This is a genomic window from Devosia nitrariae (assembly GCF_030160115.1).
Classification (GTDB): Bacteria; Pseudomonadota; Alphaproteobacteria; order Rhizobiales; family Devosiaceae; genus Devosia; species Devosia nitrariae.
Map to the genome: position 1 here is coordinate 111686 of NZ_BSNS01000003.1, position 46700 is coordinate 158385.

The window sequence follows — 46700 nt, forward strand, 5'->3', positions numbered from 1 at the left end:
TGTCGGCGGGCGCGTAGCGGTCCGAGGCATTGTCGAACAGCAGGACGGCGCTCGCACCCTGGTTGACGACGTGAAACCGTGCCCAGTCGGCGATCCATTGCAGATCGTTGTTCTTTGAGACGGTCGCCAGCAGGTTCTGACCCTCGAACCAGCTGGAATAGTTGGCGCCGACGGGCACGGTGAAGGTCATGCCTGCAAACTCGACCTCGAGATGGGTCGTACCGGCCGGAGCGGCGAGCGAATAAATATGCACCTTCTGGGAATGGTGACCTCTCGCCCGCAGACGTGTGCCGCTCGGGCGCGCGGTATAGCGAGCGTTGCGGTAGTGCTGGGCGAGGTTCACCGGCGGCGGCCCGTGCAGGAGGATGCGCTTGCCAGCCTCATCCCAGAAGACGTCGTAGAAGATGCAACGATCCTCGAAATGGGCGAGGAATTGCGCCTCGCGCGGCACATTGGGCGAGATGAAGCCTCGGCGCAGGGAGCTGTCCTGCGGCAAGAAGAGGGAATTGAGATGCGGTCGCGGCATCACCCGGTCGGCAGTGTCGCCTGGCTGTGCTGCAGCGACCGTGCTCATCCCCGCAGGGCTCCGCCCGTGGTCTTGACGACGGCGGCCACCACCGCTCCTGAGACCTTTTCGATCTCCTCGTCGGTCAGCGTCCTGTCGCGCGGCTGCAGGGTGACCTCGATGGCGACGGACTTCTTGCCTTCGCCGACATGGGCACCTTCGAAAATGTCGAAGATCGTGACGTCCTCGATCAGCGTCTTGTCGGCGCCGCGCGCGGCTCTGAGGATCGAAGCGGCACTCGCCGAGCGGTCGACGAGGAAGGCGAAGTCGCGCTTGACCGGCATCAGCGGCGATATGTCGAGCGCCCCCTTGGACCTGGTCGGCTTCTTCCTTGGTTCGGGCAGGGCATCGAGATCGATCTCGAAGGCGGCGACGGGAAAATCGATGTCCATCGCCTCGCTCCAGGCCGGGTGAAGCTCGCCGAACCAGCCGACAATGATCTTCGGACCAAGCTGGACGCGTCCGCCTCGGCCCGGATGGCTCCAGGCCGCGGGCTCGGCTACGAGCTGGAGCTTGTCGATGCCGACGCCCAGCGCGTCAAGAGCCGCGGCAAGGTCGGCCTTGGCATCGAACACACCGACCTGTTTGGCGTCGCCCTGCCAATGACGGCCGGCGCCGGTCAGCCGCGCCGTGCCGGTGCGGAGACCGCTGGCATGGGTGTGCTGGCCTTCCGGCGCATCGGACAGGAACACCTGCCCCACCTCGAAAAGCCCGATATCGGCGCGGCCGCGATGGGCGTTGCGCCGTGCCGCGGCAAGGAGGCCGGGCAGCAGCGAGGGGCGCATATCGGTCATATCGGAGGCGATTGCGTTGGCAAGCTGCAGGCTCTCGGCACCGCCACCGAACCGCACGGCCTCCTCATGCGGAATGAAAGACCAGGTCACAGCTTCATCGAGGCCGCGGGCGGCGAGCGCACGGCGGGCGACACGGCGGCGGTTCTGGATGGTCGTCAGCATGCGCGGCGCGACGTGGTGAAGGCGCGGCAGGGGATCGACCGGCACCTTGTCGACGCCGACCATACGCATCACCTCCTCGACGAGGTCTGCCTTCTGCGTCACGTCCGGCCGCCACGACGGTACCGTGACCTTGCGGGTGAAGCCCGCCCCTTCGACGGCGAAGCCGAGGCGGGAGAGGATCGCCTCGATCTCATCGGCCGCGATCCTGAGGCCCGTCAGCCGCTCGACCTCGGAAAACGGGAAGTCGATGACGACGGCCGGCGGCGTGTCCTCGCCCGAGACCACCGGCTCCAGGGGCTCGCCGCCGCAGAGTTCGAGCACCAGGCGCGTCGCGAGCTCGAGGCCGGGCTCGGTCAAGGCCGGGTCGACCGAGCGCTCGAGCCGGTAGCGGGCATCCGAGACGATACCCGTCTTGCGGCCGGTACGCGCGACGAGTTGCGGGTCCCAACTCGCGCATTCCATGAAAACGTCGACGGTTTCCTCGACGACACCCGAGCGCTCGCCGCCCATGATGCCGCCAAGGCAAAGCGGCCCGACATCGTCGGCGATAACCGTCATCGTTTCGTCGAGCGGGTACGTCCTGTTATCGAGCGCATCGAGCTCCTCGCCCGGCCGGGCATTGCGCAGCACGGGCTGGCCGACGATCCTGGCCGCGTCATAGGCGTGCAGCGGCCGCCCCCAGCCGAGCGAAACGAGGTTGGTGATGTCGACGATGGCGTTGATCGGCCGCAAGCCAACCGCGCGCAGGCGCCGCTGCAGCCAGGCGGGCGACGGGCCGTTCCTTACGCCCCTGATGTAGCGGCCGGCGAACTTGCGTATGGTCTTGTCCTCACCGGGCGCGAACTGATGCGGCAGGGGTGCAAACGGGCTCGTGCCGGTCGAGGGCACCGGTGACATGTCGGTGGTCTTCAGGGAGCCGATGCCGAAGGCGGCAAGGTCGCGCGCGATGCCGTGGACGCCGGTGCAGTCGCCGCGATTGGGGGTGATCGAGATATCGAAGGTGACGCCCTTGAGACCCGCATAGTCGGAGTAGCGCTGACCCGTCGGCGCGTCGGCCGGCAAGTCTATGATGCCGTCGTGGTCGTTGCCGAGCCCGAGTTCCATGGCCGAGCACAACATGCCGTTCGACACCTGGCCGCGGATGACGCCCTTGCCGATGGTGATGTCCTTGCCGGGAATGTAAGTGCCGGGGAAGGCGAAGACCGACTTCATGCCGGTGCGCGCATTGGGCGCGCCGCAGACGACGTCGAGAATCTCGCCGCTGCCGGCATCAACCTTGCACACCTTCAATTTGTCGGCATTCGGGTGCTGCTCGGCCGAGACCACATGGGCGACGACAAACTCACTGAACGCCTTGCCCTGGTCCTCGATCTCCTCGAGCTCGAGGCCGATCATGGTGAGGGCTGCGCCGATCTCGTCGGCGCTCGCCGTGGTGTCGAGGTGCTCCTTGAGCCAGTCGAGGGTGAACTTCATCTTGCGCCTTGCGGGTCTTATCGAAAGTCGGAGGGGGTACCGGTGATGGGCGGCAGTGCCCGGGAAATCTTGAACAGCTCGACGAGCACATTGGCAAAGCCGCGGGCGTCGTCGATGGCCCGATGGGTGTGGGGCACGTGTCCGTAGTACTCGGCCGGCAGCTTGCTCATGCCCCAGTCGAGATAGGACGCGCCACGCAGCGTGCCGGCCATGGTATAGAGGCACACTCCGCCGCCCCTGAAGATCTGGCGGGTCTTGAACGGACCGCCGAGCGCGCGGGTGCCGGCATATTCGTCGAGATAGTGGTCCATCCACAGGCCGTCGAAGATCATCGGAGCGGCAACGAAGACGCATGGTCCGGCCAGGCTTTCCACCCAGTCGGCAAAGCGTGGCATGACCATTTCAGGCGGCTCGGCGCCGATTGTTGCCGCCTCGTAGGCCTCCGGCTGCGTCTGCCACCAAGCCATGGTCTCGGGGTTCGGCGCCCGGTCGGCGCGCGGCGTCAACACCGCCTCGAACTCGCCGTGGGCGTTGCCGTCGGCGTCGATGGCGACCGATGCGAAGCTGAGCATGGAGTTGTGCAGCGGCGTCGGACCGTCTGCTTCGATGTCGGTGACAACGAACACAGGACTGCCGTGCGCGGGCGTGCCGCGCATCAGCCCCGAGGGGCGCACATCATCCTGCTGAACTTCACCGGTCGTCACGATTGGGCGCTCGCATAGCTGGCACGGAGGGAGAGCACGCCGCTCAAGCGGCGTGCTTTTGAATCAGGAGCTCAAGCCTGCGAACAGTGTCGGCAGGTCGAACGGACGGAAGCCATAGTGGTCGAGCCAGCGCTGGTCGGCATCGAAGAAGGCGCGCAGGTCCGGCATGCCGTATTTGAGCATGGCGATGCGATCGATGCCCATGCCCCAGGCGAAGCCCTGGTAGACATCGGGGTCGAGCCCGGCATTGGCGATGACGTTGGGGTGCACCATGCCGCAGCCGAGGATCTCCAGCCAGTCGCTGCCCTGGCCGATCTTGACCTCGCCGCCCGAGCGGTCGCACTGGACGTCCACCTCCATCGAGGGCTCGGTGAAGGGGAAGAACGAGGGGCGGAACCGCAGGGTGACGTCCGGGATCTCGAAATAGGCTTTGAGGAACTCCTCGAGCACCCAGCGCAACTGTCCGATGTGGCTGGACTTGTCGATCACCAGACCCTCGACCTGATGGAACATCGGTGTGTGGGTCTGGTCGCTGTCGTTGCGGTAGGTGCGCCCGGGCATGACCACGCGGATCGGCGGGTCGATCGGCGGAGTGATGTAACCCGCTGTCGGCGGGTTGTTGGTCTTTTGCATCACACGCACCTGCACCGGCGAGGTATGCGTGCGCAAGAGTTTGCGCTCACCATCCGCGCCGGGTTTTAAAAAGAACGTGTCGTGCATCTCCCGGGCCGGATGGCCCTCAGGGAAATTGAGTGCGGTGAAGTTGAAGTAGTCGGTCTCGATATCCGGTCCCTCGGCGATCGAGAAACCCATGTCGGAAAAGATCGCGGCGATCTCGTCCATGACTTGGCTGATCGGGTGGATGCGCCCGCGCGCGGTCGGGGCGGGTTGGAGCGGCAGGGTGACGTCGACCGTCTCGGCGGCGAGCCGGGCCTCGAGCGCCTTGTCCCGTAGCTCGCTGCCGCGCGCCTCGATAAGGCCGGCGATCTCGTTCTTGAGGCCGTTGATCGCGGGGCCGGCGGTCTTGCGATCTTCGGGCGCCATGGTGCCGAGGGTGGCCAGTAGCGCCGAAACGCTACCCTTCTTGCCGAGGGCGGCCACGCGCACGGCATCGAGCGACTGTTCGGTCTCGGCAGCTTCTATGGCGGCGGTGATTTCGGCGCGAAGATCGCTGATCTGTGTTTCGAGAGACATCTGAATATCCGTTGCGAGCAAGCGGTGAGGTTCATCGCAAAACAAAACGCCCTGCGCCAGCCCTTATGGGCGGCGCAAGGCGCGAATTTACCTCGGCAGACCGAGAGAGATCAGGTTTAGGCGGTAACCCGGGCGTGGGTCGTATCTTCCACGTCCTTCAGGTACCCCAGCGCCGCCTTGGCCTTTTCGACCAGGACGCCGAACGCGGCAGGCTCATGGATCGCCAGATCCGAGAGCACCTTGCGATCGACGGCAATCTCAGCCTTGCCGAGGCCGTCGATAAATCGGCCGTAGGTGAGGCCATGGTCGCGCACGGCCGCGTTGATGCGCTGGATCCAGAGCGCGCGGAAGTTACGCTTCTTGACGCGGCGGTCGCGGTAGGCGTACTGGCCGGCCTTCTCGACAGCCTGCTTGGCGATGCGGATCGTGGACTTGCGGCGGCCGTAGTAACCCTCGGCGGCCTTCAAGACCTTTTTGTGACGGGCGTGGGCGGTAACGCCTCTCTTGACGCGTGACATTTAGGTTCCTTCCGGCGTTAGCGGTTGTACGGCATGTACCACTTGACCAAGTTCTCGTCGCCCTTGGCGAGGATCTTGGTGCCGCGGTTGGTGCGGATGTACTTGGCGTTGTGCGAGATCAGGCGGTGGCGCTTACCAGCCACGCCCGCCTTGACCTTGCCGGTCGCGGTGAACCTGAAGCGCTTCTTGGCGCCGGATTTGGTCTTCATCTTGGGCATTTTGCGTGTCCTTGTCTTGTGACGGGGCTCAAAGCCTTGTCGCATTCAAAGACCGCCACGGCATGCCTTTTGGCCGGGCGGTCCGGAGAAGGCGCCTCTATAGGGGGAAAGGTGCCGGATGGCAAGTGGTCAGCGGGCCGCTCAGAGCATGGCCTCCAAGTGGTCTTCGAAGAGGAGGCCCGGCCTTGCCGCCAGCGCCGCCTCGTAGTGTTTCTCCGCCTCCAGCGAGACGGAAAGGAACGCTTGAAGCCCCTCGCGCCCATTTTCGTCGGCAAGCGGATAGTAACCTGAAGCAAACCGGTCGAGCAGCCGCGTCTTGACCGCGATCATGCGCTCGGCGACCCCCGGCCCGTTGCTCATCGAGACCGGCATCTTGACGTAGTCGTGGAGGGGCGAGCCGATATGGTAGCAATGGTCGGCCGTCCGCCACAGCTTCAGGAGGAAATCGAGGTCAGTCATGTTGGGCAGGTCCGGGTCATAGCGCGCGTCGCACCTGGCGCGGTCCCAGACGATCATGGTGTCCATGGACAAGTTCACCCATTTGTGTTCACCGGGCGAAAGCACCCGGTCCTCGCCGGCGCCCACATAGCGGCCGTGCTCGAAGCGGTCATTCATCACGTCGAGCGCGGTGGTCACGATCGGATGATCGGCGAGAGCGGCCATGGCACGCTCCAGCTTCTGGGGCTTGTAGCGGTCGTCTGCATCGAGCACGGCGGCGTAGCGCGTATCGATCGTCTCCAGGGCAACGTTGCGGGCATGCGAAGCGCCGGCCTTGAGCGCGCCCGATTCCATGAAGGCGATGCGCGGGTTGAGGAGCCCCGCCTCCTCGAGAAGCGGGCGGTAGTTCGTGCCGTCGTCCGAAACGATGATCAGCCGCCAGTACGGCCATGTCTGGGCCATAATGCTCGCCACCGCCGCGGCGATGGTGGCCTCGGCCTTGTAGGCCGGCATGACGATCGACACGATCTTGTCCATTGTCCCCCCGGACTTGAAGCGATCCGAAGCGCGTCCCATATCTCGGTCAACGGTCGGGTGCCACTTCTTTCGGGCCCGGCAACCAGACGTTGCTTGTTGACAAGGACGGTTTCGAATGTCGCGTGTTTCCGTGTTTTCCGCCCCATTTCTGTTGGGGTTCGATGCGTTCGAGGAACGCATCGATCGGCTGACGAAGTCGTCCGACGGCTATCCGCCCTACAATATCGAGCGCAAGACCGAGACCGACGGAACCGAGAGGTTCCTGGTGTCGATCGCGGTGGCGGGGTTTTCCGCTCCCGAGCTCGAAGTGGTGGCTGAGGACAACCAGCTCGTCGTCCGCGGGCGGCAAAAGGAAGACCCTCAACGAGAGTTCCTGCATCGGGGAATCGCGACGCGCCAGTTTCAGCGCAGCTTCCTTCTCGCCGACGGCATGATCGTCAAGGATGCAACCTTGAGCCATGGTTTGCTCGTTGTTGCTGTTGAGCGTCCACAGACGCCCAAGGTCGCCCGCCGTATCGACATTCGTACAGTTTGAGAAAGGGGCACGCCATGATCGAGAAACGCAATCCAGAATACGAGGCCCTGAGCGGCCAGATGAACCCGTTGAAGAGCCTGACGGCGGCCCAGTTCGCCGCCCTCGGCGGCAGCGCCGTCGCCTTCGTGCGGCCCATCAATGGCGGCGACCTTTCGGAGATGATCCGGGGATCCGACTTCGATGAGGAGACGACCTATCAGCTGGTCATGTCCGCCGACGGCACGCCGCTTATGGTCGCCGACACGCAGGCCGCCGTCAGCGAGTGGCTGAGCGACAAGGAGCTGGGTCTCGTTTCGGTGCACTAGGTTCGTCGCCCAGCTAGGCAAAGAGAAAGCCCCGCCGCGGTGCGCGGTGGGGCTTTTTTACGTCCAAGGCATTGAATTGTGGTGGACGATCAGGCCGCGTTGCTGGCTTCGACTGGGGCCGTCAAGATCGCGTGGACGCGAGCCGGATCGCGGCCGCGCCGCAAATCCTCGACGATCGTCTCGGTGCGCAATAGACGCGCAACCCGCGAAAGCGCCTTCAAGTGATCGGCGCCCGATCCGGTCGGGGCCAGCAGCATCATCACAATGTCCACAGGCCTGTCGTCCATCGCTTCGAAATCGACGGGATGGTCGAGCCGCACGAACACGGCCGTAACGCCGGGCAGGCCCGATACCTTGCCGTGCGGAATCGCGATGCCGTTGCCGAGCCCGGTGGAGCCGAGCGCCTCGCGCTCCTCGAGGGCGTTCAGAATGACCTCGGCATCGTATCCGCTGGCTTCTGCCGCTGTTTTCGCAAGCAATTCAAAAAGTTCGTGCTTGGAAATCGGGGCCGGGCAGACAAGCACAGACCGCTCAGCCAAAATTTCGGCCAGTTCCATCAAGAAGTCCCAGTCGATTGTGATCTTTGTATTGCGGGGCGCCGCATCAATTGGCGCCGAGGGCCGGATCGATCCAGCCGATATTGCCGTCGGTGCGGCGGTAGACCACATTTAGCCCGCCATGTCCAGCGTGCCGGAAGACGACCACGCCGGACTGGCTGAGATCGAGCTCCATGACCGCTTCCCCAACGCTCATGGAGCGCAGGTTCCTGGTGGTTTCGGCGACGACCGGGGGCGCGTAGTCCTCATCGAGCTCGTCGATCGAATCGGCGGGCCCGAGGACGGTATACTGGGCAAGCACGTCCTGGCTGTTCTGGCCGTTGCCCTTGCGGTGGGATTTGAGCTTGCGGTTGTACCGGCGCAGGCGCTTCTCGATATTGGTCGCCATCACCTCGTAGGCGGCGGTCGCATCGCCCCCGAGGGCACTCGCCTGCAGTGTGGCGCCGGTATCAAGGTGCACCACGCAATCGGCGCGGAAACCGCTGCCGTCGTGGGAAAGGGTAAGGTGACCATCGTAGCCGCCGTCGAAGTACTTGCCGACGACGTTCGAGAAATGGTCTTCCGCCTTGCCGCGCAAGGCGTCGCCAACATCCATGTTCTTGCCGGAAACGCGTAAGGTCATGGTTCCCTCTTTTGCTGTTGCGCTGCGCGCCGGCGCGAAGAGAAATGCCTTTGGCCTCCCTTCGGCCACCGCCGGCCCTCACCCTTTTGATATGGGCAGGGACCGGGACCGATGCTAGACCCGCCGCCAGCAGGCTTGCAATGCGCAACAAGACGCATGTGTGCGATAGTTGGGGTGACATCGGCGGCGAACCGCTTTAGCCTTCGCGGCGTGAGATAGAGTTGCCGCGTCAGCGCGCAGTGCGACCTGGCGGTTTCCAGCTGAAACCGCTCTGATCTAGCCGATCCGTTCCAAGCTCTTCTTCTGCCGCCGCCGGATCACCGAGGACGGAATGTTCATGCCTTCGCGGTACTTGGCGACGGTGCGGCGGGCGACATCGATGCCCTGCTCACGTTTCAAGACCTCGGCAATGGTGTCATCGGAAAGCACGTCGTGGGTCGGCTCGGCCTCGATGAGCTGGCGGATGCGGTGACGCACGGCCTCGGCTGAGTGGTCGCCGGCCCCGTCGGACGACGCGATGGCGGTGGTGAAGAAATATTTCATCTCGAAGAGGCCGCGCGGGGTGGCCATGTACTTGTTGGAGGTGACCCGAGAGACGGTCGATTCGTGCATGTCGATGGCCTCGGCCACCATCTTCAGCGTCATGGGCTTGAGATAAGCAATACCCTTGGTCAGGAACCCGTCCTGCTGGCGGACGATTTCGGCTGCGACCTTGAGGATCGTCTGGGCGCGCTGGTCAAGGCTCTTGGTCAGCCAGCTCGCCGTTTGCAGGCAATCGGTAAGGAATGCCTTTTCCGCCCCGTCCCGGGTCCTGGCCGAAACGGTGGCGTAATATTCGCGGTTGACCAGCACGCGCGGCAGCACGTCGGAATTGAGCTCGATCTGCCAGAGCCCTGAAGGCCCTGGGCGCACATAGATGTCGGGAACGACCGCCTCGACAGGCCCCGCATCGAAGGCCCTGGCGGGCTTGGGGTCGAGCCTCCTCAGTTCGGCGATCATATCGACGAGATCCTCGCGGTCGCACCCGATGGCGCGCAGGAGCCCAGCCATGTCGTGGTTGGCGAGGAGTTCGAGATGGGCGAGGAGCCGCGCCATCAGCGGATCCAGCCGGTCGCGTTCCCTGAGCTGGATGGCGAGGCATTCGGCAAGGTTGCGGGCAAAGACGCCGACGGGGTCGCACCCCTGCACAGCTTGAAGCACGGCTTCGACATCCTCGATCTCGGCGCCCAGTTGCGCGGCCACGGCCTCGAGAGGCACAGCCACGTATCCGGCCTCGTCAAGGTTGTCGATGAGGTGGCGCGCGATCAAGCGGTCGCCCGCCGTCTTGAGAATGAGATTGACCTGCTCGGCAAGATGATCGGCCAGAAGCGGTCGTGCGGCAACGAACTGATCGAGATCGGGGACTTCGCCCCCTTCGGTTCCACCGGCGAGGGCACCGCGCCCGCCGGTCGCGCCGGCATCCGGGCCTGTCTGGTCGGGAAAGACGTTCTCGACGGCGGTGTCGTAGCTTTCGGCGATCGATTCGGCGCTCTGGATGCGCTCGCCATGGATGACGGTATCTTCCATCGCCACGGGTTCGGGTGCCCGCTCGGCGGGTTCGACCGCGTCGTCGTCGCCGGTTTCCTCGCGCTCGAGCAGGGGGTTGCGCAGCAATTCGGCTTCGATGAAGCCGTTGAGCTCGATATGGCTCAACTGCAGCAGCCGGATCGACTGCATCAGCTGCGGGGTGAGCGTAAGGCTCTGGGCCTGGCGTACTTCAAGCCGCGGCGTCAAGGCCATGCACAGTCATCCCACTCGGCAAATTCTCCGGCCGGTTCGGGGCCGCTTTCCATCGCCGAACATGACTCAATTGCCCTGACGGAGCAAGCGGCTCGGCAAAATTCATGCCAGATGCCGATTTCGCGAAAGAATCCTGCGACAGCAAAGTCGGAGCCTGCGATTTGATTTCCATCAAATCGCAGGCGCTACGGTGTCAGATTTCGAAAGTTTCGCCCAGATAGACGCGGCGCGCATCAGGGTCGGAGGTGATGGTCTCGGGCCGGCCCTGGATCATCACCCGCCCACCGTGGATGAGATAGGCCCGGTCGACGAGGCTGAGGGTCTCGCGCACCGAGTGGTCCGTGATGAGCACGCCGATGCCGCGATGGGTCAACTGGCGCACCAGCGCCTTGACCTCGGCGACCGCTATCGGGTCGACGCCGGCGAACGGCTCGTCAAGCAGCATGAAGACCGGGTCAGCGGCGAGCGCCCGGGCGATCTCGACCCGACGGCGCTCCCCGCCCGAGAGCGCCAGCGCATTGGCCTTGGCCAGGTGCGTGATCGAGAACTCCTCGAGCAACGCCTCGAGCCGCGCCCTGCGCTCGGCGCGCGAGCGTACGGTGTTCTCGAGGATGGCGAGGATATTGCCCTCGACGCTCATGCCGCGAAAGATCGAGGGTTCCTGCGGCAGATAGCCGATGCCGAGCCGTCCGCGTTGGAAAAGCGGCAGGTGGGTGATCGGGCGCCCGTCGAGGCGGATTTCGCCGCTATCGGGCTTGACCAGACCCATGATCATGGTGAAGCAAGTGGTCTTGCCCGCCCCGTTCGGACCAAGCAGCCCCACCGCCTCGCCGCGTTTGACCGCGATCGAGACGTCCCTGACCACGGCGCGCTTGCCGAAGCTCTTGGCCAGGCGATGGGCAACGAGCCAGCCGCTCTGGTCGATCTTTTTGCCGGCCCCGGTCATTCGGTGGTGAATACCCCCGTCACCCGGCCGCTTTGGCTGCCGGTGAACGTCGATACGTTGGTTTCGAGGTCGACGAGCAGCTCGGGGCCCTTGACGGTGCCGCTGGCGTTGGTCACGACCACATTGCCGGTCAGGTGCAGGGTACGCGCCTTGGGATCGAATACCGCTCGCTCGCCGGTGGCGTCCTGCTCGGTGGTCTTGAGCCGCACGTCACCGGTCGCCTCGAAGCTCTCGATGTCGGAAGTGCCGCCTTCGCCGTAGATGACCACAACCGTTGGCGCCCAGACCGTTACGGACGGGTGCACCACGACGACATTGCCGGTGAACACGGCCTCCTGCGTCGTTTCGTCGATGGTGAAGTTGTCGGCGGTGATCTCGACCGGGTTCTGCGCAGCAGCCGGCAAGGTGGCGAGGGCAAAGAGCCCCGTCAGCGCGACAAGGATGCGGATCATGGCTCTTGTGCCCCCGGTGTGTCAGGAAGAACGACCTTGACGCGTGAAAATGTCCAGATCGCGGTTTTGGTATCGAAGGTCATGCCGCCCGCCTCGAGTTCGGTGCCGTCGGCATAGTCGATGGAAACGGGCCCGTCGCTGACGAGCACCTGCGCGGTCCAGTCGAAGACCGAGCGATGGAGAATACCACTGGTTCCGGTCGAATCGACGACGTTGGTGACCCCGTCGACGACGACCAGCTCACGGGCGGTGTCGAGCTGGCCTTCGGGGGCGGTGATGTCCATGGTCACCCCGGTCGGCCGCTCGATGACGAGCGTGGCGTCCTCAAGATCGATGATATCGGGCGTTGCTGTGCGCGTCACGGCCGATACGGCCCACACGCGGTAAAGCGAGCCGTCGTCGAGGATGCCGGCATATTCGGGTGCCTCGATGGTCACGCTATCCGGCGCGACGCGAATGCGCTCGAGGCTGAACTGGCCAAGCTGGCTCGACACCACGATCTGGGCTACGAGCACGGCAAGCGCCGCCACACCGGCAGCCGGCACCAGCCAGCGCAACAGGCTGACGATACGGTTCCGCCGCTCGAGGGAGCGGTAGATGACCAGCCGGTCGGCGCTATAGGCGTGGCTCGTCATGCAAGCCTCAGCTGTGGGCGAAGATGTCGACCTCCTGCCAGCCCTTCAGGTCGAGCTCGCAGCGGGTCTTCAAGAACTCAAAGCATTGCTCGGCCAGTTCCATGCGCCCTTCGCGCCTCAGCATGCGGTCGAGGTGGCGCTTGAGGTCGTGCAGGTAAAGCACGTCGGAAGCGGCGTAGTCGAGCTGGGCGTCGGTCAGCTTCTCGCCGCCCCAGTCCGAGCTCTGCTGCTGCTTGGAGAGGTCGATGTTCAAGAGCTCGCGCACGATGTCCTTGAGGCCATGCCGGTCGGTATAGGTGCGCACGAGCTTGGAGGCTATCTTGGTGCAGTAGACCGGGCCGGTCACCACGCCGAAGCGGTGCTGCAACACCGCCACGTCGAAGCGGGCGTAGTGGAAGATCTTGGTGACGGCAGGGTCGGCGAGGAGGCGTTCGAGATTGGGGGCCGAGCTGACCTCGGCGGGTATCTGTACGATATCGGCGCTGCCGTCGCCCGGCGACAGCTGCACGACGCACAGCCGGTCGCGATGCGGATCGAGGCCCATGGTCTCGGTATCGATGGCGACCTCGCGGCCGTAACGGGAAAGGTCGGGCAGGTCGCCGCGGTGCAGTCTGGTGGTCATCGTCGCCTCGCTGTTGCACAAGCGTGATGCCACAGAGCGAAGGCGTTGGAAAGGCAGGGCGACAAAACGCGCTGCAAGCGCACACGGCGTGAGCGCGGCATCCACCGGCGCACGGACGGGCCTAAATTAATCAAGGGAACTGGTGCCCAGGAGAAGACTCGAACTTCCACACCTTGCGGTACACGGACCTGAACCGTGCGCGTCTACCAATTCCGCCACCTGGGCAAAGCGGAGGCGTTACTAGGGCCAGCGCCCGGCGATGTCAATGCGCATTCGCAAGGAGCCGTGGCCAGGCAGCGTCAAGGCCGTTGCACACCCGGCGGCGCTTGGCTAGAAGGCGAGGGAACATCCTCCACGTCGCGCGCCACGCGCGCCATGCCCACCGGAGCCCTGCCATGGACCGCTTTGACCCCAAGCTCGTCACCGTTTTCGGCGGTTCGGGCTTCCTCGGTACGCAAATCGTCCAGCGTCTGGCCCGGCGCGGTTACCGTGTGCGGGTCGCTGTGCGCCGGCCGGATCTGGCCGGGCACACCAAGTCGGCGGGCAGCGTCGGCCAGGTGATGCCGGTGCAGGCGAATGTGCGCAATGAAGCTTCGGTCGCGCGCGCCGTCGCAGGCGCCGCCATGGTCATCAATCTCGTCGGCGTCGGTTACGAGCGGGGCAAGCAGACCTTTTCGGCCGTGCATGTGGAAGGCGCCGCGACCGTCGCGCGCGCCGCCAAAGCCGCCGGGGCGCAGAGTCTTGTCCATATCTCGGCCCTCGGGGTCGACATCGCAACCGAGAGCGCCTACGCGCAAACCAAGCTCGCAGCCGAAGCTGAGGTCCTCAAAGCCTTTCCCGCGGCGGTCATCATGCGCCCTTCGCTGATGTTCGGCCCGGACGATGGCTTCTTCAATCTGATGGGCACGCTTTCGCGCTACTTCCCGGTGATGCCGCTCATCGGTGGCGACACCCGCTTCCAGCCGGTCTATGTCGGCGACGTCGCCGAGGCCGTGGTGATGGCGGCCGAAGGGGCAGTCAAAACCGGCCGCGTCTACGAATTCGGTGGTCCCGAAGTCCTGACTCACCGGGAGCTCCTTGGTCGCATCCTCTCCGAGGCCGGCCGTTCGCGCCCGTTGCTGCCGCTGCCGCCGGGCATCGCCAAGATCCTTGCCCTGCCCCTGTCCATCCTGCCCTTCCCGCCGTTGATCACCGCCGACCAAGTGGATCTCCTCGCGTACGACAACATCGTCTCGCAGACGGCGAACCGGGAAAAGCGCACACTTAGCGCTTTCGGCATCACCCCGACGGCCATGGACACGATCCTGCCGAGCTATATGTGGCGCTTCCGCAAGCACGGCCAGTTTGACCGGCAGGGCCACAAGACCGACGGCGCCGCCGCGTAAGCTCAGCGGCAGTCGCTCACGCGTCACCTCATGCCGGCTAGACGTTATGTTCCGGGCCTGAGCGATTGGCGGCCCGCCCTTTCGTGCGAAAAAGAGACGAGGGTTGCTCGGATGGGCCGAGCCGATCCTCACGCACGGAGGGCGAGCCATGGAAGAGTATAGCGAAGTTTTTGTTGGGTTTGACGTCGCCAAGAAAAAACATGCGGTGGCGATCGCCGAGGGTGACCGCACGGGTGAAGTGCGGTTTTTCGGCGAGGTGGAGAACAGTCCGGCAGCGATCGAACGCATGCTGGCGCGATCCGGCCAGCGGCTATGTGCGGCGGCACGTCTCACCGCGCTCGGATCTGCCGATCGACCTGGTCCGGGTCGAGCTGCCCGCCAGCGCGGCGATCCCGATGCCGGCGGCGTCCTATGCCTTCATCCGCCAGTTGATCTGGGTGCTGGAGGGCGAGCTCGTCTTCGTCGAGGGGGAGGTGCGGCACGAAATGCGGACAGGCGATTGCCTTGAGCTTGGCCCCCCGAGCGACTGTGCCTTCCGCAATGAGAGCGACCAGACGTGCATCTACGCCGTCGTGGTGCTGAGTCAGACGTAGAACTCTTCCCGGTTTTGCTGAAGACGCTTGCTAGAGCACTTCACGTTCCGAGTGGATCGGAACGTGAGCTCTAAGTCCTTGTATTATCGCGTTTTCGAACGCAAAAGTGGTGTCCACTTTTGCTGAAAACACTCTAGCGCATCAGCCAGAGCGCGAGGAGACCACCGCCGCCGACGACAATCCGCCACCAGGCGAAGGGCGCAAAGCCGTGGCGGGAGACGAAGTTGAGGAGGTACCTGACCACCAGCGCGCCGACGACGAAAGAGGCGGCAAAGCCGATGGCGATGTTGAGCCCCAGGCTCATGTCGATCAGGTCGCGGCTCTTGTAGAGATCGTAGCCGAAAGCTCCGATCATGATCGGCAGCGCGACGAAGAAGGTGTATTCGGCCGCAGAGCGCTTGTCGGCGCCAAACAGCATGGCGCCTACCACCGTCGAGCCCGAGCGCGAGACGCCAGGGATCAGCGAAAGCATCTGGAAGAGGCCAATGATGAGGGCGAGGTGCCAGGGATAGCTGTATATGACCGTATAGCGAGGCTTGAGCTCCATCCGGTCGACTGCCAGCAGCACGAAACCCCCGACGAGAAGGCTGATGCAGATGACGAGCGGAGTTTCGTAGATCACGCCCTGGATGAAATCTCGAAAGAGCACGCCCGCCACAACTGCCGGCAGCGAAGTGAGGATGACGGCGACGGCGAAATGCCAGACCTGACCGTCGCCCTTCAATGCCGCGGCGATGAGCTGGCCGAGCTTAACGAAATAAACGGTGATGACGGCAAGGATCGCGCCGAGCTGGATGAGGACGACGAAGGTTGCCGGTTGGCTCAACCCGAAGAAGTGACCCGCGAGCAGCAGGTGGCCGGTCGAGCTCACCGGCAGGAACTCCGTGAGCCCCTCCAGGATACCGAGGATGAGCGGCACAAAAAGACCTTGATCGGCGTTCATGTCATTCTCTGTGATTTGCCGTGGTTCAGCAGGTGAAGCCGCTTCCCCTTTGTGCGGAACCGCTCTAAGTCAGTAGTGCAAGCGGCGTGGAGCGCAAGCTCTTAGCCCGATTTGCCGGGTGCCGCCAACGCTCGTTTCGGCATTGGTGGTCTTCGTTGAGTGAGCGAGACATGCCAACCCTCCTGCATCATCCCCTCGACCCTTCCGCCCGTATCGCCCGTCTGATGCTGGCCGAATATGGCGTGCCGGTCGACCTCGAGGAGATCAAGCCGTGGCTGCGCGAGCCCGACTTCCTCGATATCAATCCGGCCGCCTCCGTTCCGGTGCTCATCGAGGATGAGGCGATCTCGGCGGTTGGGCTGCTTGCCACGATCTTTACGGTCGAGGAGCGCCACGCGCCCTCGACGGTTGCCGGATTGTTGCCCCCGGTCGGCAGCGAGCGTGCCGAGATGTGGCGGCTTTTCGAGTGGGTGACAGGCAAGTTCAACGACGAGGTTACCCGCTACGTCCTTGAGGAAAAGATCGCCAAGCGTGACCAGCGCGGCTCGACCCCCGACACCGGCGTGCTGCGCGCGGCCAAAACCAATCTCCACGAGCATCTCCTCTATTTCGGCTGGCTGTTTGCCAGCCGCCGCTGGATCGCCGGCGACGAGATGAGCCTTGCCGACTTCGCATTGGCCGCGCATATCTCGACCCTCGACTATGTCGGCGACATCGATTGGGACGCGGCCGGCGAGATGCGCGACTGGTATTCGCGCATCAAATCGCGGCCGGCCTTCCGCACGCTGCTCAACGATCGTGTCATCGCACTGCCGCCGCAGGCACGCTACGCGGATCTCGACTTTTAGCAGGCCGGCAGTCCGGCAGGTGGAATCAGCGCTCCTTCGGCGCTAAATACACTCCATGACCGAAACCCTTCTCGCCGAGCTAAAGGCCCGTGCCCACGCGCTTGGCTTTGACGCCTTCGGCGTCGCCCGGGCCGATGCGCGGCCCGACTTGCCCGAAAAGCTTCAGGCAGCGATTGCTGCCGGCTGGCACGGCGACATGGATTGGATGGAGGAGACCGCCGCGCGCCGCGCGCAGCCGGAAGGACTGTGGCCCGGTGCGCGCTCGATCATCCTCCTCGGCCTCAATTACGGACCGGACAGCGATCCCCTGGCACTTCTCGAAGAGAAATCCAGGGGCTCGATCTCGGTCTATGCCCGCAACCGCGACTACCATGACGTCATCAAGGGCAAGCTCAAGGAACTCGCCGGCCTTCTCGCCCGCCGCTCGGGGGCCGAGGTCAAGGTCTTCGTCGATACCGCTCCGCTGATGGAAAAGCCGCTGGCGGAGGCGGCGGGCCTCGGCTGGCAGGGCAAGCATACGGTGCTGGTCAGCCGGGAATTCGGCTCCTGGCTCTTTCTCGGCGCCATCCTCACCAGCGCAGAGCTTCCTGCCGACGATCCGCATGCTGAAAGCTGCGGCTCGTGCCGGCGCTGCCTCGACATCTGCCCGACCGACGCGTTTCCAGCCCCGTTCCAGCTCGATGCCCGGCGATGCCTTGCCTACCTCAACATCGAGCACAAGGGGCCGATCCCGGTAGAGTTCCGCAAAGCGATGGGCAACCGCATCTATGGGTGCGACGATTGCCTCGCCGTCTGCCCCTGGAACAAGTTCGCCAGCGTCACCCGCGAGGCCAAGCTCGCGGCTCGCGGCGACCTCGAGCGCCCGGCGCTAGCGGACCTCGCAAAGCTCGACGACGCCGGCTTTCGCACGCTGTTTTCCGGCTCGCCGATCAAGCGCATCGGCCTTGCGCGGTTCCTGCGCAACGTCCTCATTGCCATCGGCAACAGCGGCGATGCCGATCTGCTGCCGCTCGCCGAGGCGCGCCTTGCCAATCCCGATCCGCTGGTCCGCGGCGCGGCAGTTTGGGCGGTGAGACGCCTTGCTCCGCAGCGGTCCCATCAACTCGCCCTTGCCTATCTGCCCGGGGAAGGCGATACGAGCGTCCGGCAGGAGTGGACGCAGGACCTCTAGATGAACCTCTTCGTCTTCGGCATGGGCTATTCGGGCCTGGCGAGCGCCAGGGCCTTGCGCGCTCGTCATCCCTCTTCCGCCATCGCCGGCACCAGCCGCACGAGCGAGGGTGCCCAGGCGCTGACGCGGCAAGGCTTTACCGGCCACGTCTTTTCCGGCGAATCGCCGGGAGAAACCCTTGGCGAGGACCTCAGGGCCGCAACCCACACCGTTCTTTCCATCGCTCCCGGCCCCGCTGGCGACCCGGCGCTCCTCCATCACCGGGCAGAGCTCGATGCGGCGCAAGACCTCGAGTGGCTCTGCTATTATTCGACTATCGGCGTCTATGGCGACCATGGCGGGGACTGGATCGACGAGACGGCGCCGCTCAGGGCCACGAGCGAGCGCAACCGGCGACGGATCGCGGCAGAGGCGGAGTGGCGCGGCTATGCGCTCGAGCGCGGCGTGCCCCTCTGCATATTGCGCCTTGCCGGCATCTATGGGCCCGGCCGCTCGGCATTCGAGAAGATCGCCTCGGGCACGGCGCACCGCATCGTCAAGCCCGAACAGGTGTTCAACCGTATCCATGTCGAGGACATCGCCCGGGTGAGCGCGCTCGCCGCGGAGGCGCGGCTCGCCGGCACCTACAATCTCGCCGATGATCTGCCCGCTCCGCCGCAGGACGTTGTCGCCTGTGCCGCCGAGCTCGCGGGCGTCGCACCTCCCCCGGAAATACCGTTCGAGACCGCCGATCTCACGCCCATGCAGCGCTCGTTCTATGCTGACAATAAGCGGGTCTCCAATGCCGGCATCAAGGATAGGCTCGCCATCGCCCTCCTTCACCCCGACTACCGGCAAGGTCTTGCGGCCATCCATTCCGGGGGCTGACCATGAGTGCGGTGCAGCCGGCGAGGTCCGAGCCCGACCGTCCGATCAGCGATCTCTTCCACGTCAGCGAAGAGGGCGACATCGACCGTTTCGTGCCGCGCCCTTCGGACTATACCGACCACCCGGTCGTCTGGGCGATCCACAAGAATCGTCTGTGCAATTACCTGCTGCCGCGTGAGTGCCCGCGCGTCACCTTCTATGCGCATGAGAGCACCGCGCCAACCGACATCGAGCGCTTCCTCGGCGACGACCGCATCGTTGTTGCCGTCGAGCAAGGATGGCTCGATCGCATCAAAGCTACGAGCCTCTTCGTTTATACGATGCCGGAAGCGCCTTTCGTCCTCAAAGACGCGAATGCCGGCTATTGGGTGAGCAGTGAGCCGGTGACGCCGCTCGCCCGCGACCAGCTCTCGGACCCGCACGAGGCCATGGCGGCGCGCGGCGCGACGCTCAGAATCCTGCCTTCGCTCTGGCCGCTGCACGATGCGATCGCCGCCTCGAGCCTCAAGTTCTCCATGATCCGCATGCGCAGTGCTAGCGCGCGATTGATTTGAGGGATCAAATCGATCGCTCTCATTTTTTGTTGTCGCGTTTTCGAACCGCAAAAGTGGTATCCACTTTTGCTGAAATCGCTCTATCCCTCGATCAGGTGCGCGATCGCGTCGGTCAGGCGCTTGAGGTCTTCCTCGCGGCTGAGGCGATGATCGCCATCGGGAATGAGGGTCAGCGTAACGGGGTCGTGCAGCAGGTGGGTCGTCAGCCGGATGGCGTGTTCCTGGGGCACGTCCGGATCCTGTCCGCCCTGCAGGATCGTTACCGGGCAGCCCGTCTCGATGACGCCGCCAAGCATCAGATGGTGCCGTCCGTCCTCGATCAGCGCCCGGGTGATGCGGTAGGGTTCGTCGGAGTACTGGCTCGGCCGGTCGACATAGCCGTTGTTGACCAGGTCCTCCATCTGCCGCGGCGAAAACTCCTTCTTCATCAGTTCCTCGGTCATGTCGGCCGCAGGCGCGATGAGTACGATGCCTTTCAGCCGGCGCTGGCCGTCCTTGAGCAACGCGCGCGCCAGCAGCAGCGCGATCCAGCCGCCCATGGACGAGCCGACGAGGATCTGCTCTCCGGCCGTCAGCTCGAAGACCGCCCGCGCCTCTTCGAGCCAGCGAGTGATCGTTCCCTTGTCGAAATCGCCGCCCGAGACACCGTGGCCGGAATAGTCGAAGCGGGTCACGGCGCGGCCGTTCTCGGCCCCGTAGCGGTCGAGGGTCATGGCTTTGCTGCCCGCCATGTCGGATCTGTACCCAGCGAGCCAGAAGAGGCCGGGGGCCCGGCCCGGGCGGTGTTCGACGGCGATGCGCCGAGCGGCATCCCCCTCGCCGACCGCCAGGTCGATCCGCTCGATTGCACCCTCGATTGCGTTCATGGCCTCGCCTTTCCTGGAGCGCGATGCAAACTGATTGACATCATTTCGCGCGCTCCAGCTTTCTGTTGTCGCGGGATTTTCGCGAATACCGGTTCCCACTTTTCGCATCCCGCTTTAGCCGTCATCTGCCTCATGGCCGGTTCCTCGCCAAAGCGCAACCGCCCCACAAGAGCGCAACTAGCAGCGATCTTTCCCGTTTGCCTGTTGACTTATGCCGGGCGGAACACGATTTTATGGCCGATTTCACCCGCATGCTTATCAGCAGAAGGATCGCTTGCCATTCGCCGTCCCATGAGACCCGTCACGCCCCAGAAGGAGGGGCCGCCCGCAAACGAGGATATCACCTCCCCCGACGTTCAGCTTATCGATGCCGAAGGCGAGAACCGCGGTATCGTTGGCACGCGCGAGGCTATGGCCGAGGCTCAGGAGGCCGGCCTCGACCTCGTCCTCATCGCGCCCAATTCCAATCCGCCGGTCGCCAAGATGCTCGATCTCGGGCGCTTCAAGTATGCCGCCCAGAAGAAGGCCGCTGAGGCGCGCAAGCGCCAGAAGGTGATCGAGGTCAAGGAAATCCAGCTGCGTCCGAACATCGATACGCACGACTACGAAACCAAGATGAAGGCGGTGCAGCGGTTTATCGGCGAGGGCGACCGGGTCAAGGTCACCATGCGCTTCCGCGGCCGCGAAATGGCGCACCAGGAACTCGGCATGCAGCTCCTCGTCAAGGTCAAGGACCAGATGGAAGCGATCGCCAAGGTCGAGAGCCAGCCGCGCTCGGAAGGCCGGCAGATGGTGATGGTGCTGGCGCCCAAGTGAGGCGACAGTATCTGTGTAAATAAAGAAGCGGGCCGGAAGGCCCGCTTTTTTGTTCGCCTTACGACGCTGGAGCGGGAGCCAGGTGTTCCGGAGCGAACGGCTCGCGCGGTCGGGGCCGGCGAATTGCTGCAATGCTTCAGGCCGCCGACGCCTTCTCTACCTCGGCAGCGAAGGGGATCGCTGGCTGAGCGCCGGGCTTGAGGCAGGCAAGGCTTGCCGCGACTGCCGCGCGGCGCATGGCTGCCTCGAGGCCGAGTCCGGTGTCGAGCCCAGCGGCGAGATAGCCGCAGAAGGTATCGCCGGCCCCGACCGTGTCGACCGGTGTCACCTTCATCGCCGGCGCGTGGAAGAGCCTCTCGGGCGTTGCCGCCCTGGCCCCGTCAGGCCCCAGCGTCACGATCACCGTCTGTCCATGCCTTTGCGCCCAGTCGCGCATGGCCGCATCGAGTTCGTCGATGCCGCGCCCCGAAAGCAGGGCGAACTCTGTCTCGTTGGCAACGAGGATGGCGGCTTTGCCCGCAATCTGCGGCGTCGTTTCGAGGAAGGGTGCCGTATTGAGGATGGCGGTGATGCCCTTCGCCCTGGCGAGATCGAGCGCGCGCTCGGTCGCCGCCTGCGGTATCTCCTGCTGCAGCATCAGGATATCGCCAGGCTCCATCGCCGCCACCGCCGCGTCGGCGTCCTCGGCCGTCAGCGTGCCGTTGGCGCCCGGCAGGACGGCGATGACGTTCTCGCCATGGTCATCGACGAAGATCATGGCGATGCCCGTCGCCGCATCGGCGGTCTTGAGCGCCGAGAGATCAACGCCGTCGGTCTTGAGGAAGGCCAGTGCCGGCTCGGCGAAGGCGTCGGCGCCCACCGCCGAAACGTGCCGGACCTCGGCACCGGCCCGGCGCGCGGCCAGTGCCTGGTTGGCTCCCTTGCCGCCCGCGGCCATCGAGAAGGTGCCGCCCGCAACGGTCTCGCCGGGCTTTGGCAGGCGCGAAACAGTGCCGACCTGGTCGAGATTGGTCGAGCCGAATACGGTGATCACTTGAGGGCCTTTTCGATGGTGTTCCAGTTGCGCATGGTCTCGATGCGACCCTTGCCAACCTGCTCGTCGAGGGATTTGCCAATCCTGTCAAGGCCTTCGCCATAGCGCCCGTTGGGCAGGCGATGGGCAAGGAAATAGATGTCGCGCCGGTCGATGCGCAGGACATCGAAATCGCCCGGCACGCCTTCGAGATTGATGCCGGCCGGCAGGTCGCGGTCGAACATCAGGATATAGCGCTTGACGTCAGCCTGTGGATCGAGGCCGGCGAAAGGATCGGCGGCAAGCATCGCCTCGAGATCGGCGCGGCTTCTCAGCACCACGCCGACGGGAAAGCCGAAGCGCTGTTCCAGCGCCCTCTCCAGCCGTTCCTTGAGGTCCCCGGCTTCCGCGGCCTCGAAACGCACGTTGCCGCTGGCAAGGATCGTCTTGACCTCGGTCCACCCCATGTCCTCGAGGCAGGCTTTGAGGTCCGCCATCTTCATCTGTCGCTTGCCGAGGTTGATACCGCGAAGGAAAGCAACGTGGAGGCTCATTTGGACGCGGCCTTGCGGGGCGGCGGATTGGCGTGGAGGGTCTCGCCGCGCGCGAGCATCTCGACAAAGGTGCGGATCTTCTTTTCGCGGCCGGCGGCGGTCTTGAGGGTCACCAGCCGGAAAGCCAGGGCGAAGCGGTTCTGCCTGTTGAGCGTGTCAAAGGTGGCGAGCGCGGCCGGGTCGGCCTCGATCGCCTTCATCAGGTCGTCCGGTATCTCCATTTTGGAGCCCGCGGCATAGGCTGCATCCCAGCGCCCGTCGGCCTTGGCCGCGTCAACCTGCGCCTGGCCCGGCGGGCGCATCCGGCCCGCTACGGTCAGACGTTCGATATGGTCGCGGTTGATCTGGCTCCAGATGCTTTTCCTGCCGCGCGGGGTATAGCGCTGGAGGAACGCCTTGTCGTCCAGGCCCTTGCGGATCCCGTCGATCCAGCCCCAGCACAGCATCACGTCCAGCGCCTCTGCGATGGTGACAGAGGCAACTCCCGACCCTTTCTTGTAGACTTTGAGCCAGATTTCGCCGGCGCTGTCGTGGTTGCGTGAGAGCCATTCCTCCAGACTCGCGGCGTCCGCAAAACTCATGATCGCTTCGGGGTTCGGCACGACCGGGGCCATCTAGGCCTCCGCCCGCCCGGCTGCGACGACCCGCTCCAGCGCCGGGTCCAGCGCGTCGGAGGCCGGCAGCGTGATGCCGAAGGTGGTCGACAGCACCTCCTTGACTTCGCCCACGTCCAGGAGATTGCGCCGCTCGACGAGCGCACCGTCGCGATAGCTCGAGAGCCGCGTACCGGAGAGGCTGTGGCGCTCGTTCTTGGGCGCAATCGCGGCGCCGAGCCCGGCGCGGAACTGCGAGGCGGGGTCGGTGGAGAGCACAGTGTTGATCGGCCGATAGTCGGCTTCGCCGAATTCCTCGAGGGTGAAGGTATAGAGCAGGCGCCAGTCCTCGCCGATCCGTGCCTCCAGGTGCCAGGTGCCGTCCTTATCAAGGAAGCGGAAGGTTTCGTGCGGAGTTGCCTGCTCGGCCCCATCGCGCAGCCGGAGGGGCCCCGTCAGCGTCAGGCTGCCGAAGCCGACATCGGCGATGTAGGTCTGGCCGGAGATATCGACCGCGATGAGCATGTGGGAAACGGGGCGCACCGCATCGGGCGGGTGGTTCCACATGACGCGCGCGCCGAGGGTCTTGACCGAAAAGTCGAGGTCGGCGAGCACGCGCATGAACAAGATGTTGTGCTCGAAGCAGTAGCCGCCGCGCCTGTCGGTCAGGAGCTTTTTCTCGAGGCTCTTCTGGTCAAGCTCGACGGGCAGGCCGAGGAGCGGGTTGAGGTTCTCGAAGGGAATCACCGCCGGGTGCAGGGCATGCAACGTCTCGAGCGTTGCCAGGCTGGGGGCGATGGAGCCGGAAAAGCCGATACGCTCGAAATAGGCGTTGAGGTTGACGGTTTCGCTCATGAAGAGTCCTTGCGGCTGTTTCGGACCGCGCCACTATGGTCACCACGAGCGCGTTTGTCACTGCGCGTCGGCAGGGCCGACGCGGCTCATTCTCGAAATGCGGTGATCGGCCCGCTCGGCCGAGGGGCGAGGCTCCCGACCCGTCAGCCCTGCTGTTTGCGCACGCGGATGACGACGTCGACATGGGTGACGGTCATGCCCTTGGGCGGATGCGGCATGGTGTTGAACACCACCGAAGCGGCAGGGATATCAATCATGCGCTGTTCGTCCTCCACGTAAAAGTGATGGTGATCGGAGGTGTCGGTATCGAAATAGGAGCGGGAGGCGTCGACAGGCACCTCGCGCAAAAGCCCGGCCTCATGGAATTGGTGCAGCGTATTGTATATGGTGGCAAGCGAGACGTTGACCTTGGCGGTCAGCGCTTCGCCGTGCAGCTCCTCGGCGCTCACATGACGGTGCGGGCCGCCGAACAGCAGTTCGGCCAGCGCGATACGCTGGCGCGTGGGCCGCAACCCGGCCATCCGGAGCACCGCCGTCAGGCACGGCTTGCGCGAGGGTACGGGTTTTGCGGTCTCGGTGCGGTCTACCATTGGGTCCTTTGCGACGGGAAAAGGGCCGATTTTCATCGAGGTTCTTATAACGGCAGGCCGGCCGGGGCACAAGCGGCAGGCCGGGGCACGCGGTGGCGGGCGCTATTGACCCCCATCCCGCACCCCTCTATCAGAACGCCGATTGGTTAATCGAGGGGCAATGGATGGCCGAGCGCAGGCACCAATACAGCTACGAGGAGCTTCTGGCCCACGGGCGGGGCGAACTGCCGGACCAGAAAGATGCGCGCCTGCCGGCGCCACCCATGCTGATGTTCGACCGGATCACCCACATCGAGGGCGAGGGCGGGGCCTTCGGCAAGGGCTATGTCACGGCCGAACTCGACCTTCATCCGGGCCTGTGGTTCTTTGCCTGCCACTTCATCGGCGATCCGGTCATGCCCGGTTGCCTCGGGCTCGATGCGCTCTGGCAGATGACCGGGTTCTTCCTCGGCTGGTCGGGCTCGCCCGGCCGGGGACGGGCGCTCGGCGGCGAGATCAAATTCACCGGACAAGCCACCATCGACAAGAAACTTTTGGAATATCGCATCGACATCAAGCGCCACATGCGTTCGCCGCTCCCGTTCGGCATCGCCACGGGGGAGGTCAAGGCGGACGGAGAAGTCATCTATGTCGCCGAAAATCTCAGGGTCGGCCTCATTCCTGTCGAATGAATTGCCGGTACTGAAGGGAAGGGTTCAGGGCGAGGTCAAGATGAGACGAGTCGTCGTAACCGGCATAGGGATCATATCCTCGATCGGCAACAACGTGGCCGAGGTCATTGAAAGCCTCAAGGCCGCCAAGTCCGGCATTGCCTTTGCCAAGGACTATGCCGACCTCAATTTCCGCTGCCAGGTGCACGGAGCCATCAACCTCGACCCGTTCGAGGTTCTGGAGCGGCGCGTCACCCGCTTCATGGGCAAGGGGGCGGCCTGGAACTACATCGCCATGCAACAGGCGATCGTCGATGCCGGCCTCGAAGAGGCCGAGATCTCACATCCGCGCACCGGCATCGTCATGGGTTCGGGGGGAGCCTCGACCCGCACCATCGTCGAGGCCGCGGACGTGACGCGCGAGAAGGGCCCCAAGCGCATCGGACCACTCGCCGTGCCCAAGGCCATGGGCTCGACCGCCTCGGCCACCCTCGCCACCACGTTCGGCATCAAAGGGGTCAACTACACCATCACCGCAGCCTGCGCGACTTCGAAGCACTGCATCGGCAATGCCTATGAGCAGATCCAGCTCGGCAAGCAGGATATCGTCTTTGCCGGCGGCCACGAGGATCTCGACTGGACGCTCTCGAACCTCTTCGATGCCATGGGCGCCATGTCCACCCGGTTCAACGATACGCCGGCCACCGCCTCGCGGCCCTATGACGCGGACCGCGACGGCTTCGTGATCTCGGGGGGCGCGGGTGTGCTGGTGCTCGAGGAGCTGGAGCACGCCAAGGCCCGCGGAGCCCGGATCTGGGCCGAAGTCGTGGGTTATGGGGCAACGTCGGACGGGCTCGACATGGTCGCGCCCTCGGGCGAAGGCGCCGAGCGCTGCATGCGCATGGCGCTCGAGAACGTCAAGCAGCCCGTCGACTACATCAATCCGCACGCGACCTCGACCCCGGTCGGGGACCTCAAGGAAATCGAGGCTATTCGCGCCGTCTTCGGCAATGAGGACAAGTGCCCGCCGATCTCGGCGACCAAGGCGTTGACCGGCCACTCCCAGGGCGCCACCGGTGTCCATGAGTCGATCTATTCGATCCTGATGATGCGCGAACGCTTCATTGCCGAGAGCGCCCATATCGAAAACCTCGACCCGGCCTTCGCCGACATGCCGATCTTGCGTCAACGACGCGACAACGTGGATCTGGGCGTTGTGCTCTCCAACTCCTTCGGGTTCGGGGGCACCAATGCGGCGCTGGTGTTCAGGCATCCCGACGCGTGATCTGTCAGCGCGGGGTTGCAAGCATCCAGTCGCCATAGGGCTGGTCGATGATCATTCGCCAGTTGCCATCCGACTGACGGCGCAGCACGGCTATAGACAATCCCCGGTCGGTGAGCGGGGTCCCGTCGGGCGCGGTGCCCTCCATTGTCCATGGCGCCAGATGCAGGGCGATGTCGCCGGCTTCGACAACCTGTTCGTCAAGGAACCGGAATTGAGGCGCGATGGCGGCGAGATCGGCGAAGAACGCGCTGAGATCGGTGCGACCGCTGACGGGCTCCTCAGGCCTGCCCATCACTACGGCCCCCTCCTCGTACGTTGCAAGGACACCCTCGACATCGGCGCGGGACAGAGCGTCTGCCATCGTTTCGATGGTCGCGAGGATCAGGGCGTGGCTGTGAATTTCGCGGTCCTGAGCTGAAGTGGGTATGACGGTGCAGGTGCACGCCAAGGCGAATAGGCCCAGGCCAATGGTTGCTGAATACATGATGGCGATCTCCGATGGTGACATCGACCGATTAGCACTGGGCCATGTCAGAAAACGGCAGTGTCAGTCGCCTGTCAGCCCGTCCTCCACGCGCCATTGCCGCATCAGCTCCTGCCGACGCGCTGGATAGCGTTCGCGGGTAAAGTGGACCGGCCCGATGCGGTCGGTTCGGAAGTGTCTGATACCGCCGCGCAGCTCGCACCAGGCCCCGATTAGCCGCACGGAATCGAAGTAGCCGATCATGAACGGCCATATTCGGCGGTTTGTGCTTTGGCCGGTCTCGCCGCGGTAAACGATCTCAATCACGTGGTGATCGCGGATGGCAGCACGAACCGCGCCCAGGTCAACGGCGTCGGGCAATGGATGTGCAGGTGGACCGGCAAGCGATGTGCTCGACATCATAGTCCGGGCCTTCTCGGGCGGCAGAACGGCCTCTATCTTGGCGCGCAGGTTCGCTGCAGAGGCCGCGAGGCCCGGATCCGCCCGGTCATGCACCCAGTCGAGCCCGAGGCAAAGCGCGTCGATCTCGTCGCTCGTCAGCATGAGCGGCGGCAATACGAAACCGGGCTGCAGCACATAACCGAGCCCTGGCGCACCATCGATAGCCGCACCCTGCGCCCGCAATGAATCGAGATCACGATAGAGCGTGCGGATGCTGATGCCGAGCTCTCGCGCAAGCGCCGGACCGCTCACCGGTCGTCGATGGCGTCGCAGTAATTCGAGCAGGGCCAGCAGCCGCTCCGCCCGGGACATCAGCCGGCCCCATCCCCGAACGCGATCTCGCTGAACCGCGCCGTCTTGCCGTCATAAACCAACAATCGGCCGATCAGTGGATCGCCGAGGCCGGCGATCAGCTTGACAGCCTCCATTGCCATCAGCGCACCGATCACGCCGGTCAACGGCCCAAGGATGCCCGTCGCCTCGCACGTCGGCAGGTCGTCGTCGTCGATGCCATCGGGATAGAGGTCGGCAAAGCGCGGACCCGGCGTACCGTCGGCGCGTTCAAGGTGAGGGGCAAAGACCGTCACGTGTCCGTCGAACATCGATACCGCACCTGAAACCAGCAGAATCCCCGCGGCCTCGCACGCCTCCGCCACGGCCTTGCGGGTGGCGAAATTGTCGGTACCGTCGAGGACCAGATCATAGCCGCCAACGATCGTGGCGGCGTTGCCGGCATCGACCTTGAGGTCGTGGACCCTCAGATCGACGTGCGAGTTGAGGGCAGCGGCAAAGCCGGCCGCGCTTTCCGCCTTGCCCGCCCCGACGGCATCGGCCCTGTGGATCACCTGTCGCTGCAGGTTGGAGAGCGCGACGCGATCGTTGTCGGCGATGCCGAGCGTGCCAACGCCGGCCGCGGCAAGATAGGCGATGGCGGGGCTGCCCAGCCCTCCGGCGCCAACGATCAGCACTCGCGACGCCTTCAATGCCTGCTGGCCCGGCCCTCCGAAGCCCTTGAGCACCAGGTGCCGGGCATAGCGGCGGGTTTCTTCTGGCGAGAATGCCATATCAGTGGCCCAGCGGCACAGCGAGGAACCGCCGGTCGGGACCCTCGAAGCCGCCGGGATAGACCGAAAGGATGGCGATGACCGCCTCGAGGTCGGGCGCGTCCATCGGCGCGACGATCGCGTGGATGCGATAGTCGAACGGACAGCCGCGCGAGCGGGGTACGCGTTCGTCACGGTGGACGAGTCGTTCGCCGTCGGGGCCGGCAAGCGTCAACGCGTATCCGAGCGGAGCCTGCTCAAACCAGTCCTGACAGGGCTCGCCCGCTGGTGCCTCGAATGTTTCGAGGTCGAGGCGATAAGACTCAATGACCGCGCCCCGTTCGTAGCTCGGCCGCCCGAAGTCGAGCGTCTTGGCCTCGGCATCCATTTCACCGTCACCGACCAAGGCCCAGACATCCGCTGGCGCTTCAATGGCGGTCAGCGCCGCCTTTGCCTCGGTCCGCGCCTCCCGCCTCGCGTCCGCCAGCCCGGCGGCTTCGTCCTCGATACGCACGCGCACGGGTGTCCCTGGCGCCCAGCCGTCGGTCTCGACGTCGATCACATAGACATTGGCATAGGGAAACCCGGAGCCGTCCTGGATGCCGAACTCCTCGAAGGCGAAATAGCGCGCGTCGGGCGAATAACCGATGACGTCGAGAAGCGCCCGGTCGCCCGCGCAGGCGATACCAGCGAACCCGACGGTCAGCGCCGCCGCGACACTAGCCCGTGCGATGGCCCGTCGAGCCGAAGCCGCCACTGCCGCGAATCGTTTCATCGAGATCAGCCTCCTCCTGAAAGCGTGCCGCGCTTACCGGCGCCACCACCATCTGGGCGATGCGGTCGCCGCGGCGGATGACGAACGGCTCGTCGCCCAGATTGATGAGGATGACCTTGACCTCGCCGCGATAGTCGGCATCGATCGTGCCGGGCGAATTGAGGACCGTCACGCCGTGCCTCGCGGCCAGCCCCGAGCGCGGACGCACCTGCGCCTCGTAACCAGGGGGCAGCGCGATCGAAAAGCCGCAGGGCACCAGCGCCCGCCGGCCGGGCGCCAGCAACAGGTCTTCCTCAGGCGGCAGCGCCGCGGCGAGGTCCACCCCGGCTGCATCCGCCGTCTGCCGCTCGGGAAGGGCGAGGCCGCGACCGTGGTCGAGCCAGGAGAGGGCGATGGTCACCTCTTGCGCCACGGCTAGCGAATCCTGACGACCGCGTAGAGCTCGGCAGGCAGGTCGACGGTGCCGTTGATGATATCAAGGAAGGGGATGACCGTCTCGGCCGCGCCGTCCGCGGCCTTGCCCATGTTGGTCTCGGTAACGGTACCGCCGGAAACGCGCACGGTGATGGCATGTCCGGTAAAGAAGGCCTGCATCATCTGCTTTGTCTCCTCGTCCATCTGCTCCTCGGCGCCGATATCTGCGGCCATGTCGCTGGTGTCGAGCGCGACGCGCACGAGCCCCGGCCCCGCTCGCGTGAAGGTCACGCCCGTATCCCCGCCGTCGCCGAGATCGAGGTCGGCAAAGGCGCCCTCCTCGACGAGCACGCAGGTAGCGCTGCCGTCGGCGTTCTCGGTCAAGTCGCCGTCGGCGCAGAATGAGTCCGCGTCGGCGGTCTCCTCGCTCTCTTCGCTCATCTTGACCATGGAATAGAAGTCGGCGCCCATCTCCTGGGTCATGGTGGCGCGAGCGGTGGTCTCGCTCAAGAGCTCGATGTCGACCTTGGCGTCGATGCAGCCGGCAAGGCCGAGGGCGAGCGCCACGATGCCGGCAATCCGCGCCGGCAATCCGAATATACCGATGGTCATTGGTTTTGCTGTCTCCCGCTCGCGGCGGATCGGCCGCGTCTGGCCTGCAATCTATTGGCTCGCCCCGATCACGGCAAGCCGGCGTCAGAGACGCGACGTATCCCACTCTTTGCGTTCCCGCGTTTCCAACTGCAAAAGTGGTACCCATCCTGGATCAAGTCCAGGACAGGCTTTGCGCGGAGACGCTAGGGAAAGACCAGCCGCCAGATGGCGAGAACCAGGGCGATGAGCCCCAGCCAGGCGAGGCTCATCGTCATCCACGGACGGATGAGCTGCGGCCGGCGGCGGCGCGCCTCCTGGTCGGCAAGCACCGCCTCGGCCTCCCTGAGGATCACCGGCACCCGGCGCGCTGCATCGGCCAGGGTCCTCAACCCATCGCGCACGTCCTCGATCCGCCCCAGCGGTCCGGCCTCGCGCCGCACCCAATCGCCGACCACTGGCTCGGCGACCGTCCAGATGTCGAGATCAGGGTCGAGAGCACGTGAGACACCTTCGACGAGCACCATGGACTTCTGCAATAGCACCAGTTCGGGCCGCGTCTGCATGTCGAAGAGCTCAGTGATGGCAAAGAGCTGGCCGAGGACCCTGGCCATCGAGATGTCGCTGGCGGTTCGTCCGTGCAGCGGTTCGCCGATCGAGCGGATAGCCAGGGCGAAGTCGTCGACCGACTGATTGGCGGGCACGTAGCCGATCTCGAAGTGTCGCTCGGCAACCATGCGGTAGTCGCGGGTGATGAAGCCGTAGAGGATATCGGCAAGGAACCGCCGTTCGGCGCGACTGATGCGTCCCATGATGCCGAAGTCGACGGCCATGACGTCGCCGGTCCTGGGATCGGCAAAGAGATTGCCCGGATGCATGTCGGCATGGAAGAAGCCGTCACGGATGGCATGGCGAAGGAATGACTGCAACAGGTTGCGCGCCAACGCCTTGCGATCGATGCCGGCTGCATCGAGCGCGGCATGGTCGCGGATGGGGATGCCGTCGATCCAGCTCGTGGTCAGGACATTCTGGCCGGTGTGGTCCCAGCTGACAGCCGGGATGGCAAAGCCTGGATCATCCTTGATGTTGCCGGCGAATTCGGAGATCGAGGCGGCTTCGAGCCGCAGATCGAGCTCGAGCCTTGCCGAATGATCGAGGGTGCGCACCACATCGATCGGCCGCAGGCGGCGTGTTGCCGGCACGAAGCGCTCGATGAAGCGCGCGGCGGTATAGTAGCTCTCGAGGTCGGCGCGGAAGCGCTCGGCGACGCCGGGGCGCAGGAGCTTGACGGCAATCTTGCCGCGGCGCTTCAGGCGCGCGGCGTGCACCTGCGCGATCGAGGCGGCGGCAATCGGCGGGGTAATGTCGATGAGGTCCGCAGCCTTCTCGCCCAGCGCCTCGGCGAGGATGGCGGGCACGAGGGCGGCATCGAACGGCTCCATCCTGTCCTGCAGGGCGGCGAGGTCGTTGGCGATCTCGGCGCCGACGATGTCCGGGCGCGTGGCCAGGGTCTGGCCGAACTTGACGTAGGTAGGCCCCAGGCGATTGAGAGCGCGCGTCAACCGCTCGACCCGTCCGGTACGCCGGACCGAAGGCCGTTCGATAAGCCGGGCGAAGGCGATGGCGAACCGCAGCGGGCCGGGCAGGGCCGTCACATCAGGAATGGAAAAAGCGCCCTCGCGCGCCAGCACATAGCCGGCGCGGGCGAGGCGGAAATAGGCGGCGAGACTCACCTCGAGCTTCTCATCGGCTAGAGCTTCCAGGCGCTGTGGAGGGCAGCGACGCTGCCGGTCATCGCGGTGTGCGTGACGCGCCGGAAGCCGGCTTTACCGACCAGGCCGCTGAAGGCCTCCGGGGTCGGGAACTTACGAATCGATTCGACGAGGTAGCTATACGGGGCCGCGTCTCCGGTCACCACCCGCCCCATGGGCGGGATCACCCGATCTGAAAAGAGCCGGTAGAGTGCGTCGAACCCCGGCACATCCGCCTGCGAGAACTCGAGCACCAGCAGCCGGCCCCCACGTTTCAGGACTCGGTGCGCCTCGGCCAGCGCCTTGTCGATGCGCGGCACGTTGCGGATGCCGAAGGCGATCGTATAGGCATTGAAGCTCGCGTCGGCAAACGGCAGTTCCTCGGCATTGGCCTCAACGAAATTCACCTGCGCCGGAAACCGCCAGCTCCTGGCCCGCGCCTCACCAACCTTGAGCATATCGGCGTTGATGTCGGCCACCGTCACCTGCGCAAAGCCAACCGAGGCGTTGACGATCCGCTCGGCGATGTCGCCGGTGCCGCCAGCCATATCGAGCACCCGATAATCGCGGCTGCCGGCCTTGGGCGGGCTGAGCTCGGCGACCAGGGCGTCCTTCCAGAGCCGGTGGACCCCAAAGCTCATCAGGTCGTTCATCAGGTCGTAGCGTGCGGCGACCTTGTCGAAGACCTCGTTGACAAGGCCCTGCTTGTCCCCGATAGCGACGGTCCTGTCGCCGAAATGCGTCGTCTCTTGGCTCTCGGTCATCCGGAAAGGACCTTGCTGTTGATCGGCGCGCACCATAGCGGCAGAGGCGGCGCTTTTCCAATGCGCAAAGCCGATCAGGGTGAAGGGGTTTTTGTCGCATGCCGGAATTGCCCGAGGTCGAAACGGTCCGCCGCGGCCTTGCCCCCTATCTCACGGGTGCGCGCATTGCCGCCGTCGCCCTCAACCGGGCCGACCTGCGCTTCGCCTTCCCTGCCGACCTTGCGACTGCGCTGGTGGGCGAGACCGTCACCGGCGTTGGCCGCCGGGCCAAATACCTGCTCATTGCTCTGTCGAGCGGAGAAACGGTGCTCAGTCACTTAGGGATGACCGGCGCCTATCGTTTCGCTTTCGGCGGGCCTGCCGAGCCGACGCGCCATCACCGCGTGCCCGGCGGACACGACCACATGGTCTGGTCGCTCGTCCATCCCGACCATGGCGCCTTCGACCTTATCTATTCGGACACACGCCGCTTCGGCTTCATAGACCTCCTCTCAGACCCCGCCGAAAACCCCTATCTTGCCGGCCTTGGCCCGGAGCCCCTTTCCAACGCCTTCGATGCTCCTTATCTCGCCGCCCGTCTTGCCGGCCGCAAAGCGCCGATCAAGACGGCCCTGCTCGACCAGCGCATCATTGCCGGGCTCGGCAATATCTATGTGTGCGAGGTGCTCTACCGCGCCCATATCCTGCCGACGGTTCCGGCCGGCGACCTCGTTGCCGGTGATGGGCGGCCCAAGCCGCCGCTCGAGGATCTGGTGGCGGCGATCCGTGCAGTGCTGGCCGAGGCGATCGCGGCCGGCGGATCGACATTGCGCGATTTTCGCGCCGCCGACGGCGAGCGCGGTTATTTCCAGCACAGCTTTACCGTCTACGACCGCGAAGGCGAACCCTGCCTCACGCCCGGCTGCCGGGGCACCATCGCGCGCATCGTCCAGTCGGGGCGCTCGAGCTTTTTCTGCCCGGTCTGCCAGAAGTCGGCGGAGTAGAGCGCACGATCTGATTGAATCAAACTGCGCGCTCAATTTTTTGCCGCGAGATTCTTCGCAAAAACCGGTACCCACTTTTTTGCATCTCGCTCTAGGTGCCGGCCGCGGGCCGATTCCAGTTGACGGGGGGGAACCATGGCGGTATAGACCCCGCGACTTGGCGGCAGGCAATGCCGCCGCTTTCATTTTGACCCCGGCTGTCTGCCGCGCATGCCAAAGCGCCTGATCGCCGGATGTACCGCGTCCAGAGGACATTCATGGCCAATACTCCTTCCGCCAAGAAGGCCACCCGCAAGATCGAAGCGCGCACCGCGATCAACAAGTCGCGCCGCTCGCGCATCCGCACCTTCATCCGCAAGGTGGAGGAGGCCATCGCTTCGGGCGATCACAAGACCGCTACCGAAGCGCTGCGCACCGCCGAGCCCGAGATCGCGCGCGCGGCGTCCAAGGGAATCGTCCATGCCAACACGGCCGCCCGCAAGGTGTCGCGCCTGAACCACCGCGTGAAGGCCCTGGCCGTCTGAGCCGAGCCGGCGCCCCACGGGGGGCGTAAGATGCGAACGACGAAATCGGGCCCTTCGTGGGCCCTTTTTCATGGGCTGAGGCACGCAAAGCTTTTTCTTGCGCGACAGCTCTGTGACACAAACGCAACGTTTTCTTAACAGCGTTCTTCCGGCTCGGCTCGGGCCGCATTGTGGCGCGTTTACAATGAGATAAGGGGCGGCTGGGACAACACGTCGCAGGGCCTCATCTACATAATGCGGACCGATCCGGAATAATTTTTTTAACCATCCGCCGCCCCGATGCACTCGAATCTGCGTTGAGTCACAACCGCTTGGTTCGGGGGCTTTTGCGGCGGTCGTGGGGGTCAGATTTTTGACTACAGAGTCAAGCCCCATTTTCAACGATTCACGTGTTGCGGGGCCCAAAACCCCACACTAAAATGCCTCCCGTCAGCTCAAGTAGAGCGGGTCGAAAGAGCACGCCAAACTGGGTTGAGTTAGTATCGGGGGCTACATTCAGGGGTCAGTCGAGGCGATTCGCCTCGCTGTTTGAATTCAGTCAAGTGTATTCGTCACCCACCGTCTGTTTGTGGGGATGGTGGAATATTGCCGATATTGGCAAAGTATTGTCTCTGACCGTTCGGTCAGGTTCAAATAAGGTTCTGGATGGCGAGCGCGGGCCGCAAGGTTTCGCGAAAGGGTGGTGTTGTCCGCTCTGCCGCCCGGACCTTGCCGGTAACGGCGCATGCACGGGGACTGGGGCGGCCACGCCCGGCAATGAAACGAGAACGAGGCAAGGGATAATCGATGAACCAGCAGGCGGCAGCCGGAAGGGATGATCGGAATGAGACCGGTCTTTCCAAAGTCAACCAGAACGCGCTCGAGCAATCTGACGAGTTCCGCGCTATGAGCGGGGACATGTCCGAGGCGGACGGACGAGCGCTCTGGGCGCGTGTGCGGGCGCGCATTAAGGCGGCAGTCGGGGAGGACGTCTTTGCCAGTTGGTTCGCGCGGATCGAGCTCGAGGAGATCGTGGGCGATCTCGCGCATCTTTCGGCCCCGACCCGCTTCCTCTGCTCCTGGGTGCAGTCCAACTACTCGGACCGCATCCTCGAGGCCTTCCGGCAGGACGCGGCCGAGATCGCCCGGCTGCAGATCACGCTGCGCATCAATGGCCAGGCGCGGGTGAAGCTCGCGCCGCCGCCGGCCGACGCACCAGGCCGGGAAGCGGCAAGTGCGCCCCAGCCCGCCCCAGCCACGCCGCGTCTCGTACGCGACAACAGTGCACAGAAGGGCGACGCCCTCTCGGGTAGTGCGGTCGACCCGCGCATGACGTTCGCGACGTTCGTTGCCGGCACCCCCAACGAGATTGCGCTCGGGGTTGCCAAGCAGGTCGCCAATGCCGTCACCAGCGGCACCGTCAGCTTCAATCCCGTCTATATCCATTCGACAGTGGGACTCGGCAAGTCGCACCTGCTCAATGCCATCGCCCATGCGGCGATCTCGGCCGACGCCACGCGCAACGTCGTCTACCTGACGGCCGACCACTTCATGTATCATTTCATCACCGCTGTGCAGCGCCAGTCCGCCATTGGCTTTAAGGAGTGGCTGCGCCGCGTCGACCTTCTGCTCATCGACGACATGCAGTTCCTGCAGGGCAAATCCGCGACCGAGTTCGGCCATACGCTGGGCACCCTGCTGACGGGCGCCAAGCAGGTGGTGGTTGCGGCCGACGCGCCGCCGCGCGACCTCGAAATGCTCGACGAACGCGTGCGCTCGCGGCTTTCGGGCGGGCTCGTCGTTCCGATCACCGGCTTCGATTTCGACCTGCGCCGTTCGATCGTCCAGCGCCGCGCCGATCAGGCGAGCGAGCGTTTCGGCATGCACTTCCCGGCACCGGTCATCGACTATATCGCGCGCGCCGTTGTCAGCCATGGGCGGGACCTCGACGGGGCGGTCAACCGATTGGTCGCCGCCAACCAGCTGACGGGCGAGCTCATCACCGTGCCACTCGCCGAAAAGACTTTGGGTGACCTCATCCGCGCCCGCGAAACCCGGCGTGTGCGGATAGAGGATATCCTGCGGATCGTGTCGCGCCACTACAAGGTGCCGCGCAATGAACTCCTCTCTTCGCGCCGCTCGCGCGACGTGGTGCGTCCACGCCAGATCGCCATGTACCTGGCCAAGGCATTGACCTCCCGGTCGCTGCCCGAGATCGGCCGGCGCTTTGGCGGACGCGACCACACCACGGTTCTGCATTCAGTCCGCAAGGTCGAGCAGATGATGCGCGACGATGGCGAACTCTGCCAGGAGATCGAGCTCCTCAAGCGCATGCTCGAGGATTAACCGGCTGCTGACGCACTCTGTTTCTGCCTGGGCCTAGAGCGCCCGGGCAGGATCGGCGCGAGCTTCACCACAGTCATGCCGACACGTTTCTGGTGATGACCGCGCGACCGGTTCCGGCGCACACCTTGCACGCAGATCTCAAGGAACGCACCCATACCCCTGGAAGAGCTCGCCTCCGGCATGGCCGTGCCGGCCAGGGATAAATGTCGCCACCTCGCTGGATATTCTGCGACCCCCAGAGCGGCATCTGGCGTCAGGATGCGGCTTGCTCCTCGAGCACCCGCTTCCCAGCGGTTTGCGGTGGGCAAACGCGCGCTGCACTTGCGTTTGACGCAACAACTTGTAAAGGTCTCGGCCCCGGTCGGACAGGGTTTGTTCTCCGTCTCGGACAGCCGTGAAGTATCAGGAAAGTCGCCCGAATGAAGGTCACGCTCGAACGCAACCACCTGTTGAAGTCGCTGGGTCATGTCCATCGCGTCGTCGAGCGCCGCAATACCTATCCCATTCTCGCCAACGTCCTGATCAAGGCAAGCGAGGACCGGCTCGAGCTGCGTGCCACGGATCTCGACATCGAGGTGACCGAGAGCGTGCCGGCCATGGTCACCACCCCGGGCACCACCACCGTTCCCGCCCACACTCTCTACGAGATCGTCAGGAAACTGGCCGACGGGGCGGAGGTGAAGCTCGAGACCGAGGGCGAGCAGATGCTGCTGACGTCCGGGCGTTCGCGTTTTCACCTGGCATGCCTGTCGCCCGACAGCTTCCCGGACCTGAAGTCGGGCAGCTTCGGCCACACCTTCTCCATTCCGGCCGCGATGCTGCGCGAATTGATCGAGCGCACCCAGTTCGCCATCTCGACCGAGGAAACGCGCTACTACCTCAACGGCATCTATCTCCATACGATCGAGAACAGCAAGACGGGGCTGGTGCTGCGCGCGGTCGCCACCGACGGCCACCGCATGGCGCGCGCCGAGACCGACGCGCCTGAGGGGTCTTCGGGCATGCCCGGCATCATCGTGCCGAAAAAGACCGTGGGCGAAGTGCAAAAGCTTCTCGACGGAGCAGACGGCGACGTCAGTGTCGAGGTCTCGGATACCAAGATCCGCTTCACGCTGGGCACTGTCGTGCTGCTCTCCAAGCTGATCGAAGGCACCTTCCCCGATTACGATCGGGTAACCCCCAAGAACAACGACAAGGAGATGACCGTCGACCGGTCGTCGTTCGCCACCGCCGTCGACCGCGTCTCGACCATCGCTTCGGAACGCGGCGGCAAGGCGGTCAAGCTCTCGGCCCGCGAGGGGCAGCTCGAGCTCTCGGTCACCAATCCGGACCACGGCACGGCGAGCGAAGAGCTTGCCGTCACCTTCGACACCGACGGCTTCGAGATCGGCTTCAACGCCCGATACCTCCTCGACATCGTCGGTCAGATCCGCTCGGAAAGCGCGGTCTTCCTCTTCAACGACGCCGGCTCGCCCACCCTCGTCAAGGAAGAGGGCGACACCAAGTCACTTTACGTCCTGATGCCGATGCGGGTGTAGGAGGAAGTGAGTAGCGAATAGCCAATAGCAGGCCCGATGCGTTCCTCTATTCGCTACTCCCTGTTCGCTATTCGCTGCCCGCCATCCGCTATTGGCTGCCGATGATCCGCCACATCTCACGCCTGCGTCTGACGGCCTTTCGCAACTACCTCTCGGCCGCGCTCGATCTCGATTCCCGCCATCTGGTGCTGACCGGACCCAACGGGGCGGGCAAGACGAATCTGCTCGAGGCCATCTCCCTGCTCTCGCCCGGGCGAGGGCTCAGGCGCGCGAGCTTTGAAACCGTGCAGGCCCAGGGCAGCGACATGCCGTGGGCAGTCGCAGCGACGGTCGAGACCGAGGATGGCCCGGCCGATATCGGTACGGGCGGGGCGGCCGGCGACGGCGCCCGGCGGGTGCGCATCAACGGGGCCAATGTCCGATCGGTCGAGGCGATGAGCGACTATCTGAGGGTGCTCTGGCTGACACCTGCAATGGACGGGCTCTTTGCCGGGCCCGCCAGCGATCGGCGGCGCTTCCTCGACCGGCTGGTCACGACTCTCATCCCCGGCCATTCGGGCGCCGTTTCCGACTACGAAAAGGCGATGCGCGCCCGCAACAAGCTGCTCGAAGAGCAAGGCGATCCGCGCTGGCTCGATGCGGTCGAGACCCAGCTCGCCGAGACCGCTGCGGCCGTCCACCTTGCGCGCACCGACAGCCTTGCGCACCTGCAGACGCTGATCGCCGAAAGCCTAGAGGATCCCAACTTTCCCGCGGCCGAACTGGCACTCACCCCATTGTTCGAGGACCGGCCCGAACCCGTCGCCTCGACGGCGCTCGAAGCCGAGCTCAAGGGGGTCTGGGCGGCCTCGCGCCACCTTGATCGGGCTGCAGGACGCACCATATATGGACCACACCGCGTCGATCTCGAAGTCACCTATGCCCAGAAGGGCGTGCCGGCGGCGTTGGGGTCGACCGGCGAACAAAAGGCGCTCCTCATCGGCCTCATCCTCGCCCATGCCCGTCTCGTCAAGCGCCGAACGGGTATCGCTCCGTTCCTGCTCCTCGACGAAATCGCCGCGCATCTCGATCCGGACCGCAGGCGGGCGCTGTTTGGTGCGCTTGATGCTCTCGGAACCCAGTGTTTCCTTACCGGCACGGACCAGATGCTCTTTACCGCCCTTGAGGCGCGGGCGCAGCGGGTAAGGGTCGAGGACGGTCGATGGATTCCGGAACATTGAAAACCTTGCCGCTTCTCCCCTGCAAACCAGCCTGAAACGGCCATTTTACTTGGGCAAGCTCTCCCGATCCGCTAGAACGGATTGACCGGTTAAATCCCTGATTCGAAACGCAATGACCGATACCGATTTCCCTACCCCGTACGAGTATGGCGCAGACTCCATCAAGGTCCTCAAAGGCCTCGATGCCGTACGCAAGCGTCCCGGCATGTATATCGGGGACACCGATGACGGCTCGGGCCTGCACCACATGGTCTATGAGGTGGTGGACAACGCCATCGACGAGGCGCTTGCCGGTCACGCAGACCTCGTGACCGTCATCCTCAACGCCGACGGCTCGGTGACGGTCATCGACAACGGGCGCGGCATACCGACCGGCATCCACAAGGAGGAAGGGGTCTCAGCCGCCGAGGTCATCATGACCCAGCTCCACGCCGGCGGAAAGTTCGACCAGAACTCCTATAAGGTCTCGGGGGGTCTGCACGGCGTCGGCGTTTCGGTCGTCAACGCGCTTTCGACCTGGCTCAAGCTCAAGATCCGCAACGATGGCAAGATCCACGAGATGAGCTTTGCCCATGGTGACGCTATCGGGCCGCTCGAGGTCACCGGCACCTACGAACCGCGCCCGGCTCCAGGCTCCTATGACGGTCGCAGCGGCAGCGAGATCACCTTCCTGCCGTCTCCCGAAACCTTCACCATGCTCGAGTTCGACTTCAAGACGCTGGAGCACCGGCTGCGCGAACTCGCCTTCCTCAATTCGGGCGTCCGCATCCACCTTGCTGATCGCCGGCACCCGGAACCCGTCGACGTCGAACTCTTCTATGAGGGGGGTCTCGAGGCGTTCGTTGCCTACCTCGACAGGGCCAAGAGCCCGATCATCGACAAGCCCATTGCCTTTTCCAGCGAGAAGGACGGTATCACCGTCGAGGTGGCACTGCAGTGGAACGACAGCTACCACGAGAACGTCCTCTGCTTTACCAACAACATTCCGCAGCGGGACGGCGGTACACATCTGGCGGGTCTGCGCGCGGCCCTGACGCGGCAGGTAACCGGCTATGCTGACACTTCCGGCATTTCAAAGAGAGAGAAGGTGCAACTGACCGGCGATGACACGCGTGAAGGGCTGACCTGCGTGCTGTCGGTCAAGGTGCCTGATCCGAAGTTCTCCAGCCAGACCAAGGACAAGCTTGTGTCGTCGGAGGTTCGGCCTGTTGTCGAGAACGTCGTCAACGACAGGCTCGGTCAATGGTTCGAGGAGCACCCAGCCGAAGCGCGCACCATCGTTTCCAAGGTCGCCGAGGCGGCGGCTGCGCGCGAAGCCGCGAGGAAAGCCCGCGAACTGACCCGCCGCAAGGGCGCGCTCGAGATCTCCTCGCTGCCGGGCAAGCTGGCGGATTGCCAGGAACGCGATCCGGCCAAGGCCGAGATCTTCATCGTCGAGGGCGACTCGGCCGGTGGATCGGCCAAGCAGGGCCGCGACCGCGCGACCCAGGCGGTGCTGCCTTTGCGGGGCAAGATCCTCAATGTGGAGCGGGCGCGGTTCGAGCGCATGATCTCGTCCGAGCAGGTCGGCACTCTCATCACCGCACTCGGCACGGGCATCGGGTCCGACGAGTTCGACGCCGACAAGCTGCGGTACCACAAGATCATCATCATGACGGACGCCGACGTCGACGGCGCCCATATCCGCACGCTCCTCCTCACTTTCTTCTACCGGCAGACACCCGAACTCATCGAGCGCGGCCACATCTACATCGCCCAGCCGCCGCTCTACAAAGCCACGCGCGGACGCTCCGAACAGTATCTGAAGGACGAACCCGCGCTCGAGGACTATCTGCTCGACGGCGGTCTCGAGGAAGCGGTCTTTACCACCCGCGACGGCGTATCCCACGCCGGCCCGGACTTGCGGCAGATTCTCAACCAGGCCCGCGACATCGTCAAAGCCATCGGCAACCTCAACACCCGCTACAACCGCAGCCTCGTCGAACAGGCGGCAATCGTGGGTGGTCTCGACCCGGACGCGCTCGCCGATCCGGAACGTTCCCCGGAAGCGATCCGCCGTGTCTCCAACCGGCTTGACCGTATCTCGGACGAACTGGAGCGCGGCTGGACGGGAGGGACGACCGACGAGGGCGGAGCCGCGTTTTCCCGGACCGTGCGCGGCGTGACCGAGACCCATGTCATCGACCAGGCCCTCCTCCAGAGTGCCGATGCCCGCAAGCTCCGCCTGCTGGCCGGCCGGCTCGATGAAATCTATGGAGGCGTGCCCACGCTCACCCGCAAGGGAGAGACCACGCCGATCTTCGGCCCTGCCTCGCTGTTCAAGGCCGTGACGGATGCCGGCCGCAAAGGTATCTCGATCCAGCGCTACAAGGGCCTTGGCGAGATGAATCCCGAGCAGCTCTGGGAAACGACCCTCGATCCCAATGCGCGCACCCTGCTCAAGGTCGAGATCCGGGAAACGGACGAAGCCGACTCGATCTTTACCGCCCTAATGGGCGACCTCGTCGAGCCGCGCCGCGACTTCATCCAGGACAATGCGCTGAGCGTTTCGAATCTCGACGTCTAAACCGGTTTGTGTGTGCATTGAACGTCGTTGGGCTCGTCGTTGAACCGGTCGACACTGGATGAAATGCAGTTGCCCAAGGCTCGACCTCTCTTTCGACGGTTGAGGCCCTAGACCGGCTATCAGCCCGCTGGCGAGTATGGCGAGGACGGACATTGGATTCTCCTTCAGGCGGCTGCCATTGCGTTGCGGCGGCGAAGGTAGGCCAGTGCACTGAGGGTCCCGATCGCGAGTTCGGCCGCCATGGCGACCAGAAGTCCATCGGCAGGCCGGCCATCGATGGCCAGGCCCACGAGGCGCGAAAGACCGTAGCTTAGATAGACGAAGGCGGCGATCGCGAGCGAGGTCGAGGCAAAGCGCGGCGCGAAAGCGCCGGTCGCAATCAGCAGACCCGCCCCGCCCAGCGCCAGACCATGGGAACGCATCTCGTTGAGCAGGGTCACCTGGCCTGCGAGGTCGTAGCTGGAATAAAAGGCGACGGGCGCCAGGAGTATCGCAGCGCCTAGAGCAAGGCCGGTGAGGCCGGAGAGTGCCATGAACGCCTTGAGGAATGGGGAAACCATGGGAGGCTCCTTGTTCGCGAAGACATCAATTGTGCGGCTTCTGGTCTGGATCATCAATTACATGGTCGCCGCAATAACATGCAGATCGTCCAAACCTGTGGACGATCAGGCGGGTTTTTGGTAGATAGCCACCATGACCGACGCCCGTTTCCAGCCCTCGCCGCTTTCTGATCCGCTTGGGGAAGTGCTGCATATGCTCCGGCTCACCGGCACGCTCTATTGCCGGGCCGAGATGACGGCGCCGTGGGGCATCGTCATGCCTGACCTGATCGACTCGATGATGTTCGTGATCGTCACCGCCGGCCACGGTTGGCTTGCCATGGATGGCGAGGAGCCGGTGATGATTGCGCAAGGCAGCATGGTGCTGCTGCCGCATGGCGCCAGCTACCGGTTGCTGAGCGCACCGGACGCTGCGGCCGAACCGCTGTTTGATATTCCCGTCGAGAAGGTCAGCGACCGCTACGAGATCATGCGCCATGGCGGTGGCGGGGCCATCACCAGGGCGACGGCCGGGGTGGTGCAGTTTGACAGCGTGGCGGCAAAGCGTCTCGTGTCGCTGCTGCCGCCCGTGCTGCGCATCGATGCCTGGGACGGCGATGCCGGTGACTGGCTGCAGAGCACGTTGAGCCTGATCGCCCGCGAAGCCAGCGCCATGCGCCCCGGCGGCGAGACGGTGATGACGCGGCTGGCCGATATCCTGGTCATCCAGGCGATCCGGGCCTGGCTCGATACGGCGCGGGAGGCCAATCTGGGCTGGCTGGCGGCCTTGCGGGACCGGCAGCTGGGGCGAGCTTTGGCCTTGATGCATCGGCGGCCGGAGCAGGACTGGACGGTGGCGGAGCTGGCCCGCGAGGCGGGAATGTCGCGCTCGGCCTTTTCTGCGCGGTTCACCGAGCTCGTGGGGCAGCCGGCAATGCAATACCTGGCGCAGTGGCGGTTACACCTGGCCCGGGCGCAATTGCTGGAGAGCAGTGATTCGGTGGGCGTGGTGGCGGGCAGGGCCGGATACCAATCCGAGGCCGCTTTCGGGCGGGCCTTCAAGCAGTTCTTCGGCAAACCGCCTGGCGCCGTGCGCAGGCTAACGACGTAGCCGGTCGAGCGCACCCTGCAGGGTGTCGCTGGCGACCGGTCTGACGCGGGGGTCAATTTCCTTGCTGATTACCCGCTTGGAATCGGAGAGGCAAGCGCATGTTCGATGGGGAAGCCGAGAGCCTTGAATGCCTCGACCAGCGCTGCTTCAGCGGCAGCGACGGCGGTAACAGTCTGCAATTTGGGAGGTCCTGAACGAGCAACACGAAACGGGCCGGCTTGGTATTCGCCAGTCGGTTACCTTCGTCGCGTGATGTGTCTCGCTTCGGTCATGAGCTCTCTATCCTTCAAGCGCGGCGGAAAGTCCAGACCTGGCCCGCAGGCGCGGTATGGTTGGGTCGTCCAGCAACGGTCGGTTGGCGACAGCGACCGAGAAGGCCGCCAGACCTGCCGTCTGGCCGAAGACAGCATCGGGAGCAAGAAACGGTTCCTGCTCCAGGCGTATGCATTGAACCGTAACCATCAGAACGACTCCCCTTTGGCCTCAAGGTCCAGGAGCTGCTCGATGGACTGGCGTTTGCGGATAACGGTAAGCCTGCCGTCGTCCAGCATGATCTCGGGGACAAGGGGCCGGCTGTTATAGTTCGACGACATTGTTGCGCCGTAAGCCCCAACGTCGCGTACGATGGCCAGGTCACTCACCTGTGGCAGCGGGAGCTCACGGAACGCGACATACCCTCCGTCATGCTGGGTGAAGACGTCGCCAGCTTCGCAGAGCGGGCCGGCAACCGCGACTGAGCGGACAGGACCGGTCACCGCAGAACCTGTCGGGGTGAGGAAGCAGATGTCGTGGTGGCTGCCATAGATTACGGGGCGCGCGAGGTCGTTGAAGCCGGCATCGAGCAGCACGAAGTGATTGTCGGCGACCTTCTTGACCGCGCGAATCTCGGCAATCAGAAGGCCCGCATTGGCCATGAGAAATCGGCCCGGCTCGATCTCGAGCCGGACCTTGTTGCCGACGATGCGCTCAACCTCGAGCCTCGCTTCGTTCCAGACAGCATAGTATTGTCCTGTGTCGACCTCCGGCTCCCCCGACCGATAGGGAACCGACAGCCCGCCGCCCGCCGATATCGCTTCGATAGGCCGATCCAGTCGCCGGACGGCATCCAGCATGCTGTCGCAAACCCGGTGCAAATGCGTGTAATCGACGCCTGAGCCGATATGCATATGGAGACCGATCAGGCGCAATCCATGCGCATCGACAAGGCGCAGGGCATCCTCCAGCTCTTCGTGCCAGATGCCATGTTTGCTCGACGGACCACCCGTGTTGGTCTTGCGATTGTGACCGTGACCGAAGCCCGGATTGATCCGCAGCCATACCGGATGTCCTCGGGCAACCTTGCCAAGTTGAACCAGCATGTCGCAAGAGCCGCAGTTCACCGGTATGCCCAATTCGACGACGCGCGCGAGAGTGGCATCGTCTATGACGTCGGCGGTGAACACGATTTCATGCGCCGCGGTGCCAGGCACATAGCCTGCCCGCAGGGCGCGTTCAATTTCGCCAAGCGAGACGGCATCCACGAGGACATCCATGGCGCGTAGGATACGTAGGACGTGGATGTTGCTGTTGGCTTTCTGGGCAAAGCGAATGCAGTCGAACGCCTGCAACTGCCGGACGCGTTCGCGCATCGGCTCGGCCTCATACAGCCAAAAGGGTGTGCCGACGCTTCGTGCGGCCTTCTGCACGGCCTCGATCAGGGTCGGTCTCAGGGAATCGGGTCTGGTCACGCGATAGCTTTCGGGTAAAGACGTTGGTGAGGCGGTTCGAGCGGGCATCCTCATCGTGCGCAACAATGCCGCCCGCTCAGGCAGGATCGGATTTTCGAACAGATCGACGATGTCGATACACCCCAAGGTGACGGACGCACCGGCATCTGCGGTTAGATCAGTAACAGGGAATGGCCGCCAGTCCACGGGAACGGTGCGAGCGTCAACAGGCGCCGACGGCGGCGCCAGCCATGTTCTGCCCTAGACCCACCGGAACACGAAGATGAACCACAGTACCGCGATCGCTAGCGGCGCCCACAGCGGCGGGCCGAAGATGCCCAGCCAGCCGAGGAAGATGAAGGCCGATCCGAGCAGCGAGATGAACAGCCGGTCGCCGCGGGTGGTGTCGATGCCGAAGATACCGCGACGCGGGGCGCCACCCGGCGAGCGCCACTCCCACACCGCCATGGTCGCGATGCAGATCGCAATGAACACGAAAAAGGCGGCCGTCGGCCAGGTCCAGGCCATCCAGCCGAGCCCAAGGTCGAAACCCATCACACCCTCCCCAGCGCGAAGCCGCGGGCGATGTAGTTGCGCACGAAGTAGATGACGATGGCGCCCGGGATCAAGGTGAGCGATCCGGCCGCCGCGAGCAGCCCGAGTTCATAGCCGGACGAGCTCGCCGTTCGAGTCATGGTGGCAGCGATCGGCTTGGCGGCGACCGAGGTCAGGGTCTTGGCCAGCAACAGTTCGACCCATGAGAACATGAAGCAGAAGAAGGCGGCAACACCGATGCCGGCGGCGATGGTGGGCAGGAAGATCTTGATGAAGAACTTCCAGAATGGATAGCCATCGACATAGGCGGTCTCGTCCAGTTCCTTGGGTACCGAGGACATGAAGCCTTCGAGAATCCACACCGCCAGCGGGATGTTGAACAATGTGTGCGCCAGCGCGACGGCGATGTGGGTGTCGAACAGGCCGACGGCCGAATAGAGCTGCAGGAAGGGCAGCGCGAACACCGCCGGCGGCGCCATGCGGTTGGTTAAAAGCCAGAAGAACAGGTGCTTGTCGCCGAGAAAGCGGTAGCGCGAGAACGCATAGGCAGCCGGCAGTGCCGCCAGCAGCGAGATCACCGTATTGAGCGACACGTAGATGATCGAGTTGATGTAGCCGGTGTACCAGACGGGATTGGTGAAGATCTCGGTATAGTTGGCAACAGTGAAGTTGCGCGGCCACAGCGTGAAACCGCCGAGGATCTCGTTGGTGGACTTGAAGGACATCGACAGC

General features: G+C 64.5%; 51 protein-coding genes and 1 tRNA gene (1 of these 52 cut by a window edge). 18 read left to right on the forward strand and 34 right to left on the reverse strand.

The genetic code is table 11. The features are described from left to right. The 7 genes from QQK18_RS03300 to QQK18_RS03330 all read right to left on the reverse strand — a co-directional run. On the reverse strand, positions 1–574 hold the beginning of the coding sequence (locus QQK18_RS03300) for a hypothetical protein (protein WP_284338854.1). The gene continues 638 nt to the left of window position 1, outside the view; only the first 574 of its 1212 coding nucleotides appear in the window; its start codon is at positions 572–574; the stop codon falls past the left edge of the window. After that, complete coding sequence (gene pheT / locus QQK18_RS03305; protein WP_284338855.1) at positions 571–2994, reverse strand: phenylalanine--tRNA ligase subunit beta; 2424 nt, start codon at positions 2992–2994, stop codon at positions 571–573. The genes QQK18_RS03300 and pheT overlap by 4 nt, the downstream gene beginning before the upstream one ends. Positions 2995–3011: 17 nt before the next feature. Continuing rightward, on the reverse strand, positions 3012–3698 hold the full coding sequence (locus tag QQK18_RS03310; RefSeq protein WP_284338856.1) for a 3'-5' exoribonuclease domain-containing protein: 687 nt from the start codon (positions 3696–3698) through the stop codon (positions 3012–3014). Positions 3699–3761: 63 nt separating this feature from the next. Further along, positions 3762–4892, reverse strand: coding sequence for a phenylalanine--tRNA ligase subunit alpha (gene pheS / locus QQK18_RS03315; RefSeq protein ID WP_284338857.1), 1131 nt, complete (start codon positions 4890–4892; stop codon positions 3762–3764). A gap of 116 nt (positions 4893–5008) precedes the next feature. Continuing rightward, entirely contained in the window at positions 5009–5410 is a 402-nt protein-coding gene (rplT, locus tag QQK18_RS03320) for a 50S ribosomal protein L20 (RefSeq protein WP_284338858.1), read from the reverse strand. Positions 5411–5427: 17 nt separating this feature from the next. Next, positions 5428–5628, reverse strand: coding sequence for a 50S ribosomal protein L35 (gene rpmI, locus QQK18_RS03325; RefSeq protein WP_284338859.1), 201 nt, complete (start codon positions 5626–5628; stop codon positions 5428–5430). Positions 5629–5769: 141 nt separating this feature from the next. Then, a complete protein-coding gene (locus tag QQK18_RS03330; protein WP_284338860.1) occupies positions 5770–6603 on the reverse strand; it encodes a glycosyltransferase family 2 protein in 834 nt (277 codons plus the stop codon). A gap of 115 nt (positions 6604–6718) precedes the next feature. On the opposite strand from QQK18_RS03330, the gene QQK18_RS03335 reads away from it, so the two are divergent. Together QQK18_RS03335 and QQK18_RS03340 are read left to right on the forward strand one after the other, a co-directional pair. Further along, positions 6719–7138 (forward strand): Hsp20 family protein, encoded by a 420-nt coding sequence (locus QQK18_RS03335; RefSeq protein WP_284338861.1) that lies wholly within the window; start codon positions 6719–6721, stop codon positions 7136–7138. Between the two features lie 14 nt (positions 7139–7152). Beyond that, positions 7153–7443: a DUF1150 family protein gene (locus tag QQK18_RS03340; protein ID WP_284338862.1), complete on the forward strand. Its 291-nt coding sequence runs from the start codon at positions 7153–7155 to the stop codon at positions 7441–7443. 89 nt (positions 7444–7532) lie between these two features. Here QQK18_RS03340 and QQK18_RS03345 read toward each other — a convergent pair whose 3' ends face one another. From QQK18_RS03345 to QQK18_RS03380, 8 genes are all read right to left on the reverse strand, one after another. Next, positions 7533–8000 (reverse strand): PTS sugar transporter subunit IIA, encoded by a 468-nt coding sequence (locus QQK18_RS03345; protein WP_284338863.1) that lies wholly within the window; start codon positions 7998–8000, stop codon positions 7533–7535. 46 nt (positions 8001–8046) lie between these two features. Beyond that, complete coding sequence (gene hpf, locus QQK18_RS03350; RefSeq protein ID WP_284338864.1) at positions 8047–8622, reverse strand: ribosome hibernation-promoting factor, HPF/YfiA family; 576 nt, start codon at positions 8620–8622, stop codon at positions 8047–8049. Between the two features lie 276 nt (positions 8623–8898). After that, positions 8899–10401 carry an RNA polymerase factor sigma-54 gene (gene rpoN, locus QQK18_RS03355; protein ID WP_284338865.1) on the reverse strand — a complete coding sequence of 501 codons (1503 nt, stop codon included), beginning with the start codon at positions 10399–10401 and terminating at the stop codon, positions 8899–8901. A 193-nt stretch (positions 10402–10594) separates the two neighbouring features. After that, positions 10595–11347 (reverse strand): LPS export ABC transporter ATP-binding protein, encoded by a 753-nt coding sequence (lptB, locus tag QQK18_RS03360; RefSeq protein WP_379996209.1) that lies wholly within the window; start codon positions 11345–11347, stop codon positions 10595–10597. Further along, positions 11344–11799 (reverse strand): lipopolysaccharide transport periplasmic protein LptA, encoded by a 456-nt coding sequence (gene lptA / locus QQK18_RS03365; protein WP_284338866.1) that lies wholly within the window; start codon positions 11797–11799, stop codon positions 11344–11346. Before lptA ends, lptB begins: the two co-directional genes overlap by 4 nt. Beyond that, a complete protein-coding gene (locus QQK18_RS03370) occupies positions 11796–12434 on the reverse strand; it encodes an LPS export ABC transporter periplasmic protein LptC (RefSeq protein ID WP_284338867.1) in 639 nt (212 codons plus the stop codon). The genes lptA and QQK18_RS03370 overlap by 4 nt, the downstream gene beginning before the upstream one ends. Before the next feature lie 7 nt (positions 12435–12441). Then, the gene (locus QQK18_RS03375) at positions 12442–13056 is read right to left on the reverse strand and encodes a ribonuclease D (protein ID WP_284338868.1); all 615 of its coding nucleotides are present in this window, start codon (positions 13054–13056) and stop codon (positions 12442–12444) included. A 140-nt stretch (positions 13057–13196) separates the two neighbouring features. After that, positions 13197–13281 (reverse strand) — tRNA-Leu (locus QQK18_RS03380). Between the two features lie 170 nt (positions 13282–13451). Here QQK18_RS03380 and QQK18_RS03385 point away from each other — a divergent pair. After that, positions 13452–14441 (forward strand): complex I NDUFA9 subunit family protein, encoded by a 990-nt coding sequence (locus QQK18_RS03385; protein ID WP_284338869.1) that lies wholly within the window; start codon positions 13452–13454, stop codon positions 14439–14441. A 200-nt stretch (positions 14442–14641) separates the two neighbouring features. Beyond that, a complete protein-coding gene (locus tag QQK18_RS03390) occupies positions 14642–15034 on the forward strand; it encodes a cupin domain-containing protein (protein WP_284338870.1) in 393 nt (130 codons plus the stop codon). A gap of 133 nt (positions 15035–15167) precedes the next feature. Here the strand turns inward: QQK18_RS03390 and QQK18_RS03395 are convergent, their stop codons facing one another. Continuing rightward, on the reverse strand, positions 15168–15977 hold the full coding sequence (locus QQK18_RS03395; protein ID WP_284338871.1) for an undecaprenyl-diphosphate phosphatase: 810 nt from the start codon (positions 15975–15977) through the stop codon (positions 15168–15170). A 170-nt stretch (positions 15978–16147) separates the two neighbouring features. On the opposite strand from QQK18_RS03395, the gene QQK18_RS03400 reads away from it, so the two are divergent. From QQK18_RS03400 to QQK18_RS03415, 4 genes are read left to right on the forward strand one after another with little or no spacing between them, the layout of a single operon-like run. Further along, the gene (locus QQK18_RS03400; protein WP_284338872.1) at positions 16148–16825 is read left to right on the forward strand and encodes a glutathione S-transferase family protein; all 678 of its coding nucleotides are present in this window, start codon (positions 16148–16150) and stop codon (positions 16823–16825) included. Between the two features lie 55 nt (positions 16826–16880). Further along, positions 16881–17996 carry a tRNA epoxyqueuosine(34) reductase QueG gene (queG, locus tag QQK18_RS03405; protein ID WP_284338873.1) on the forward strand — a complete coding sequence of 372 codons (1116 nt, stop codon included), beginning with the start codon at positions 16881–16883 and terminating at the stop codon, positions 17994–17996. After that, on the forward strand, positions 17997–18863 hold the full coding sequence (locus QQK18_RS03410) for an SDR family oxidoreductase (RefSeq protein ID WP_284338874.1): 867 nt from the start codon (positions 17997–17999) through the stop codon (positions 18861–18863). It begins immediately after the preceding gene. 2 nt (positions 18864–18865) lie between these two features. Next, positions 18866–19417 (forward strand): DUF6886 family protein, encoded by a 552-nt coding sequence (locus QQK18_RS03415; RefSeq protein WP_284338875.1) that lies wholly within the window; start codon positions 18866–18868, stop codon positions 19415–19417. Between the two features lie 80 nt (positions 19418–19497). On the opposite strand, the gene QQK18_RS03420 is transcribed toward QQK18_RS03415, so the two are convergent. Then, entirely contained in the window at positions 19498–20283 is a 786-nt protein-coding gene (locus QQK18_RS03420; RefSeq protein WP_284338876.1) for an alpha/beta hydrolase, read from the reverse strand. A gap of 279 nt (positions 20284–20562) precedes the next feature. On the opposite strand from QQK18_RS03420, the gene infC reads away from it, so the two are divergent. Beyond that, entirely contained in the window at positions 20563–21099 is a 537-nt protein-coding gene (infC, locus tag QQK18_RS03425) for a translation initiation factor IF-3 (RefSeq protein ID WP_284338907.1), read from the forward strand. Positions 21100–21235: 136 nt separating this feature from the next. On the opposite strand, the gene QQK18_RS03430 is transcribed toward infC, so the two are convergent. The 5 genes from QQK18_RS03430 to irrA all read right to left on the reverse strand — a co-directional run bounded on the left by QQK18_RS03430 (position 21236) and on the right by irrA (position 24703). Then, positions 21236–22132 (reverse strand): ribokinase, encoded by an 897-nt coding sequence (locus QQK18_RS03430; protein ID WP_284338877.1) that lies wholly within the window; start codon positions 22130–22132, stop codon positions 21236–21238. Further along, positions 22129–22665: a DUF1697 domain-containing protein gene (locus QQK18_RS03435; RefSeq protein ID WP_284338878.1), complete on the reverse strand. Its 537-nt coding sequence runs from the start codon at positions 22663–22665 to the stop codon at positions 22129–22131. The genes QQK18_RS03430 and QQK18_RS03435 overlap by 4 nt, the downstream gene beginning before the upstream one ends. Beyond that, positions 22662–23279, reverse strand: coding sequence for a YdeI/OmpD-associated family protein (locus tag QQK18_RS03440; protein ID WP_284338879.1), 618 nt, complete (start codon positions 23277–23279; stop codon positions 22662–22664). The genes QQK18_RS03435 and QQK18_RS03440 overlap by 4 nt, the downstream gene beginning before the upstream one ends. Beyond that, entirely contained in the window at positions 23280–24113 is an 834-nt protein-coding gene (locus QQK18_RS03445; RefSeq protein ID WP_284338880.1) for an arylamine N-acetyltransferase family protein, read from the reverse strand. A 143-nt stretch (positions 24114–24256) separates the two neighbouring features. Then, entirely contained in the window at positions 24257–24703 is a 447-nt protein-coding gene (irrA, locus tag QQK18_RS03450; RefSeq protein WP_284338881.1) for an iron response transcriptional regulator IrrA, read from the reverse strand. Positions 24704–24867: 164 nt separating this feature from the next. Here irrA and fabA point away from each other — a divergent pair, with 164 nt between their 5' ends. Both fabA and fabB read left to right on the forward strand, forming a co-directional pair. After that, on the forward strand, positions 24868–25374 hold the full coding sequence (gene fabA, locus QQK18_RS03455; protein ID WP_284338882.1) for a 3-hydroxyacyl-[acyl-carrier-protein] dehydratase FabA: 507 nt from the start codon (positions 24868–24870) through the stop codon (positions 25372–25374). A 40-nt stretch (positions 25375–25414) separates the two neighbouring features. Next, positions 25415–26638, forward strand: a complete 1224-nt coding sequence (gene fabB / locus QQK18_RS03460; protein WP_284338883.1) for a beta-ketoacyl-ACP synthase I — start codon at positions 25415–25417, stop codon at positions 26636–26638. A gap of 4 nt (positions 26639–26642) precedes the next feature. Here the strand turns inward: fabB and QQK18_RS03465 are convergent, their stop codons facing one another. The 8 genes from QQK18_RS03465 to ubiE form a co-directional block, all read right to left on the reverse strand. After that, positions 26643–27122 (reverse strand): YybH family protein, encoded by a 480-nt coding sequence (locus QQK18_RS03465; RefSeq protein ID WP_284338884.1) that lies wholly within the window; start codon positions 27120–27122, stop codon positions 26643–26645. Between the two features lie 63 nt (positions 27123–27185). Next, entirely contained in the window at positions 27186–27875 is a 690-nt protein-coding gene (locus QQK18_RS03470; RefSeq protein WP_284338885.1) for a helix-turn-helix transcriptional regulator, read from the reverse strand. Further along, positions 27875–28627 carry a HesA/MoeB/ThiF family protein gene (locus QQK18_RS03475; RefSeq protein WP_284338886.1) on the reverse strand — a complete coding sequence of 251 codons (753 nt, stop codon included), beginning with the start codon at positions 28625–28627 and terminating at the stop codon, positions 27875–27877. The genes QQK18_RS03470 and QQK18_RS03475 overlap by 1 nt, the downstream gene beginning before the upstream one ends. Before the next feature lies 1 nt (position 28628). Further along, positions 28629–29381, reverse strand: coding sequence for a DUF2259 domain-containing protein (locus tag QQK18_RS03480; protein ID WP_284338887.1), 753 nt, complete (start codon positions 29379–29381; stop codon positions 28629–28631). Then, entirely contained in the window at positions 29326–29793 is a 468-nt protein-coding gene (dut, locus tag QQK18_RS03485; RefSeq protein ID WP_284338888.1) for a dUTP diphosphatase, read from the reverse strand. Before dut ends, QQK18_RS03480 begins: the two co-directional genes overlap by 56 nt. Before the next feature lie 2 nt (positions 29794–29795). Then, positions 29796–30407, reverse strand: a complete 612-nt coding sequence (locus QQK18_RS03490; RefSeq protein WP_284338889.1) for a hypothetical protein — start codon at positions 30405–30407, stop codon at positions 29796–29798. Positions 30408–30592: 185 nt separating this feature from the next. Next, the gene (gene ubiB / locus QQK18_RS03495) at positions 30593–32119 is read right to left on the reverse strand and encodes a 2-polyprenylphenol 6-hydroxylase (protein WP_284338890.1); all 1527 of its coding nucleotides are present in this window, start codon (positions 32117–32119) and stop codon (positions 30593–30595) included. 17 nt (positions 32120–32136) lie between these two features. Beyond that, entirely contained in the window at positions 32137–32901 is a 765-nt protein-coding gene (ubiE, locus tag QQK18_RS03500) for a bifunctional demethylmenaquinone methyltransferase/2-methoxy-6-polyprenyl-1,4-benzoquinol methylase UbiE (RefSeq protein ID WP_284338891.1), read from the reverse strand. A gap of 98 nt (positions 32902–32999) precedes the next feature. Here ubiE and mutM point away from each other — a divergent pair, with 98 nt between their 5' ends. The 6 genes from mutM to gyrB all read left to right on the forward strand — a co-directional run bounded on the left by mutM (position 33000) and on the right by gyrB (position 42057). Continuing rightward, entirely contained in the window at positions 33000–33884 is an 885-nt protein-coding gene (gene mutM, locus QQK18_RS03505; RefSeq protein WP_284338892.1) for a bifunctional DNA-formamidopyrimidine glycosylase/DNA-(apurinic or apyrimidinic site) lyase, read from the forward strand. A 257-nt stretch (positions 33885–34141) separates the two neighbouring features. Continuing rightward, complete coding sequence (gene rpsT / locus QQK18_RS03510) at positions 34142–34408, forward strand: 30S ribosomal protein S20 (protein ID WP_284338893.1); 267 nt, start codon at positions 34142–34144, stop codon at positions 34406–34408. Positions 34409–35305: 897 nt separating this feature from the next. After that, the gene (gene dnaA / locus QQK18_RS03515) at positions 35306–36733 is read left to right on the forward strand and encodes a chromosomal replication initiator protein DnaA (protein ID WP_284338908.1); all 1428 of its coding nucleotides are present in this window, start codon (positions 35306–35308) and stop codon (positions 36731–36733) included. 419 nt (positions 36734–37152) lie between these two features. Beyond that, positions 37153–38271, forward strand: coding sequence for a DNA polymerase III subunit beta (gene dnaN / locus QQK18_RS03520; protein ID WP_284338894.1), 1119 nt, complete (start codon positions 37153–37155; stop codon positions 38269–38271). Between the two features lie 101 nt (positions 38272–38372). Further along, complete coding sequence (gene recF, locus QQK18_RS03525; protein ID WP_284338895.1) at positions 38373–39491, forward strand: DNA replication/repair protein RecF; 1119 nt, start codon at positions 38373–38375, stop codon at positions 39489–39491. 112 nt (positions 39492–39603) lie between these two features. Beyond that, positions 39604–42057 (forward strand): DNA topoisomerase (ATP-hydrolyzing) subunit B, encoded by a 2454-nt coding sequence (gyrB, locus tag QQK18_RS03530; RefSeq protein ID WP_284338896.1) that lies wholly within the window; start codon positions 39604–39606, stop codon positions 42055–42057. 164 nt (positions 42058–42221) lie between these two features. Here gyrB and QQK18_RS03535 read toward each other — a convergent pair whose 3' ends face one another. Continuing rightward, entirely contained in the window at positions 42222–42617 is a 396-nt protein-coding gene (locus tag QQK18_RS03535) for a DUF4345 family protein (protein WP_284338897.1), read from the reverse strand. 133 nt (positions 42618–42750) lie between these two features. Between QQK18_RS03535 and QQK18_RS03540 the strand changes: the two genes are divergently transcribed. Beyond that, positions 42751–43707, forward strand: a complete 957-nt coding sequence (locus QQK18_RS03540; RefSeq protein WP_284338898.1) for an AraC family transcriptional regulator — start codon at positions 42751–42753, stop codon at positions 43705–43707. Between the two features lie 461 nt (positions 43708–44168). On the opposite strand, the gene lysA is transcribed toward QQK18_RS03540, so the two are convergent. The 3 genes from lysA to QQK18_RS03555 form a co-directional block, all read right to left on the reverse strand. After that, complete coding sequence (gene lysA / locus QQK18_RS03545) at positions 44169–45434, reverse strand: diaminopimelate decarboxylase (protein WP_431307851.1); 1266 nt, start codon at positions 45432–45434, stop codon at positions 44169–44171. A gap of 240 nt (positions 45435–45674) precedes the next feature. Beyond that, complete coding sequence (locus QQK18_RS03550) at positions 45675–45968, reverse strand: DUF2160 domain-containing protein (protein WP_284338899.1); 294 nt, start codon at positions 45966–45968, stop codon at positions 45675–45677. Further along, complete coding sequence (locus QQK18_RS03555; RefSeq protein ID WP_284338900.1) at positions 45968–46699, reverse strand: carbohydrate ABC transporter permease; 732 nt, start codon at positions 46697–46699, stop codon at positions 45968–45970. The genes QQK18_RS03550 and QQK18_RS03555 overlap by 1 nt, the downstream gene beginning before the upstream one ends. Position 46700 lies beyond the last annotated feature (1 nt).

Coding starts and splice junctions, on each gene's coding strand:
- pheT (WP_284338855.1), bottom strand. CDS start 2,994: ATGAAGTTCACCCTCGACTGGCTCAAGGAGCACCTCGACACCACGGCG.
- pheS (WP_284338857.1), bottom strand. CDS start 4,892: ATGTCTCTCGAAACACAGATCAGCGATCTTCGCGCCGAAATCACCGCC.
- rplT (WP_284338858.1), bottom strand. CDS start 5,410: ATGTCACGCGTCAAGAGAGGCGTTACCGCCCACGCCCGTCACAAAAAG.
- rpmI (WP_284338859.1), bottom strand. CDS start 5,628: ATGCCCAAGATGAAGACCAAATCCGGCGCCAAGAAGCGCTTCAGGTTC.
- QQK18_RS03330 (WP_284338860.1), bottom strand. CDS start 6,603: ATGGACAAGATCGTGTCGATCGTCATGCCGGCCTACAAGGCCGAGGCC.
- QQK18_RS03335 (WP_284338861.1), top strand. CDS start 6,719: ATGTCGCGTGTTTCCGTGTTTTCCGCCCCATTTCTGTTGGGGTTCGAT.
- QQK18_RS03340 (WP_284338862.1), top strand. CDS start 7,153: ATGATCGAGAAACGCAATCCAGAATACGAGGCCCTGAGCGGCCAGATG.
- QQK18_RS03345 (WP_284338863.1), bottom strand. CDS start 8,000: ATGGAACTGGCCGAAATTTTGGCTGAGCGGTCTGTGCTTGTCTGCCCG.
- hpf (WP_284338864.1), bottom strand. CDS start 8,622: ATGACCTTACGCGTTTCCGGCAAGAACATGGATGTTGGCGACGCCTTG.
- rpoN (WP_284338865.1), bottom strand. CDS start 10,401: ATGGCCTTGACGCCGCGGCTTGAAGTACGCCAGGCCCAGAGCCTTACG.
- lptB (WP_379996209.1), bottom strand. CDS start 11,347: ATGACCGGGGCCGGCAAAAAGATCGACCAGAGCGGCTGGCTCGTTGCC.
- lptA (WP_284338866.1), bottom strand. CDS start 11,799: ATGATCCGCATCCTTGTCGCGCTGACGGGGCTCTTTGCCCTCGCCACC.
- QQK18_RS03370 (WP_284338867.1), bottom strand. CDS start 12,434: ATGACGAGCCACGCCTATAGCGCCGACCGGCTGGTCATCTACCGCTCC.
- QQK18_RS03375 (WP_284338868.1), bottom strand. CDS start 13,056: ATGACCACCAGACTGCACCGCGGCGACCTGCCCGACCTTTCCCGTTAC.
- QQK18_RS03385 (WP_284338869.1), top strand. CDS start 13,452: ATGGACCGCTTTGACCCCAAGCTCGTCACCGTTTTCGGCGGTTCGGGC.
- QQK18_RS03390 (WP_284338870.1), top strand. CDS start 14,642: ATGCGGTGGCGATCGCCGAGGGTGACCGCACGGGTGAAGTGCGGTTTT.
- QQK18_RS03395 (WP_284338871.1), bottom strand. CDS start 15,977: ATGAACGCCGATCAAGGTCTTTTTGTGCCGCTCATCCTCGGTATCCTG.
- QQK18_RS03400 (WP_284338872.1), top strand. CDS start 16,148: ATGCCAACCCTCCTGCATCATCCCCTCGACCCTTCCGCCCGTATCGCC.
- queG (WP_284338873.1), top strand. CDS start 16,881: ATGACCGAAACCCTTCTCGCCGAGCTAAAGGCCCGTGCCCACGCGCTT.
- QQK18_RS03410 (WP_284338874.1), top strand. CDS start 17,997: ATGAACCTCTTCGTCTTCGGCATGGGCTATTCGGGCCTGGCGAGCGCC.
- QQK18_RS03415 (WP_284338875.1), top strand. CDS start 18,866: ATGAGTGCGGTGCAGCCGGCGAGGTCCGAGCCCGACCGTCCGATCAGC.
- QQK18_RS03420 (WP_284338876.1), bottom strand. CDS start 20,283: ATGAACGCAATCGAGGGTGCAATCGAGCGGATCGACCTGGCGGTCGGC.
- QQK18_RS03435 (WP_284338878.1), bottom strand. CDS start 22,665: ATGAGCCTCCACGTTGCTTTCCTTCGCGGTATCAACCTCGGCAAGCGA.
- QQK18_RS03440 (WP_284338879.1), bottom strand. CDS start 23,279: ATGGCCCCGGTCGTGCCGAACCCCGAAGCGATCATGAGTTTTGCGGAC.
- QQK18_RS03445 (WP_284338880.1), bottom strand. CDS start 24,113: ATGAGCGAAACCGTCAACCTCAACGCCTATTTCGAGCGTATCGGCTTT.
- irrA (WP_284338881.1), bottom strand. CDS start 24,703: ATGGTAGACCGCACCGAGACCGCAAAACCCGTACCCTCGCGCAAGCCG.
- fabA (WP_284338882.1), top strand. CDS start 24,868: ATGGCCGAGCGCAGGCACCAATACAGCTACGAGGAGCTTCTGGCCCAC.
- fabB (WP_284338883.1), top strand. CDS start 25,415: ATGAGACGAGTCGTCGTAACCGGCATAGGGATCATATCCTCGATCGGC.
- QQK18_RS03465 (WP_284338884.1), bottom strand. CDS start 27,122: ATGTATTCAGCAACCATTGGCCTGGGCCTATTCGCCTTGGCGTGCACC.
- QQK18_RS03470 (WP_284338885.1), bottom strand. CDS start 27,875: ATGTCCCGGGCGGAGCGGCTGCTGGCCCTGCTCGAATTACTGCGACGC.
- QQK18_RS03475 (WP_284338886.1), bottom strand. CDS start 28,627: ATGGCATTCTCGCCAGAAGAAACCCGCCGCTATGCCCGGCACCTGGTG.
- QQK18_RS03480 (WP_284338887.1), bottom strand. CDS start 29,381: ATGAAACGATTCGCGGCAGTGGCGGCTTCGGCTCGACGGGCCATCGCA.
- QQK18_RS03490 (WP_284338889.1), bottom strand. CDS start 30,407: ATGACCATCGGTATATTCGGATTGCCGGCGCGGATTGCCGGCATCGTG.
- ubiE (WP_284338891.1), bottom strand. CDS start 32,901: ATGACCGAGAGCCAAGAGACGACGCATTTCGGCGACAGGACCGTCGCT.
- mutM (WP_284338892.1), top strand. CDS start 33,000: ATGCCGGAATTGCCCGAGGTCGAAACGGTCCGCCGCGGCCTTGCCCCC.
- rpsT (WP_284338893.1), top strand. CDS start 34,142: ATGGCCAATACTCCTTCCGCCAAGAAGGCCACCCGCAAGATCGAAGCG.
- dnaA (WP_284338908.1), top strand. CDS start 35,306: ATGTCCGAGGCGGACGGACGAGCGCTCTGGGCGCGTGTGCGGGCGCGC.
- dnaN (WP_284338894.1), top strand. CDS start 37,153: ATGAAGGTCACGCTCGAACGCAACCACCTGTTGAAGTCGCTGGGTCAT.
- recF (WP_284338895.1), top strand. CDS start 38,373: ATGATCCGCCACATCTCACGCCTGCGTCTGACGGCCTTTCGCAACTAC.
- gyrB (WP_284338896.1), top strand. CDS start 39,604: ATGACCGATACCGATTTCCCTACCCCGTACGAGTATGGCGCAGACTCC.
- QQK18_RS03535 (WP_284338897.1), bottom strand. CDS start 42,617: ATGGTTTCCCCATTCCTCAAGGCGTTCATGGCACTCTCCGGCCTCACC.
- QQK18_RS03540 (WP_284338898.1), top strand. CDS start 42,751: ATGACCGACGCCCGTTTCCAGCCCTCGCCGCTTTCTGATCCGCTTGGG.
- QQK18_RS03550 (WP_284338899.1), bottom strand. CDS start 45,968: ATGGGTTTCGACCTTGGGCTCGGCTGGATGGCCTGGACCTGGCCGACG.